Here is a 56,191-nt window from a genome sequence, read left to right on the forward strand (position 1 = left end):
CGCTACTATCGACATAACGAAAAGGTCGAATATCTTTTGGCTAGGATGCCGGGATTTGTACGGCGACACGGTCATAAAACCAGACCAGACGGCCTGATGCGGTCCCACAAAATGGCGGCATCGGCCAGAGAACGGCTTAAGGGGTAACCCGGCGCACCAGACAATCGGTTCCGGCAGACTTAAGCGTATTGCACGCCTCCGTTGCGGCTGCTGACGTGCCAAAGGTGCCGGTGAGCAAGCGGAAGAACAACCCTTTGCCCTCAATCGAGATACTTACGACCTCATGATCGGCAGCGGCAAGCATGCCGTGCGGTGCAGCCTGAAACTTCGACCAGGCACTTTCGGCCCGCCCGCGTGAGCGGTAAGCGGCAAGCTGCACGGCGTAGTAGGGGCCGTTTGATTGTGCTGCGGTCGGTGCAGGGGCGGCTTGCTGCGCCGATACTGCCGACTGCGCCATTTCCTGGGCAGGGGCATCAGACGCAGGTTGCGTTGAGGTGATCGGGAGTTCGATCATTGGTGCCGGGGCAGGTGGTTGATCGACAATATCCAACTCACCCTGTTCCGTTGGCCGGGAGTTTGATGCGACAATTGCGCCGCTATGTTCGGTCGGCGCGACATCGCCAGCAATGGTCGGGGCTTCAACCACCGGCGCAGAGCGCGGTGCTTCGGCTTGTATAGCTGGTGCCGCTGGCGTCGGGGCTGCCACGGGTGCCAATCTCGGAGCAACATCTGCTGATGCTACCGGTGCTGTACTTGTTGCCGTTGATCGCGATGCGGGCGTTGGTGCAGATGCAGGTGCCGCTTCACGCCGTTCAACGCGTGTCAGTTTTGCGGTGTTTTCGCTGACCGGCATATCCATACGGGTGACGGGACTGGTTCTGTCTTCCGGTTCGGCTTCAACAACGCCGCCGGTTTCATAGAAGCGTCGGTCACGTTCGACCTGTGGCGGATCGGGCAGTTCCGGGCCGGGTGCCACCGTCGCAGAAGCAACCACAGTTTCAATTTCTTCGGAGCGCGCATATTCAGGTGAAGCGGCATCAAGGGCAACCAGACGGCGCTGTGCGAGGCTGTTGATGCTGCCTGAAAGGCGCACACCCAGACCGCAATCAAGATCGACCTTCATGTCAGGCGGGGTGGCCGTCAGCCAGACATAGAGCTTGCGCGCATTTTCATAATTGCCGTCCATATCATAGGAAATCGCCTGCAGCAGGTTGTCCTGTGGACTGCCATCAAGCGAAATGGGGCCGGTTGTCGCACCAGCGCTTTGAGAACTGCTTTGGGCAGCAGGGTTGCCGAAAAACAGACCACAAGCCGCACGGTCAAAGCTTGCCTTTTCCGATGCGGATACCTGATGGGTCGAAGCCGAGGTGATTTCTTGCGAGGACGAGGAGGACCCAAACCAGAGCCCGGACAAATCATCGGTACTGCAAGCAGTCAGAAGCGGCAGAAATGCAGCGGCGCTCATCCATCCCCGGATCTTGCGGGGGCTGTTTTTGGTTGTCGCAGACCTGATTTTCACGCTTCACCTGATCGTCGCTGTATTACAGAAAGTTATATCTTTCCTTTCGGGCAAACACAACTATTGCAAACAGACCAATTACGATCAGGTTTACTTGAAAGTCAGTGGGATAAACAGCGTTGAGAGGCAGGGCAGACGGGCGAGATGTTATCTCATTGCCAAGGGGATCATAATGCCAGCCAGAAGGATCAAAACGGTTACCGCAATCACGATATTGATGATGCCCTTGGTGGCCCGGTTTGCTGTTTCACGGGTCATGCCGGGGTTTTGAGCCCCGCGACGGGTGGAACCACCAGCTACACCGGCACTTTCCGGCGTCAGGATTTTGATAACCTGTTTTTTGTCTTTGCGGGTCGCCTGATCGTATTTGTTTTCAACAATGCGAACTTCGGTGGTGTTCTTGTTGCCGATGGCATCCTTGGCGGAATTCAGGGCAGAACTATAGTCCGAAACGGGTTCCAGTTCCATTTGCTGCCCTGAAGTGCGCATGCATACGACTGTATAGCTTTTGCTCATGACGGCGTTTGACATCAATTTTTTCCGTTTTCGTGTGTCCAACCTCTGCAGAGATATGGCGTCTTTACACGAAAAAGGGAACCTATCCTGACGAATAGGCAAGAGTGTCGTGTAATAGACGCCCTAGTTGGTCATTTTGCTGGCAAGCTGCTTGTATTCTTCGCAGTCGGTGCCGCAAAGCTGTTCAAGACGTGCAAGGTTTTCCTGGGCCATTTGCGGCTTGCCGGTCTGCAGGAACAATTCACCCTGATATTCAAGTGCGCCGACATGTTCCGGGTTGATCATCAGGGCGCGTTCATAATTCTGCGCGGCACTGTCAAAATCGCCCATCTTGCGCTGGCTATAGGCAAGGTAATTATAGAGATCGGCGTTTTCGGAATCTTCTTCGAGCATGGTTTCGATCTTGTCGATCGCCATCTCGTACATTTCTGTATCAACCAGTTCGGTCACAGCCGAAAGATCGGTTCCCTCGGAGCTCCAGCTATCCGAGCTTCCCATCGCAAAAGCGTTGCCTGCCAGAAGCGGGGTGGCAAGCATCATCACCACAGCACATGCCTTGATCATTTTTGGGGTTTCACCATCACGGTTCATCGTCGTACCTTTCTTTGATCTTGTTTGGCATTAATACGTGCGTTGGGACGCTCTGAAAGTGTGATTTATCACAACTGGAAGTTTTGCCTAGTCACTTGTTGGTGAGAATTGTGTCTTTGAAAGGGCGTTGTTCGTGGGAGTAATCGAAACTCTTGCTTTGGGGATGGGCGGGGCCTGGGCCAGCGGTGTAAATCTATATGGCACCGTGGTTGTTCTGGGCTTCATGAACAATTTTGGTTTGCTTGATTTACCGCCCGAACTTCAGGTTTTGGGAAGCTGGTGGGTGCTGGCGCTGGCCATCTTCCTGTATCTGATTGAGTTCGTAGCAGACAAAATTCCGATCGTTGATAGCGTCTGGGACGCCATCCACACCTTTATCCGCATTCCTGCGGGGGCGTTGCTTGCTGCCGGTGCGTTGGGCGGCCTTGATATCGGTTTGGGGGATGGTGCGCAAACCGCCATTGCGCTGCTGGTCGGCGGGACTGTTGCAGCCGGAAGCCACTTCACCAAGGCCGGCAGTCGGGCTGCGATCAACACATCGCCCGAGCCTTTTAGCAACAGCGTGGCCTCTGTTGCCGAAGATGTCGCGGTGTTTGGCGCGCTTTACACCGTTGTGTTCCACCCGGTGGTCTTCTTCGTGCTGCTTGCTGTTTTTATCCTGCTTCTGGTTTGGCTCGTGCCAAAGATCTGGCGCTTCATCGGTCAGGTGTTTGGCAATGCCCGTCATCCATCAGTGGCCTACGCCCAGACACGTGCTCAGCAGTCAGTCACCGGTGCAGGCATGACAAAAATCGATCTGTCCGGGGCAGGCGGCAGAACCTTGCCGCCATCTGAAAGTCCGAAGCTGCCACCTGAATAAAGAGACGTTTTGATAAAAGAAAAGCCCGCAAGCATATGACTTGCGGGCTTTTTGTTTGTTTATTTTGGCTTGATCAGAAATCAGCCTCGATAACGCGATCACGGATTTCAGCCGCCATCGTATCACCCAGTTCCTCAATGCCGTAAGTCTTCTGGTGTTTGAAGCCGATACGACGAACCGAAGCAGTTTTTTCTTCGGCTTCGCGTTTACCAAGCGCCAGGATCATCGGAACCTTGGCGTGGCTGTGCTCGCGGACCTTGTAGTTGATTTTCTCGTTACGGGTATCGAGCTCAACAGTGAGGCCCTTGGCTTCAAGCGCTGCCTTGACTTCATGTGCATAATCGTCGGCGTCATTGGTAATGGTGCAGACAACCGCATGAACTGGAGAAAGCCACAGCGGCAGGCGACCGGCATAGTTTTCGATCAGAATGCCGATGAAGCGTTCGAGCGACCCAAGGATCGCACGGTGCAGCATGACCGGACGGTGTTTTTCACCATCTTCGCCCATATAGGACGCATCCAGACGTTCCGGCAGAACAAAGTCGGCCTGAAGCGTGCCGCACTGCCAGTCACGACCAATCGCGTCACGCAGCACAAACTCAAGCTTCGGCCCATAAAACGCGCCTTCACCCGGGTTGACTTCAAGGGCCAGACCCGCTTCTTCAGCCGCTTCGCGAAGGGCCGCCTCGGCCTTGTCCCAGATCTCGTCAGAACCGGCACGCACTTCCGGACGGTCGGAGAATTTGACAAGAATGTCGGTAAAGCCGAAATCCTTGTAAACCGACTTCAGAAGGTCACAGAAAATCTTGGTTTCCGAGACGATCTGGTCTTCGGTGCAGAAGATATGCGCATCATCCTGAATGAACTGGCGCACGCGCATGATGCCGTGCAGACCGCCGGACGGCTCATTGCGGTGACAGCAGCCAAATTCCGCCATACGCAGCGGAAGGTCGCGATAGGACTTGCTGCCAAGGCGGAATATCTGCACGTGGCACGGGCAGTTCATCGGCTTAAGCGCCAGAACACGTTCCGGATCATCTTCATCCGGGGTCGTGGTGAACATGTTCTCGCGGAACTTTTCCCAGTGACCGGATTTTTCCCAAAGCACACGATCGACAAGCTGCGGCGTACGCACTTCCTGATAACCGGCTGCATCAAGGCGATCACGGATATAGGTTTCAACCTTGCGATAAAGCTTCAGACCCTTGTCATGCCAGAAGACCGATCCTTGGGCTTCTTCCTGCATGTGGAAGAGGTCCATTTCGCGGCCAAGGCGACGGTGGTCGCGCTTTTCAGCTTCTTCAAGCATGTGCAGATACGCATCAAGGTCTTCCTTGCTTTCCCAGCAGGTGCCATAGATACGCTGCAGCATTTCATTGTCGGAATTGCCACGCCAATAGGCGCCGGCAACCTTCATCAGCTTGAAGGCCTTGCCGATCTTGCCGGTCGACGGCGCATGCGGGCCACGGCACAGGTCGATGAAATCGCCCTGGCGATAGCAGGTGATGGTTTCGGTTTCCGGCAGATCACGGATGATCTCGGCCTTGTATTTTTCACCCTTGTCCAGGAAGAACTTGATCGCTTCATCACGGTCCCAGACCTCACGCACGATCGGCTCGTTGCGTTCGATGATCTTGTGCATCTGCTTTTCGATCTTGACCAGATCGTCGGGCGTGAAGGGCGTTTCGCGGGCAAAGTCGTAGTAGAAACCGTTCTCGATGGACGGGCCAATCGTGACCTGCGTATCGGGATAAAGTTCCTGAACGGCTTCAGCCATGACATGTGCGCAATCGTGACGTATCAGCGGCAGAACCTCTGCATGGCCCTTGGTCACGATTTCGATAGTCGCGTCAGTGTCAATCTCGCGCGCGAGGTCGCGCACTTCACCGTTGACGATGATGGCAAAGGACTTCTTTGCCAGCGAAGAACTGATGCTTTTGGCGACATCGAACCCCGATACCGGGCCGTCAAATTCGCGTACGGCACCATCGGGAAGGGTCAGGGCAATCATGGTTGGCTCAACTCTGCTTTATCTGCGGGCATAATTCAGTAATGCACATATACGACCCGCATGTTTACGCGGGGTAAATGCACAAGAAAAGGAATTTCAGGATGAGGTCAAGTTCGCTCTTTGAAAAAAGCGACTTTCGGGACAGCACGGACCGCCGCAACGCCAATCTGGCGTGCAGTGTTTTCGGCGATCTTCAACTTTTTGTCGGCAAAGCCGTGCATTGACACTATCCCGTAAGGTGAAGAGCCAATATAACAGGACAAACTTGTAGAGCAAGACGCAAGCCGTTGCCAAAAGCGCGTTTTGTCAAAAACATGAAATTGGCGCCACCAACGCCAAAACAGGGAGCCCCAAATGTCGAGCCCGGAAGTCCGCCGGAACATCATGATTTTAAGTCTGTGCGTTGCGCTGTCTGCCAGTGCGATGTCGCTGATCTTTACTGTCGCGGCCGTGATTGGCTTTTCACTTGCCAGTGACAAATCCCTCTCAACCCTGCCGGTTGCCTGCATGATGATCGCCATGATGGCAATGACGGCCCCATCGGCCGTGATCATGGCCAAGAAGGGGCGTCGGTTTGGTTTCTGGATGGGGGCTGCCATTGCGATGATGGGCGCGGTGTCGGGAATGGGCGCGGTTTACTACGCCAATTTCTGGCTGCTTTGCGTGGCTTGTGCCTGCATCGGGGCGGGCAACGCCATTGCCATGCAGTATCGTTTTGCCGCAGCCGAAGCCGCACCGGCAGAATTCCGCGCGCGTGCAATTTCCTACACCATGCTGGGTGGTTTGGCCTCGGCCTTTATCGGACCGAACCTGGCAAGCTTTGCCCGTGACTGGTTTGACACGGTGCCGTTCCTTGGCACTTTCGTGGCCTTGATCGGTTTGCAATTCCTGTTGGTGATCGCCATTGGTCAGCTGCGCTTGCCCGATATGCGCGGGCACAAGCATCCGGAACCGGCACGCCCGCTTAAAACCGTGATGGGGCAGCCGGCTGTGATTGTTGCGATCATTGCAGGCGCGCTTGGCTATGCGGTCATGAGCTTTGTAATGACGGCAACGCCGCTTGCGATCCTTGATTGCAATTACGCGTTTGGCGATGCCGCCTTTATCATCCAGTGGCACGTTGTCGGGATGTATGCGCCGGGATTCTTTACCGGGAACCTGATCAAACGGTTTGGGGCGCTCAAGGTCATTCAGGCCGGTGCGATCCTGAACTTTGTCTGTCTTGCCGTTGGGCTTGCCGGGCAGGACCTGATGGGGAATTTCTGGGTGTCGCTTGTGCTGCTCGGTGTTGGTTGGAACTTCATGTTTGTTGGCGCCACCACGTTCCTGACGGAAAACTATCGTCCGTCCGAACAGGCCCGTGTACAGGCCATCAACGAGTTCTGTGTATTTGGCACGGTCGCAATCGCATCACTGTCGGCTGGCACGATCTATGCCGGATCGGGTTGGGTAACGCTGCTTTATAGCGCTGCACTTCCGGTTGGCATGGTGTTGCTGATCGTTGCGACCTTTGCGATCCGCCGTCGGGCACAGGCCGCTTGAAAGCACTGCGTATGAACAAGAAAAGGGCCGCTTCTGCGGCCCTTTTTCGTTGGTTCTTCGGTCAGTGATGACCGCTTAAGATATCAAGCGCATGGGATCGGAATTCGCGGTTAAACAGCACCAGCGTCACCCATGTCGCGCAGACGATGAAGGCAACCGGGTGGTAGAACCAAGCCAATGCCGACAGGGCAAAGAAATAGGCACGAATACCGCGGTTGAAGTTATGAGCCGACATCATGCTCATCCGCGATGCGCGCGCTGCCGCGCGGGCAGCGTCTGGTGAATCGGCCCCGGGTGCTGCGCCGATCAGGATGGAGCAATAGTTTGATAGCCGAAACGCCCAAGTGAATTTGAAAAAGGCATAGATAAAGATAACGATCAGCAACACCACCTTGCATTCCCAAACGCCGGCCGTGGTGACAGCGGCAAAGGGCAGGGCAGATACGGTTTCAATCGCTTTGTCTGTGTAGCCGAGCAATGCGACCAGACCGATCAGAACCAGAATGGTGGTCGAGGAAAAGAAACTGATGCCGGTAATCAGGTTGCTGGAAATCGAGGTATCCACCATCCGGATGTCACGTTTAAGCATCTGTTCCATCCAGCGATGGCGATTGCGCGCCATATGGGCAGAGATGGAATTGCGACGCCGGGAACTGGCATCGGCAAACAGCGTGTAGCCAACCCACCAGGCAAAGGCCCAGCAAAATGCGATGATATCGAGAAGCGTAAAGGCGGGCATAACGGGTTCCATTCAAAGCCGGTCGATCAGATTAATTCTAATCCTAGTGATAATGCGTTATCGTTCGCAATATTGTTTGGCATGCAATGTGATGGATGCATAGCAGATGGCCATGTCACCAGTCCGGGTTGAGTTTTCCCGCAATCCAGAGTATCAGCAGCGCAAATTTTGATTGGAGAGCGACATGAGCGATCTTGAAAACGATCTTGGCGAAGATATCGACTTCGAAGAATTCGAAGCACATACGGAAAAGCTGCTGGAAGAAGGCCGCACCAAGGACGACCTGTTCGAGTTCGTCGGTTTCATGAACATCAACGAAGTTGGCACGCACATGATCGCGGCCGAGATGGTGCTGGATGAAGACGCCATCGACCAGATGAGCGCAAACCTGCGCAAACTTGAAATCGACCTCGGACCGCTTGGCGAACTGACGGGCGGCCTTAAGGGCGGCGAAGACGTCAAACGTGCCCTTGGTGCGCTGTTCCTTGAACTGGTTGAGCTTTGCGAACTTGATGAAGATGACGAAGACGCAGGCGAGCTTTCTGAAGAAGCATTGCTGCTTTTGAACTTCATCAAACGCTTTAACCCGCAGATGCGCCGCCTGACGGTTGCGCTGACCGACACCGATGATGATGACGTGTCCTGCGAGTACGAAGTGACCAACTGGTAAGCCAGGGCTTGCCGATCAGGCAGATATTAATGTAGCTAAAGGCAGGGCATCGTTCCCTGCCTTTTTCTGTTTCGGAGCCATCACCGTGACCGCTTTGCGATCGACTGCCGCAGCCCAACGTCTCCAAACCTATCAGGACCGCTTCGCACAAGGGCAGGAGCCTATGCCTGAAGCCGCAAGTCTGCGCGCCTGGATCGAAGAAAACAGTGCTGTCTTCCGCTCGGTCATGGAATGCGATCTCAAAACCTGTGCGAAGATTGTCTACGACTTTTCATCGAACGGTGATGTCGTCATTGGCGGGGAAAGCGATCCGGCACGCCAGACCGAAATTATGTGGCAGCAACTCGAAGATGCCAAGGCGCCGGTTGGCATTGGCCGCTATCGCGAAGACCGTATCTGTTATCAGTCCGAGCAGTTCAAAAACGACGGCGAAGCCCGCAGTCAGCATCTTGGCATTGATTTGTTCGCGCCGGCGTATACCCCGGTATTCGCGCCGCTTGATGGCGTTGTACACAGCTTTGCCGATAACAATCTGCATCTTGATTACGGTCCGACCATTATCTTGCAGCATGAACCGGCTGCCGGGATCAAGTTCTATACGCTGTATGGCCATTTGAGCCGCGAATCCCTTGACGGGCTTTATAAGGGTAAGGAAATTTCTGCGGGTGACCTGTTGTGCCGCTTTGGGGATTTCCCGATCAATGGTGACTGGATCCCGCATCTGCATTTCCAGATCATCTTTGACATGCTGGGCCGCGAAGGTGACTTCTTTGGCGCGGCCAAGCCGTCTGAATGGGATATCTGGGGAAATATCTGTCCAAACCCGAATCTGATGCTGCAAATGCCGGAAAACGTGACCGCAACGCGGGAAGGGGTTTAGATGCAGCCGCGTCTTAAAGCCGGTCTGTGGGTGCGCGGGCAGATCGCGATTTGCCAGTCCAACCTGATCACGGCAATGGTGGCTCACAAGGGCAATGAAGATGCCGGTGCCGTCCTCTTGAAGCTCAACCGGTTTGACGGCGGTTGTTTTGTTTACTCCCGTGTCACGACGCTTGAAGGGGATCTCGGCTGGATGCTGGTGGCCGGTGGTCCGGACAGGGGCAGGGAGACGGAATTTGCCTGCGACGAATATTGGCGCAAGCAGGTCGGTTTTGATCCGGATGTCTGGGTGCTTGAGATCGAAGATCACAAGGCGCAATACGAACTTGACGCACCGATCGTTGATTTCTGACAGGTGCGACTGAAAAAAAAGGCTGGCAATTAAATGCCAGCCTTCATTTTTGCATGACGCGTAAGCTGTGGCTTAGGCGGTGCGCTGCAGCAGGTGGTAACCGAAATCGGTTTCAACAACGTCAGAGGTTGCACCAACGTCCATGCTGAATGCTGCGGCGTCGAATTCCGGAACCATCATCCCGCGGCCAAAGAAGCCAAGGTCGCCGCCCTGCTGGCCAGACGGGCAATCAGAGTTGGCTTTTGCCAGTTCTGCGAAATCTGCACCGTTTGCAACCTGATCCTTGAGCGCGTTGATTTCGGTCAGGGCTTCGTCCTTGGTGCGGGTGGCGGTCGAACGGGCCGAACCGGCATACATCAGAAGAATGTGTGACGCGCGAACTTGTTCACTCATAATGGGTCCTTTCTTCCGTCAAAGCTTGCACCAGACGGATTTTCTGCAAAGTTAGAAGTTTATGGTTAACGCCAAGGGTCCAAATCCATGTACAGCCGTATACTCCTGTACATGGGGTTGGGCCCTAGACATTGCCCATGCCTTGTGGCTTGTTACGACAAATCGAACCGAGATGAAAGAGAAGAGGCAGATTGATGCTTGCTGTTGTGTCCCCGGCCAAGAAGCTGGATTTCGAAACAGATGCCCCGGAAATGTCTGTTTCCCAACCGGCATTTCTCGATGACACCGAAGAACTTGTTGATGTCGCGCGCAAAAAAAGCCGCAGCGATTTGATGAAGCTCATGGGCATCAGCGAAAACCTTGCCGATCTGAACTATCAGCGGTTTCAGCATTTTTCGCGCCCGTTTGACCGCAATAATGCCAAACCGGCCATCTTCGCATTCCGTGGTGATACCTATGTCGGTCTCGATGCCGATACCATGAAGGCCAAAGACATCGACTGGGCCGAAGATCATTTTCGCATGCTGTCGGGCCTTTATGGTCTGTTGAAGCCACGCGACTTGATGCAGCCTTACCGTCTTGAAATGGGAACGCGTCTTTCCAATCCGCGTGGCAAGGACCTTTATGCGTTCTGGGACGACAAGCTTTCGAAGGAAATCAACGAAATTACCAAGGGCCATAAAGATCGCAGCCTGATCAATCTGGCCTCGAATGAGTATTTTAAATCGATCAAGACCAAGGTCCTTGACGGTCCGGTGATCACGCCTGTGTTCAAGGAAGTGAAGGGTGGCACGGCGAAGGTTGTCGGCTTCTCGGCGAAGCGTGCACGTGGCATGATGGCACGCTATATGATTGACAATCGGCTCGAAGACCCGCAAGAGCTCAAGAAATTTAACGTGGATGGCTATCGCTATCAGGACGACCTCTCGACTGAAACCGAGTGGGTCTTTACGCGCATCCACGATCAGTAACGACAACTATTCCGGTGAAGTTTTATGACCGACGAGCATCTTGAACAGCTCGAGGATGAGAATGCCTTACCAGAATCGCACCCGTTTTCGGGCTTTCTGCGGACGTTTTATCGTGGGCCGGGGCGTTCGCGCAGCCTGACCCGCGAAGAGGCGTTCAAGGCATTCACCATGATCCTGCGCGACGAGGTCGAACCGATCCAGCTTGGCGCGTTCCTGTTGATGCTGCGCTATCGCGCTGAAACGCCCGAAGAACTTGCTGGCATGATCGAAGCGGTACGCAAGGCCGCCCGCCTTGAGCCCGATGAAGATGGCGATGATGACGCATTGATCCGGCCGGCAATTGATTGGCCGTCCTATGCGGCGGGCCGCACCCGCGGTTTGCCCTGGTTTGTGCTTTCAGCCCTGTTGCTGTCGCAGAACGGCGTGCCGGTTCTGATGCATGGTTATAACTCGCATCTGGTAAACGGTGTCGGCACAGAAGCCGCGATCAAGGCACTCAAACTACCGATCGCGATGTCAGCCGAAGAAGCCCGGTCCGATATCGGATCAAAGGGGTTTGCCTATCTACCGCTGCGTCACATGCATCCGAAACTGCAGGAACTGATTGGCTTGCGTCCGTTGCTGGGCTTGCGCAGTCCGGTGAATACCCTGTTGCGGTTGCTTAATCCTTTGCAGGCACGCGCTGCCTTTCTGGGGGTGTTCCATCCGGCATTTCTCGATGTACATCGCGAAACCGGCAGGCTTTTGGAACTGCCGCGCATCGGTGTGATCAAGGGCGGCGGCGGTGAAGCCGAAAGAACACCGTTCAAGCATGTCGATCTGCGAATGCTTGATAATGGCGAGCTCAATGACGTTCGCTGGCCGGCCATGCTGTCAAAGACCGAAAAAGACGGCGAGGATCAAAGTCCGGTAACGCTCAAGCATTTCTTGGGTGTCTGGCGTGGTGACGTCGAAGATGCGCCAGCAGAAGCCAAGATCAAAGGCAGTGCCGCAATGGCCGTCTTCCTTGCCGGTAAGGCCGATTACATGGACGAGGCCGAAAGCCTTGTCCAGGGCTGGTGGGATAATCGCGACCGCGATGTCGGCTGATTGTTAGCTTAAGTCAGATTGAATTCAAAAGGGACGGGACACCGTCCCTTTTTTGTGCTTAGAACGATGATCCGGGTTCCTTGAGAAACGCCTGTTCTTCGGGCGTTGATGAACGCCCCAATATTTCGTTGCGATGGGGATAGCGGCCAAATCTATCAATGATCTTTTTGTGTTTCAGCTCGAACTCGTAATTGTGTTCAAGGCCCGGCTTGGAAAACAGATCGATCGCCACTTCGTGGATGATTTCAGATTCTGAATGCATATAGGGCATATACAGAAATGCCTGTTCCTGCGGGGTTACCAGTTTGCGATCCAGCCCCAATGAAACCGCTTCTTGTGCCAGCACCAAGGCCATCGGGTCAGAGGCAAAGGATTGCGGCTGATCGCGGTACATGTTCCGCGAAAACTGATCAAGAACGATGATCTCCGCAAGACGGCCATGGGCGGTTTTGCGCCAGCCATAAAGTTCCCCTGCGCTGGCAGCGGCATGAAAATCGGCAAAGCGTTCCGTGATATGGCGATCAAGGGAAGTATCCTTGATAAACCACTGTTTTTCTTCGAGTTCCTTGAACCAGAAAACAAGTACTGTTTCAGGTGTCATGATGTTTCCGCCCATCAAAATGCAGGTTTGTTAACCCGTAACAAAAGTTATCCATGATCTTTGCGCCCGGTTTGAAAGGCGTCAAGCCATCCGCTGAAAAGATTATCGTTGGCAACTTGGGCAAAGAGTTGACAGCGATCCGTCGCCCGTGGATTATTACCCTGTCTTTGGTGTTGATCTGAATGGATCAACTTAAAAGGGAACGTGGTGCGTCACGCATGACAAGGCCACGGCTGCCCCCGCAACTGTAAGCGGTCAGAGCACTGCATATGCCACTGGTGCAAACCGGGAAGGCGTAGTGCTTTTCAAACCGCGAGCCAGGAGACCTGCCTTTGACTGCCGGGTGCTGTGCGCCTGGTATCAAACTGTTGGACGCCGGGGTGAGCGTCAGGTTGCAGGGGTACAAACGGTCTCACAAAGATCCGCAATCTTGCTTCCAGCCATCCTATCGTTCTTTGTCCTGACCCTGCGCGTTGGGCTTTTGGCCTGCGTGCATCGTTTGAGAAAGAGACGATTACATGTTTAAGACCCTTGGCAGGCTTGCTGTTGCAAGCGCCTGCGTGCTGTCGGCAGCCATGCCGGCACAAGCACATTTTCAGTTGGCTTACACGCCGGAAGTAAACGTGACCAAGGCCGGGGATCAGCCCGTTAAGCTGATTTTCTGGCATCCTTTCGAAAATGGTCATGTCATGGATATGGCAGAACCGCTTGAGTTCTATGCGGTTAATCGCGGCGAGAAACTCGATTTAAAATCAACGCTTTCACCAATTACCTTCACCGGAATTGCGAACTCGGCCGCGGCTTATGACGCGACCTTGACGCTTCGCCGCAGTGGCGATTACGTGATGGTTGTTGTGCCAAGCCCGTATTACGAAGAAAGCGAAGATATCTTCATCCAGCAGATCACGAAATCCTATGTGAACCGCAACGAAATCCCGACCGACTGGATGGAGCCGCAAGGTCTTAAGACCGAAATCCTGCCGCTTAACCGACCGACCAATATTATTGCCGGTTCGACCTTTACTGGTCGTGTGCTGAGCGAAGGGCAACCTGTTGCCGGGGTTGAGGTTGAAATCGAATATATGGCCGCAGAACCCGATATGGCCAGCAATGCGCCCAAGGGGCCTACGGCATCGCCAATGCCAGGCGGTGCCGTGGTGGTGATTTCTGATGAAAACGGGTATTTCACTTTTGGTGTCCCCAAAGCAGGGTTTTGGGGATTTGCAGCACTTGGCAGCGGCCCTGAAAAAGAATTTCAGGGTAAGGAACTTTCACAGGATGCAGTCCTGTGGGTTCGCGCCTATGATGTGAAATAGGCGAGGGACAAAACAGATGCATATTGTTGATGGTGCGCTGGCACCGGAAGTTTTGATTGGCGGGGGTGTTCTTGCGGTTGCCGGGCTTGGCCTTGGGTTGCGCAAACTGCCAATCGATAAAATTCCCGCAACCGGGGTTTTATCGGCAACATTCTTTGTTGCCTCGCTCATTCATGTGCCGGTGGGACCATCCAGTGTGCATCTGATCATGAGCGGTCTTGCCGGGCTGGTGCTTGGCTGGACCGCATTTCCTGCACTTTTCGTCGGGCTTCTGCTGCAAGCAATTTTCTTTGGTTTTGGCGGCTTGACGGTTCTTGGCGTCAATACGGTCAATATCGCGTTTCCAGCCGTACTTGCGGGGCTTTTGTTCCGGGGCATGGTGTCACGCAGTAATCCGGTCACGGCCGCTGTACTTGGCGGATGTGCCGGTGCATTTTCCATTGCGCTCACGACTGTGTTTGTCGCGATTTCTCTGGCGCTTTCCGGTGATGGCTTTGTCCCGGCGGCCAAGCTGGTCTTCTTTGCCCATATCCCGATCATGGTGGTCGAGGGGCTGGTATCTGCAGCCGCCGTCTATCTGATCGCAAAGGTCAAACCGGCCTTGCTGCAACCGGCAGACCCGATATCGGACTTCCAGATGCAGGCGGCGGCCTTGCGCGCCAAACAGGCGGGTGAGGCATCCAATGGCTAAGTCACTTACGATGATGGTGGCGCTGGGCATGCTTGTGCTTGTCGGTACCCCAGCACAGGCGCACAAGGTCATTGCGTCTGTCTTTCCCAGTGGCGCGAACGTCGAAGGCGAGATCGGCTTTTCCAACGGCGTCATGGCCGAGAATACGCTGGTTGAAATCTTTGATCCGCAAGGCAACAAGATCGACGAAGTCATCACTGATGGCGATGGCTTCTTTGTCTACACGCCAAGCCAGAAGGTCGATTTGCGTTTTCGTGCGGATCTCGGGGCTGGGCATGTGGCCGAGGCCACTTTTGCCATCGCGGAGTTATCAGGCAGTGATAGCACCAAGACAGCTGCATCTTCGCAGGCGCCAGTTGCGTCGGCCGGTGGTTCTGGCACGGGATCCGCTATTACCCGTGAACAGGAAGAGATCATCGCCACCATTGTCCGGGATGAATTGCGTCCGCTGCGGCGTGAAATCACGGCCTACAAGGAAAAGAATGATCTTCAATCGATTCTTGGCGGCATTGGCTATATATTCGGTGCCTTCGGGATCATCTATTACATCGCAGCGCGACGGCTAAGAGCAAAAGCACCCAAAGCATGAGCCATCTTTTCGGACATGACCAACCCTTGAACGTCAGGGCAGGTGGCGGACAAACACCGTCATTTGTCGGGGCGTTCGATCCAAGGGTTCGGGTGGTCGCGGCCTGTGTTTTTGCAATTATCGTGGTGGCCCTGCATCAGATCGAGTTTGCCTTGGGTGCGCTGGGGCTTGCTGCCATCACCATGAGCCTCACCGACCTGCCGCTGCGCGTTACGTTAAAACGCATGGCGGCGATGGATGGCTTTATCATTGTGATGTTGGTGATGCTGCCCTTTACGACACCCGGCACACCGATGTTCACCATCCTTGGGGCAGAGGCCAGTCAGGAAGGCCTGATGCATGCCGTTCTGGTCGGCATTCGTGCCAATGCGGTTGTCCTGATGATGCTAAGCCTGCTGTCGGGGATGACGCCGGTTGCACTGGGGCATACGCTTTATCGTTTGAAATGCCCGCCCGTGCTTGTGCATCTGATGATGTTCACGGTGCGCTATATTTCGGTGCTGCATGATGAATATCACCGTCTGCGCATGGCGATGAAACTGCGCGGGTTCAAGGCACGCAACAATGCCCATACTTACCGGTCATTCGGCTATCTGTTTGGTATGCTGGTGGTCCGGTCGCTTGAGCGGGCCGAGCGCGTGTTGGAGGCCATGAAATGCCGTGGGTTTAGTGGTCATTTTCCGATGATTGATGATATGGCGTTCCGCCGGCGCGATGGTGTGTTTGCCGTTTTTTTCCTCGCGCTGATTGCTGCTCTGGTCATTCTGGATCGAACTTATGTCTTCGCTTATTGAGCTAAATAATATTTCCTATGGCTATCGGGCAGGCCAGAACGTGCTGGATCGCGTCAGTCTGACGCTTGATCCGGGCGAACGGCTGTTTTTGGCCGGGCCGAACGGCGCTGGTAAAAGCACGCTGCTGCGCATTCTGGTTGGTCTGATCAAACCGCATGCAGGCGAAATTCGAGCCTTTGGCACCCCCCGCGTGACGGATGCCGAATTTCATGACTTGCGTTGCCGGGTTGGCTTTATTGTTCAGGATCCCGATGATCAGTTGTTCTGCCCGACCGTGATCGAGGATATTGCCTTTGGCCCGCTAAACCTTGGTGCCAGCCGCGAAGAGGCACTTGCGATCGTTGACGAGGTGCTTGATCAGCTGCATCTCAAACATTTACGCGAACGGATCACCCATGAACTTTCGGGGGGTGAGAAACGTTTGGTCTCGGTGGCGGCGGTCCTCGCGATGAAGCCCGATGTCTTGTTGCTCGATGAGCCGACCAATGCGCTTGATGAAGAAAACATGCGTCGGCTTGAGGAAATCCTGTTGGGGTTGCCGCAAGCCATGATCCTGGTTTCGCATGATCCGCATTTCCGGCGTAAGCTTGCCACACGTATCATCGAACTACGCACGGGCAAGATGCTTGAATTGCCGCAAAAGAAATGTACTGCTGGTGAGCGCGCCAAACAGGCCGAGGACGCATCCTGAGAGGCCAAATCCCGCATGTGAGCATGAAAGGGCGGTGATGACGTCAAGCATATCTCCGTTTTCCCAACCGGCCTTTCGCCATTTGTTTGCGGCCCAAATTACGTCCTTGATCGGGACGGGGCTGACGACGGTGGCGCTTTCGCTTTTGGCTTATGATCTTGCAGGCGACGATGCAGGCCGGGTGCTAGGTTCCATCCTTGTTTTGAAAATGGTGGCTTATCTTGCGATCGCGCCGATCGCAGGCGGCATGGCGCATTTGCTACCTCGTCGGCTATGGCTAGTCGGGCTGGATGTGTTGCGGGCCGCAGTTGTGCTGTGCCTACCATTCGTTGACCAGGTCTGGCAGATTTTTGTTCTTGTTTTTGTCGTCAATGCGGCCTCTGCCGCCTTCACGCCGGTATTCCAGGCGATCATTCCGGAAATCCTCCCCGACGAGAAGGCATATACCAAGGGTCTGTCATTTGCCCGGTTGGCCTATGATCTTGAAAATCTGGTCAGTCCGGCGCTGACGGCAGCACTCTTGGTGGTTTGGTCATTTGACAGCTTGTTCATGGCCAACAGCCTGACTTTCGCGATTTCCGCACTTCTGATCGTGACCGCCCGTGTTCCACAAGCAGCACCAACTGATCGGGTTGGCGGCGTCTACGCCAATACGATTTTTGGCATTGCTTCGTACTTGAAAACGCCACGCCTGCGGGGGCTTCTGGCGGTGTATTTTGCCGTGTCATCCGTCGGTGCGATGATCATTGTCAATACGGTGGTTTTGACCCGCGGTGTTTTGGGTGGCTCGGAATTGTTGACCACAAGCTTTTTGGCCTGTGCCGGTGCCGGGTCGATGTGTGCGGCATTCATGATCCCGCGTCTGATCGAACGGTTAGGTGAGCGGCCTTTGATGCTTATGGGGATTGTCGCTGCTGCTAATGCGATGATCTTGGGCGGTGCTTTGATGATGGCCGGGGGCGCATCGGTTGCGGCTTACGCTATCCTGTGGGCTATCGCCGGGGCTGGGACCACATTTGCCCAGACGCCCGGTGGGCGGCTTGTCCAGCGTTCTGCCAGCGACGGGGATCGTTCTGCGTTCTTTGCTGCCAACTTCGCGCTTTCACACGGTGGCTGGCTATTTGCCTATGGGATTGTCGGGTGGCTTGGCAGTCTGGCCGATCTTTCGGTAGCGTTTCTGGCATCGGGTGGTTTGGCGTTCGTGGCGACTGTCGTTGCCGTAACCCTTTGGCCCAAGGAAGACAGGCAGGAAATCCGCCACAGTCATCCGGGGTTCTGGCATGAACATCCCCATGATCACAATGATCCGCATCATGTCCATGTACATGAGCACGATGGGGGTAGTGAGAAACATCGCCATCGGCACTACCACCCGCCGGTCACGCACAAGCATCGCTTTGTCATCGACAGCCATCACACCAAATGGCCGATGGAAAGTGGGGATCGGGTTTGAGCCGAAAGTGAGGAACCCTCACTTTCCGGTTTGGCGGCGTGCCATGAGCCACGCAGATACGCCAAAGATCCCCATGATCATGCCGATCCCGCCCAGAATATCCGACAGTCGAACATCATTACGATAGGCATTGACCTCTTCACGAAGCGGGCCGATTTGGCGGGCGACAGCGTGATTGATCAGTGTGCTGAGCTCGTCATGTGACAGGGCTTGAAGGCCATTCTTTGAAATGTATAAGGATTGCGGTTCGGTTGCTGACGCGTCGGTTTCGTCCATGCTGTCGGGATCTGCGCTGTCGACTTGTGTCACGGTCACATTGGTTTCTGAACCCGCAACCGGCAGATGTTCGGCAAACTCGTCAGCCCGCAGGGCAAAGGACGCGACGTGGCCATCACCGGTGTTGGTGAAAACCGTGTAGTCCGCTCGGTGGCTGACGGTGAAGGCAAAGCTGCCCTGGTCGTCGGTTTTGGTGGTGAACAGGATGCGATCATCCGTACCATGCAGTTCGATCAGTGCCTGACGGGCACGCGTACCACCAGTGAAATAGACATATCCCTCGATCGTGTCGCCGTTACTCATGGCAAACACATTGAGATTGTGCGCCATCGCTGTGCTGACGGGCAGGGCAAAAGCAAGCAGTAACGCGAAAAACAGGGGGCGAAAGAATGTCATGTCAAAACCGGGCATCAGGGAAAACAGGGGTAAAGGAACGGGCAGGTGGTGCGCACCTGCCCGGCAAACTCAGTCCATCAGATCGGTCTTGACCCACAGAACACCGCCGCGTTCAACGGGAACCTGATTGTTGGTATCAGGCGCGGCCATGGTGCCATCCTCAATCAGGGCGGCAAACACCCACCAGCCGTCCTTTGGCATGGCGTAATGGAAGATGCCGTTGGCGTCGGCCTTGGTCACCTGGGTGGCAAAGGTCGCGTTGGGAAGATCGATACTGCCGTCATTGGCATATTCGACTTCAACTTCGGCAAACGGGACAGGTTCGCCGTTGTGACGCACCATGCCCGAAAAGACATTGCCCGCCCAAATGCCATAGGGGCGGGTGAGGGGCTCGATCTCGACCGGGAAGCCGACCATCTGATCCCAGTCTTCGCCCGCGTCATAGGCATCAATGATCGTCTTGGTGTACTGGATGATGAATTTGCCTTCGGCGGGTTCGTAATAGGGGACCGGCTCGACGAAGAAGGCGTAACCACCCGGGGCCTTTAATTGTACTTCGGCATCAAAGGCCGACATACCATCGACTTCCTTGGCGGTCAGGCGATCAAGCAGGTCTGTTTTGGTGCCATTGAACTGCATGCCGAACTGTAGCGGCTTTTCCATTGTCATCGCCGGGCCATTGGTCATCGGATGAGTGAAGGTCAGATCAAACGTGACCGTACGACCGGTTTCCTGATCAACCACATTGGTCGAGGGGATCATCTTCTGGAAATGCGCGTGCGCCACGCTGGTGCTGGTTGTAGCGATGATCAGTGACAGGGACAGCTTGGAAAATAGTCCGGAGGCGAGGGACATGAAAAGGTCCTTTGTTGGGTAATCTTTTTACGCGGATGCCGCAAAGGTTTGCGACATCACTATGATTTAAAACACTTCATACGAAATTGCAAAAGGTATGAATCGTTTAATATGATCCTTCCCACTGGAGCTCCAGAAATGGGATTTTCAAAACAACAGACTTGGCCTCTGGTTGTTTTTCGTTATGGTTTTGCAGTCAAAAACAGGGAGGGTGGGTTATGGAAGTTGTTTACGTATCAAGTGACGGGCAGGACCACTGGATCGACGCAAAATTGCGTCCAACCCTGACGCTTGATCAGGCGATTGCGCAAAGCCAGCCGGGTCAGATGATCCGTATGATTGCGGGCGACTATTGCTTTGCGAACCCGCTTCGTTTCCCGCGCAGTGGGACTGCTGATCAGCCGATCATTGTTCGCGGTGAACCTGATGCGGTGATTGATGCCGGAAAACTCCCCGATCCGTCCGTTTCCGCCAGCAATCCGGGCAGCAGTGGATACGCCGTTTTTCAGTTGATTGAAGTCGCACATATCCGGTTGGAGCTATTTACCATCAAGCGGGCCTGGCCAAGTGCGGTTTATATCGAAAATAGCCATGACCTAGCGTTTCGCGATCTTGATATTGCCGAGGGCACCTATGCCTTTTACGCCAACGGCGAACAGACATGGGGCATCTCGATCTCCGACTGCCGATGGGTACAGGACCCAAATATCTGGCGTCAGATTCGCTGGGATGAAATCCATGACGGCAAGGATGAAGATGGCAATGTTATCAAGGTCGAATATCGTTATCTGAACGGTGCCTTCTTTGGATCGGATGACATTATCGGCGATGTCGAGATCATCCGGAACGATATCTGTGACTGCTATAATGGCGTTCGCATGGATGTTTCCAGTCACAATCTCGATGCACCGGTTGGCAGCTTTAACCGCGATGTCAGGATCTTTGACAACCGGTTCAGATATATCCGCGACAATCCAGTCGAACCGGAAGCCATAGCGGTCGGTTGGTGGATCGGTCGCAACCGGTTTTACAATTGCCACAAGCTGTTTTCCCAGGACGGGGTACGCGGCGGGTTTTGGTATTATTTCGGCAATATCTGCTGGTTTGATAGCCGCCCGGGTCCGGAGGGCGATGAATATAACGGCGGGGCTGTTTTCAAACTGGGCAAGGGTGGTTCGGTCGCACAGCCCGATTACGTTTCAAACTGTTTTCACAACAGCTTCTTCCTGCGCCAGAAATACATCAAGAAGGGCACAACGCGCGGGCTGACTAATGCGCGTAACGCGATTGAGCATGCCGATCCGACCAAACTGCCCGAAGACCTAATGCCACTTGATCAGACTTTCTTTGGCTCGGCAGACAAGCTAGACTTGTCTTCCGATGGGCCGTTACCGGTGCTGTTTAAAGGTGATCTCGCCAACCATCCGACATATCCGGATGTGTTTGACCCGTATAACGGTGTTTTGAGCGATCCACGGGTATCAAGCATTCCGCTGTTTGAAGATGGGCTGGGTGGGCGTTTTGATCTTCGCCCGGAACATCGCGAGGGGTATTGCGAAACCTTGCGCATCCCGATGCCAGATGGCAGCACATGGAAATGTGATCGCACATTCTGGCCCGGTGCCATCACAGACGGGAACATCTTTGATGGCCCGGATTATGTGCCGGTTGATCTGGATTACATTCGCGGTCTGCCGACTTGTGATGAGTAAGGCGACGCCATCGTAACGCACCACACCCTCTGTTATGGCCTTACGTATGCGTAAAGTTGTTGACTGGGCTGTCGGAATGTTGCGATGGTGACGCACCGCATTCAACAAACAAGAAAAACCATGAACGACAAGCTTTATAGCATCACCGAGCTGGCCGAAGAGTTCGACATCACGCCGCGTGCAATCCGGTTTTATGAAACCAAAAAACTGTTGGCACCGCAGCGTGCCGGGGCAACGCGCGTTTATAATTACCGTGACCGGGCGCGGTTGATGCTTGTCCTGCGGGGCAAACGTCTTGGTTTCTCGCTTGAGGATATCAAGGAATACATCGACCTTTACGACGCCGATCGCAGTCGGACAGAGCAGCTAGCGCATCTGATGCTGGTCGGGCGCCGTCGGATCGAGGAGCTTGAACAGCAGCTTGAAGACGTGCAGACCACCTTGCAGGAACTACGCACGATCGAGAATGAAGCGATTGATTCACTGCGTGAAAAGGGCATCGACCCGGAAAAGGCGGTTTCCGATATCAAGGCCAAACTGATCGCAGAAACCGCCTGAACTTCAAAGACAGACCCGTCAGAATGCAAAAAGCCCGGCGATATGCCGGGCTTTTGTTGTTTGGCAGTGATGACGCGGTTTATTCCGGATCACGCTGCAAGGGCAGGGTGACTTCGAATACATCCTCATCTGCGATGAATTTACGGCTGAAGCCAAGGCTTTCGCAGAGTGTTAGCATCCGACGGTTGTTTGGCAGAACCTGACCAATAAAGGTCTCGGTGCCCTTGCGACGGCAGAATTCGATCATCTTTTCCATCAGGATACGGCCAAGACCGCGACCCTTGATATCGGAACGCACCATGATGGCGTATTCAGCCTTCTCGTTGTTCGGATCAATCACGACCTGAACAATGCCGTGGAATTCGACCTCTTCATCCCCATTCATCAGAATGGCGAGGAATGCCATGTCGCGATCATAATCAAGCTGCGTCTGACGGGCCATTTCCGAATGCGGCAGTTCACGAACGGAACCAAAGAAGCGGAAGTGGATGTCTTCAGGCGTCAGGCGCGACATGAACTCGTAGTGGGCCGGTTCATCTTCCGGTTTGATCGGACGCAGCAGATAGGTCGTGCCATCATCCATCACCACTTTTTCTTTCAGGTGGCGCGGGTAGGGATGAATGGCCAGACGGTTTTCATCGCTGATCACCTTTGGCGTTACCTTGATTCGGGCATCAAGGGCAATCACGCCTTCGCGGTCGGCCAGAAGCGGGTTCATATCAAGTTCAAGAACCTCGCCAAGCTGAACAACCAGTTGCGACAGGCGCACCAGCGTCATGTAAAGCTCTTCAAGGTTGACCGCCGGTACATCGCGGTATCCTTGCAGAAGTTTATGGATACGCGTGCCTTCGACCAGTTCGCGAGCAAGCTTCATGTTAAGTGGCGGCAGGGCCATGGCACGGTCGCGAACGACCTCGACCTCGACACCGCCATGACCGAACAGAATGACCGGGCCAAAGATCGGGTCGGTGGTCATGCCAACGATTAGTTCACGTGCACCGGCGCGTTTGACCATTTCCTGAACGGTAAAGCCGCGCAGGCGGGCTTCCGGGAATTTTTCACGGATGATGCGTTGCATTTTCTCGGCAGCAGCCCGAACTTCTTCGCCGTTTTCAAGGTTCAGGATCACGCCGCCGACATCGGATTTGTGACTGATGTCATCGGACAGGATCTTGAGTGCGACGGGACGACCGATCTTTTCGGCCTTGGTCACGGCATCCTGCACATCAAGTGCAGCAAAGGTTTTGACCGTATTGATGCCAAAGCATTCAAGAACCGATTTCGCTTCCGGTTCGGTCAGCATGTGGCGGCCGGCATGGATCGCCGAATGAATGATGCTGCGCGCCTTGTCGATATCAGGCGTGAAATCGTGCGGCACCGATGGCGGTGTTTCCATCAACAGATCTTGCAACTTGCGGAAATTGACCATGTGTTGGAAGGCGGCAACCGCGTTTTCCGGCGTGCGATATGTCGGAATACCCGCGGCATAGAACATGTTGCGGGCCTCGGCCACGGTGGCTTCACCAACCCAGTTGGTCAGGATGTTCTTTTTGCTGCCCTTGATGGTGTCAATCACGCCTTGTGCGACTTCAACCGGATCGGTAATCGCAGTCGGGGCATGCATGACCAGCAAGCTGTCGATGTTTTTGTCTTTCAGGACCGCATCAATGGTCTTGGCATAGCGTTCACCGGGTGCATCACCAATGATGTCGACCGGGTTGGCATGCGACCAGGTCGGCGGCAGAACTTCGTCCAGTGCGGCGATGGTTTCGTCTTCAAGGTGTGCCAATTGGCCCTGACGTTCGATCAGGGCATCAACCGCCAACACCCCAATCCCGCCACCATTGGTCACGATGCCAAGCTTGTCACCACGGAACGGGCGCATGCGTGACAGCGTTTCGGCGGCCGAGAACATTTCACTGACGGTATACACACGCAAAACACCGGCCCGTTTGATCGCCGCGTCAAAGACGTCATCGGCGCCAGCAAGGGCGCCGGTATGCGAAGCTGCCGCTGCGGCACCCTCGGCAAAGCGACCGGACTTGATGCACAGGATCGGCTTGTTGCGTGACGCAGCACGGGCGGCAGAGATGAAGCTTCGGCGTTCGTGGATCGACTCAATATAAAGCATAATCGCGCGGGTATCAGGATCGGACCCGAGATAGTCGATCACATCGCCGAAATCGACGTCATCGCATTCACCCAGCGAAATGAAGTGCGAAAACCCGATTCCGCGTGCAGCAGCCCAGTCAAGAACAGCGGTGCATAGCGCGCCGGACTGAGAAACAAACGCAATCTTGCCGGGGCCAATGCTTTGATGGCTGAAGCTGGCATTAAGGCCAATGCCCGGCACCATCAGACCCAGACAGTTCGGGCCAAGCAGGCGGATCTTTTTCGAGGCCGCAATATCAAGCATCGCCTGTTTAACATTGCGTTCTTCGTCATATTGTTCGGCACTAAGGCCCGCGGTCAGAACGATCGCGGCAAGGCATCCTTTTTCCGCCAGACATTCCATGACCGGGACAACGCCCTTGGGCGGCACACAGATCACGGCAAGTTCCGGAACCACCGGAAGGCTGTTGACGTCCGGATAGGCCAAAACGCCGCCAATCGATTGACTGCGCGGGTTCACCGGCATGATCGGGCCATCAAATCCACCTGCCAACAGGTTTTTCATGAGGACACTGCCAACAGAATGCGGGCGATTGGACGCGCCAATCACGGCTACCGATTTCGGTTTAAAGAGATGATCGAGGTTGATTGTACTCATCGCCAAATTGCGCCTTGTCCTGTGTGGGCGGGGCCGGGGTTTGGCCAATTCGCCCTATATGGTGATGCATGCGCCGGTTTGTCAGCACAGCATTCATGATGCAGTGCGGTATTTTAGAGCGATGCCAATTATATTGATTTGTTGTGCATCAATAAAGCACTGCCACCACGAAGTTTTTATGGCAGTGCGATGCGGCAAAATTTGGGGATAGCTGGCAGAACCGGGCAGGCGGCCTTGATTAATGGACGTGCCCGTGGTGGCCTTCCTCGTCAAAGCGTTCCGATTCCTCGAGCCAGGCTTCAACCTCGGCCTGGGATGACATGGCCAGCGCGATTTCAAGATCACCCTGCACATGGGCAAGGCTGTCAAACATCGGGCACCAGCCAAAGGCCTGAATGCGCGGATCTGTGTTTGATGAAATCGTAAACAGTTCGCCGTCAATCGGATGAACCATTCCATGAATGGCGCCGCTGTCACCAATAATCAGCCAGCCACGGGTGGATCCGGACAGGGTGGCGAGTTCGACTTCGCGCAGATCAATCTTTACGGTTTTCATGGCGCAAACATCCGTTATCTGACGTTCTAAAGCAAAAGGGACCGAACGTGATGTTCGGTCCCTTTTTAATTGGCTCCGGCAGCAGGACTCGAACCTGCGACCCAATGATTAACAGTCATTTGCTCTACCAACTGAGCTATGCCGGATCAGGCGTCGCGCGTCTTCCGATGCGCGTGGCAGGTGTATAATCAAACAGTCCGAGGGCCGCAAGACCTTTTTTGAGAAAATCCGGCCAAAATCGCGTCTTTTTTCAACATGGTCACGTCCTGCTATCGACAGGCGGAATAGTGCTCTGCGGCATTTCCCAAATGGTTGAATTTGACTGAGGTTCACACATTGTTATCGATGACGGGGGAGGTCTGCACGCACTGTTGAATGTGTGGGAATATAATTCTGGCCCAAAAGCAAAAACCCCCGGAACTGAGTTCCAGGGGTTTATGGCTCCGGCAGCAGGACTCGAACCTGCGACCCAATGATTAACAGTCATTTGCTCTACCAACTGAGCTATGCCGGACCAGTGGAGGCGCGAGCCGGAATCGAACCGGCGTGCAAGGATTTGCAGTCCTCTGCGTAACCACTCCGCCATCGCGCCTTCGCGTTGGCTGGAGCGGTGTATAGCCTCAACAAACATAGCCCGTCAAGCACCCAATTTTACATTTTTCCGAAGGCCCGAAGAATAGGCGCATGAAAAAGAAAAAACCGTCCGGGAAATCCTCCCGGACGGTTGTAATCGCTTAGACGTTTTGGCTGTCGATGGTCGCCAAATGAGTTAAGTGCTCGTTTTACCAAAGCGTTTTTCAAGCCAAGGTTTCAAGCGTTCCTCACGGATATTACTTGGCGCGAAATCGAGGTTGGCGATGGTATCAAGAGCGTGCTCGACCTCGAACGGGATGGTCGTGTTTGGCCCTTCAATGGTAATTTCACCTTTGGTGCCCTTGGTTACTGGATCGCTGAGTGACACTTTGGTCCCACCGGCTGAAATGTCGATGGTCTGACCGCGGATTGATTTTCCACCAACTTTTATCGTCACTGCAAGCTGTGCATCAAAACGTGGGTCTTTGCGGCGGTTGACCTCCGGAGTTGCCGTGCGAACGATTCGAACAAGGCTGGTGCGCAGTTCAGCGATGCTTGCATCGACTTCTTCGGCGATCCGGTTCATGTCGGCCGCGCGGGTAAGGTTGTCTTGTGCTTCGGATGCAACATGACCAATCTTTTCGGTCACTTCGTTGGATGCTTCGGCCGTCTGGACAACGTTTCGGGCAATTTCCTGTGTCGCGTCATCCTGTTGACGGACATTGACCGCGACGTTTGAGGCAACCTCGTCAACCTTGCGGATGCTTGCGGTCATCTGCTGCACAGTGGAAACCACCGAGCCGGTAACATTCTGGATTTCTCCAAGCTGACGGGTGATTTCCTCGGTCGATTTTGCGGTCTGGTTGGCAAGGTTTTTCACTTCCTGCGCAACCACGGCAAAACCTTTGCCCGCATCGCCGGCGCGGGCTGCCTCGATGGTGGCGTTCAGGGCCAGAAGGTTCGTCTGGGCCGCAATGTCACCGATAAGTTCTGCGACTTCCCCAATGCGATCAACGCTATCCTTAAGCGACGTGACAGTTTGTTCTGCACTCTGTCCAGCCTGATTGGCTTCAGCAGTAAGTGTCGTTGCCTCCTCAATCTGGCGGCTGATTTCACGGATCGATGCGGCCAGTTCTTCGGAGGCGCCAGAGACGGTTTCGGCGTTTGCCAGCGCCTCGTGGGCGGCAGCCGCAACGCTCTCGGAGTTCTCTGATACACGTTCCGAAGAGCCCGCCATATCGCCTGCTGCTGAGTTCAAGCGTTGTGTCTGATCAATGATCGACTGGACAACCTTTTGCAGTTCCTGTTCGACTGTTTCTGCAAGACCACGCAATGCGACAATTCGCTGGGTGTTGGCCTTGGCTTCATTTTCGTCGCGTTCCAAACGGTTATAGGCCAGTTTCGCATGCAAAGCGCGAAGCTGTTGGGTTAGGGACTTGAAGTCCGGCATTTCGGGAAGCGGGATCAGATAGGCGGAATCATTTCGTGCTATCGCGTCAAAGTGTTTGCCCATTTCATCGAGCGGGCGGCGGAACTTGCGGATCAGCAGGGTCCCGTAGATTAGGGTGAGAACCGCCGCAGCCAAGAGGATTGCAGATGTAACAGTTACGGCGACAAAGAATGCTCCCCTTGCATCATTGACCTGATCTCCGACAATTGCATTTTGCACAATTGAAAGGTTGCCGATCTGTTCGGTTAACGGGTCTATTGTCTGATAGAGTTCGTCCTTTACCAGGGCATCGAGGGCAGATGTATCCTTTTCTAAGAATATCGTGCGCAACCGTTCGATCAATGCATCAGCAGGAGGGATAAGACCTTGCACTGCCTGAATTGTCTCGGCTTCCTCCGGGTCGGTGTTGCGCGCAAAATAGATTTCGAGGTTCTCTTTGATGCGTTTTTCCGCAAGGTCAATGCTATCGATACCCTCTTGCCAAGTGAAGTTGCCATTACGCACCTTATGCGATGCATCAACGACAAATACCGCATAATCATCGGACACCTGCTTGAGAAGGTTTAGCGGTTTGACCCTGTTTTCATAAACACTCTCTAGTGCTTTCTCAGTCTGAAACTCACTATATAGGGCGTAGCCACCAATCAGAAACATGAGGGCGAGCAGTGTGCCGAACGCAAGCGCGAGAGATCCCTTGATGCCGGCAAAGAAGCCCTTGATCTTCGAAGCTGCACTAGTGTCAATGATCTCACCAAACTCAAGGCCAATATCTTTCGCTTCGCCCTTGCGAATATCGGCATAAACGCTCTCCGCGTGTTTCTTTTCTGCCGCTGTTGGCTTGGTTCGGATTGAGATGTAGCCGGTAACCTCGCCGTCTTCGATGGTCGGAGTGACATTCGCTCGGACCCAGTAATGGTCGCCGTTCTTGGCTCGATTCTTTACAAGTCCTTGCCAAGGCACACCGCTTTTAATGGTCTGCCACAAATTGGCAAAGGCTTCCTTCGGCATATCTGGATGACGCACCAGATTGTGCGGAGAGCCGACTAACTCCTCATCGCTAAATCCGCTGATATCAACGAAGGCTTTGTTCGAAAACTCGATACGTCCCCCAGTGTCCGTTTTCGAGACAAGGATATCCTTGTCATCCATTTCAACTTCGCGATTGGTGATAGGACCATTATCACGCATGACAGGTGTTCCCCTAAATTGTACCGTATTGCGTCAAATCGTGGTGCATGGACGCCAAGCAAGAAGGCAAAGCGTTTTATTCAAGTGATGCTTGTGTTTAGATTATGAATATATACCTAGGTATAGTTTTGCCTTGTGGTCGTGTAAAATGCTTTTTGTTGTAAGTTCTAACTCCCTGATTTTGACAAAGTTGTCATTGATCTGCTGCAAACCAGGCGAAATTGCTTCGTCGCGACATCGCGCGCAGATCAAAAGAACAGAAAATCCACGCTCAAAGAGGGGTTTGCGCTTGATCCGTGGTTGTCAGGTGCTTAAGTGCCAACTATAAACAGGGCAATTGCCGTAGCCGTCTTTGGGGACAACTAAGGGGACTACGGTCTGTTTCTCGCGAGAATTTTCAGGTCAGATAATCATGGATTACCAAATCGCGCGCCATAACATGGTGGAAAATCAGGTTCGGACCAACAAGGTTACCGATCCGCTGGTCATCGCAGCGATGGAAGGGGTTCCGCGCGAACTGTTCCTGCCCGAAGGCAAGCGCGGCGTTGCCTATATCGACGAAGATATCGCAGTCGGCGGCGGTCGTTTCGCCATGGAGCCGATGGTGATCGCGCGTCTTATGCAGAATGCCGAGATCGCCGAGACGGATGTGGCTCTGGTGATTGGCGCTGGCTATGGATATTCCAGTGCGCTGATTTCCCGCGTGGCGGAAACGGTCGTGGCCGTTGAAAGCGACAAGGAAATGGCTGCTGCTGCCGAGGCGACTTTCCAGGCCCAGAACTACGACAACGTTATCGTCGTCGAAGGTGATCTGGCGGCGGGTTATGCCAAACAGGCACCTTATAATGTGATTGTTTTTGACGGTGCTGTTGCCGAAGTACCGGCAGCGATCCTTGAACAGGTTTCCGAAGGCGGTCGTTTGCTGGCTGTTGTCCGTGAGCCGGGCAAGGTTGGTGTGGCACGCCTTTATGAACGTGAAAACGGTGTCATTGGTCATCGTGATCTGTTTGATGCGAACATTCCGTATCTTCCGGGCTTCGAGCCGGCCGACAGCTTTGTCTTCTGATTTTGCTTTCGGAGTCTGAACGGGCGCGGATTGAGGATTGATGGTGTTCGATATCAGTTGTGAAGAACTTGCATCGCGACTTGATGACGCATCACCGATTGCCTTGCTTGATGTCCGTGAAGACTGGGAGCTGGAAATCTGTGCGATCCGTCAGGCGCTTCATATTCCGCTTTCCGAACTGTCGGGCAGGGTGGATGAACTGGCGCCTGATGTGCCTCTGGCCATCATTTGTCATCACGGCGTTCGTAGTCGCCATGCTGGCAGGTTCCTTGAGGACCGTGGATTTAAAGAGGTTTTTAATGTTCGCGGCGGTATAGATGCATGGGCGCTTGAAGTTGAGCGCGATATGAGCCGCTACGATTGAGAATGGCAATGACGGCGAAACGGGGCACATTACTTTTTTTTGATGCAAATGCCTCTTTTCTTGGAAAATTTTCCTTCCGTCGTTACCATACGTGAAACTGCGCCGGGGTCGGGACTTGGTGTAGGATTTTACAAGGGTAGATAAATGATCAAACGGTTCTTGCTGACCTGCAGTATTCTGGCGACCGGAGGCATGGTTGCCGGCGGCGCATCTGCAGAAAGTCTGGAAGACGCACTTATCAAGGCGTACCAGAGCAACCCGACACTTGAAGCCGGTCGCGCATCGCTGCGTTCGACCGACGAAGAAATTTCCTCGGCCCTGTCAAACTGGCGGCCGAGTGTCAGCCTTTCCGGTAGCGCTGGCGTCCGTGACTACGAAACCGAAGTCAACGGCACCAAAACCGATAACAGCCTGACCCCTTATACGGTTGGCTTGGATGTTACCCAGCCGCTTTATCGTGGTGGCCGTACGACTGCAGAAACCGAACGTGCAGAATCCCGCATCAAGGCAGCGCGCGCGTCCCTGCGCTCGACCGAGCAGGATGTGATGCTGCAGGTTTCAACGGCCTATTTCAACGTTCTGCGTGATACGGCGGTTGTCGAGCTTAACCAGAACAACGTTCGCGTTCTGGAACGTCAGCTTGAAGCAACACGTGATCGCTTTGCGGTTGGTGAAGTGACCCGTACCGACGTCTCCCAGGCTGAAGCACGCCTTGCCGGTGCAAAGGCTGATCTGATTTCGGCACAGGGTGCCTTGGCCAATACCCGTGCGCAGTATGAGCGCCTTGTTGGCAATCCGCCGAGCGATCTTGAAATTCCGAACCCGCTTGCGGGGCTGCCGACCAGCATTTCTGATGTCCTGTCGATCGCACAGGGTCAGCATCCGGACGTTCTGCAGGCGGTTTACACCGAAGAAGCAGCACAGTCTGACATTCGACTGAGCGAAGGTTCGCTGTATCCGGAAGTCAATCTGGCGGCTGGCGTTGAACGTGCACACGAATCCTCGACCGAGGATTTCACAGCGGACAGCGCAGACATCATCGCGTCGGTTTCGATCCCGCTTTATCAGCAGGGTGCTGTTTTCTCGAACGTGCGTTCGGCCAAACAGACTGCCGGTCAGGCGCGCATTCAGATTGATGAGGCACGCCGTGCGGTGATCGAGAACGCCACCAGTGCCTGGGAAACGCTCGTAACGGCGCGTGCAAGCATCGAATCGCAGCAAGCACAGGTTTCATCGGCCGAAGTAGCCCTTGACGGTGTTCAGCGCGAAGCATCGGTTGGTTCGCGTACCGTTCTTGATGTGCTTGATCAGGAACAGGAACTGCTGCAGGCACGTGTGGACCTTGTGGGATCGCGTCGTGATGCCGCGGTTGCCGAATTCCAGGTGAAGGCTGCCATGGGCGCGCTCAATGCGCAGGTCCTCGGTCTGCCAGTCGAAATTTATGACACTGAGTCCAACTATAATAAGGTCAAGGGCCAGTGGTGGGGAACGGATTGATTTGTTGATGGTCGGGGCAGGGTGATGTCACCCTGCCTTCGGACTTGGGTCGGATCGGTCTGGTTAAATGACACTAGTGCGGAAGTTTAATTATGAGTGACGGGCAACAAGAACCTTCCATGGAGGATATCCTCCAGTCCATCCGCAAGATTCTTGCCGATGAGGGGGATGAAGAAAAACAGGAAGCTGCTCCTGAACCCGAACCGACGCCAGAACCGGAACCCGAGCCAGAACCTGAGCCGGAGCCGGAACCTGAGCCCGAACCAGAAGAAGAAATCGACGAACTCGTTCTGGACGAAGAGCCCGAGGAACTCGAGTTCGATGACGAACCCGAAGAGCTAGAGCTTGACGAGCCGGAAGAAGAGGAAGAACTCGAACTCGACGATATGCTCGATTTCGATGAGACGCCTCTGGAAGAAGAATTCGAAGAGCCGGAACCAGAGCCAGAACCGGAACCGGCTATGCCAGCGCTCTATGATGACGAGGATGATGACGAACCGCTGATTTCGAATATGACGGAATCGACGGCTACCGGCACCATCTCGGAACTGGCGCAAGCTGTTGCAAAGAAACGCGCAGTTGCCCTTGGCATCAACGCGGGTCATGCAACCCTTGAGGATCTGGTGCGCGATATGCTGCGTCCGTTGCTTAAGGAATGGCTTGACGAAAACCTTCCCTATATGATCGAACGCCTTGTGAAAAAGGAAATCGAGCGGATCGTGAACCGCGCCGAAGACCTGTAGGCGAGCCGATTTTAACATTCGAGCGGCGCGCCAACGGTGCGCCGCTTTTTCTTTGTATAACTGATGAAACCCGCAGCGGATCAAAAGACCATGTTGGAGAAGACCTACAACCCGGCCGATGTTGAAGGCAGACTTTACGATAAATGGGAAAAATCAGGGGCGTTTGCCGCTGATCCGGCATCAAGTGCTGATCCCTATGTCATCATGATGCCGCCGCCCAACGTGACCGGCAGCCTCCACATGGGGCATGCATTGACCTTTACGCTTCAGGATATCCTGATCCGTTACAACCGCATGAAGGGCAAAGACACCCTTTGGCAGCCAGGTACCGACCATGCCGGTATCGCGACCCAGATGGTTGTCGAACGCCAGCTTGGCGAACAGAACGTCACGCGCCATGACCTTGGCCGTGAAAAGTTTGTCGAGAAAGTCTGGGAATGGAAAGAACATTCCGGAGGCACGATCACCAACCAGCTGCGCCGTCTGGGCGCATCGCCGGATTGGCCGCGTGAACGCTTTACCATGGATGACGGCCTGTCGGCCGCTGTCCGCAAGGTATTCGTCAAGCTTCACAAGGATGGCCTGATCTATCGTGACAAGCGTCTGGTTAACTGGGATCCGAAGCTTCTGACCGCAATTTCCGACCTTGAGGTCGTTCAGAAAGAAGTCAAAGGCCATTACTGGCACTTCAAATATCCGATCGAAGGCCGCGATGGCGAGTTCGTGACGGTCGCAACCACCCGCCCGGAAACCATGCTGGGCGATACCGGTATTGCCGTTCATCCCGAAGACGAACGTTACAAGGACCTGATCGGACAGTACTGCATTCTTCCGATTGTCAGCCGTCGCATCAAGATTGTGGCCGACGAGTATGCTGATCCGGAAAAAGGATCGGGCGCGGTCAAGATCACGCCGGCCCACGACTTCAACGACTTTGAAGTCGGCAAACGTGCTGGCCTTGAAAAGATCAACATCATGGATGATCACGCGCGCATCAATGACGACGCGCCTGAGGAATACCGTGGTCTGGATCGCTTTGAAGCCCGCAAGCAGATCGTTGCCAAGATGGACGAGCTCGGTTTGCTTGAGAAGATCGAAGATACTGTTCACATGGTCCCGTATGGCGACCGTTCGAACGTCGTTATCGAGCCATATCTGACCGACCAGTGGTTCGTGAATGCCGAAGTTCTTGCCAAACCGGCGACCGAAGCCGTTGAGGACGGTCGTATCCGCTTTGTGCCGAAGAACTGGGAAAACACCTATTTTGAGTGGATGCGCAACATCCAGCCGTGGTGTATCTCCCGTCAGCTTTGGTGGGGGCATCGTATTCCGGCCTGGTTCGGTCCGGATGGCGAGTTCTTTGTTGAAGAAACCGAAGAAGAAGCCATCGCAGCCGCCAAGACCCATTATGGCAAGGATGTCGAACTGACCCAGGAAACCGACGTTCTCGATACCTGGTTCTCGTCTGGTCTTTGGCCGTATTCGACGCTTGGCTGGCCGGACAAGACCCCGGAACTGGCGAAATACTATCCGGGCGATGTTCTGGTCACCGGCTTTGACATCATCTTCTTCTGGGTTGCCCGGATGATCATGATGAGCATGTATTTCATGGATGGCAAAGTACCGTTCCGTGATGTCTATATTCATGCGCTGGTCCGTGACGAACACGGTCAGAAGATGTCCAAATCCAAGGGCAACGTCATCGATCCGCTCGAGATCATTGATGAATATGGCTGCGATGCGCTGCGCTTTACCCTGACAGCCCTTGCTGCGCAGGGACGCGACATCAAGCTTGCCGCATCGCGTGTTGAGGGTTATCGCAACTTTGCGACCAAGCTTTGGAACGCCGCGCGCTTTGCCGAAATGAACGAATGCAAGCCGGTCGATGGCTTTGACCCGGCAAGCGTGAAGTCGACCCTTGGTCGCTGGATCGTTGGCAAAACGGCTGAGGCCGCCAAGGCAGTTGGAACCGGTATTGAAACCTATCGTTTCAATGACGCAGCCAGCAGTGCCTATCAGTTCGTCTGGGGCTCATTCTGTGACTGGTATCTGGAACTGGCCAAACCGGTTCTGATGGGCAGCGACGAGGAAGCCAAGGCCGAAATCCGTGCGGTTACCGCATGGGTTCTTGATCAGATCCTGTTGATCCTGCATCCGGTCATGCCGTTCATCACCGAAGAACTGTGGGATAAAACCGCCGACAGCCGTTCGAAAATGCTGATCGCCGAGGGATATCCGCAGTTTGACGAGTCCCTGATTGACCGTGACGCCGAAGCCGAGGTCGATCTGGCCATTCGCCTGATTGGCGACATCCGCGGTGTCCGTTCGGAAATGAATGTACCGCCGGCAGCAGAAGTGCCGATCTACCTTGTCGATGCGACCGATGCGATGAAGGCCGCGGTAAGCGCACAGGAAGCACAGGTCAAACGTCTTGCACGTGTTGCCGATATTGCCTTCAAAGGGCAGGGTGATGTTGAAGCCATTGCCAAGGGTGCAATCCAGACCGTGGTCGATGGCGTGACCGTCTTTGTATCGGTTGCCGATTTCATTGATGTGGCTGCCGAAAAGGCCCGTCTTGAAAAGGAAATCCAGGACAAGACGAAATACATCAAGGCGCAGGAAGGCAAACTTTCGAACGAGAAGTTCGTCAGCCGCGCACCGGAACACATCGTCACCGCCGAAAAAGCCAAGTTGGAAGAAGCCAAGGATACCCTGGCGAAACTCAATGAGGCGTTCGAGCGTATCGCTTCGATGTGATCCGAAATTGATATCTTGAGCAAAAGGCCAACCCATAAAGGTTGGCCTTTTCTTTTTGCCACTCTGTGAAACGCGCACCCGCGCATAAAAACCTTCGCCAGATGACAAAAGAATCGCTTAGATTGGCGTGCCGGATCCTTGATGTGGCTGTAACCCGCACGTTGCTGCGGTTTTGATCCTTTTCCCGCAAGATTGCCTCTGCCGAATGCTGATTGAAGAATGCCCCTATATTGAGCCTGTCGACGCCTATGGCGCCTTTGCCATTTTTGCCGATAGTCACTTTCTGGATTCCGGCGACCGTGACCGGTTCTCATATATCGTGGTTTCACCGCTTCATAAACTAACTGCCAAGAACGGGCAGGCGGTGCTTGATGGCTTTGATGTGCCGGGCAATCCGTTTGATGTGCTTGGCGATCTGTTGCAGCGCTATCAGATCGAAACAGATCCTGATCTGCCTCCATTCCAAGGCGGGGTTGTGGGCTATTTCGGCTATGAGCTGGCGCATCAAACCGAAGTGCTGCCTGTTGCCGCTAATGATTGGCTTTCCATGCCGGATATGGCGGTCGGGATCTATGATCTGGTAATCGCGTTTGATCAGCATGATCGCCGCATGTGGCTGATCTCGACAGGGATTCCAGAGGCGGCCGGGCCGAAACGTGATCAGCGCGCCAATGATCGCATGATGCTGATCCGCAAGTATCTGAAACTTGCCCGTCCGTTGATTGACACACCCGATATTCCTCACACACCAAGCCTATCGCCGTGGCAATCGAACTTTGATCGTGCCGGGTACAAAGCAGCTGTGCAGCGGGTGATTGATTACATTTTCGCTGGCGACATTTTCCAGGCCAACCTGTCGCAAAGCTTCCGGGCAGAGTTCGCACCAGACGACATTCCCAAACGGTTTGATCTTTATCGCCGTCTGCGTGACATCAGCTCGGCACCTTTCGGGGCGTTTCTGAATTTCGGGGATGTTGCCGTCCTGTCAAATTCACCAGAACGGTTTTTAAAGGTCACAAACGGACAGATCGAAACCAAACCGATCAAGGGGACAAGGCCGCGCGGCGAAACCCCGTTAAGCGATGCCGAGCTGGCACAAGAGTTAATGCTATCGCGTAAGGATCGCGCAGAAAATGTTATGATCGTTGATCTTTTGCGCAACGACCTTTCAAAGGTGAGCAATCCTCACACTGTGCAAACACCTGCGATCTGTGCCTTGGAAAGTTATGCCAATGTCCACCATCTGGTCTCGACCGTGACGGGCGAGCTTAAGGCGGACAAAACAGCGATTGATGCATTGCGTGCCTGTTTCCCTGGGGGATCTATTACTGGTGCCCCTAAAATCCGGGCGATGGAAATTATCACCGAACTCGAAGAAACCACGCGCGGGGCTTATTGCGGGGCGATCGGTTATGTCGGGTTTGACGGAACCATGGATACCAACATCGCAATCCGCACGCTGAGTGTGAATGGCGGCAAGATGGCGTTTAATGTGGGCGGCGGCATCGTTGCTGATAGCGACCCCGGACTCGAATACGAGGAAACCCTCGTTAAAGCAGCCAAGATGTTCGAGCTGTTCGGGATCAAGGCAGGGGATCTGTCATGATCCTGTTGATTGATAACTATGATTCGTTCGTTTTCAATCTTGCCCGCTATCTTGAAGAACTTGGACATGTGGTCAAGGTGGTGCGAAATGACGACATAACGGTCGAGGGTGTCCGTGATTTGTCGCCAGAGGCCATCGTGTTTTCACCGGGGCCTTGTGGCCCGGATGAAGCGGGCAACAGTCTTGATCTGATCAATGGTCTGAAGGCAGAGTTCCCAATGCTGGGTGTCTGTCTGGGGCATCAATCGATTGCCCAGGCGTTTGGCGGCACGGTAAAGCGTGCAAAGCGGCCGGTACATGGCATGACTTCGCATATCAGCCATACGGGGACAGATTTGTTCGCCGGGTTAAACAATCCTTTGCAAGTCACACGCTATCACTCGTTAATTGTTGATTTGCCAAATGATGGCAGTTTAATCGAAACAGCAACGGGACCGGATGGCGAAGTCATGGCATTTGCCCATGCAACCTTGCCGATCTATGGGGTACAGTTTCATCCCGAGGCTGTTTTGACTGAACAGGGCCATGCGCTGTTGGCCAATTTTCTGAAACGTGCTTCCGGGCAGGGAGCCGACAACGACTAAAGGGACCGGGCAATGCAGGTTTGGATGAATGGCAGTTTTCGTGATCTTGATGAAGCATCCATTCCGGTAACGGATCGTGGATTCCTTCTGGGGGACGGCTTTTTTGAAACCATGCGTGCCCATGAAGGCAAGATAGCCTGGATTGATGCCCATATGGGGCGCCTCGATCACCACGCCGAACTGATCGAATTTCCGCTCGACCTGTTGCCGGAAACAGAAGAAGTCGAAGAAGTCGTCGCAAAACTGTTTGAGCAAATTCACCGCAAGGATGCAGTTGTGCGGATGACGGTATCGCGTGGCTCGGGCGAACGTGGCTTGCTGCCACCCGGTTCGCCGGATCCGACCATCCTGATTACCGCAGAACCGTTTGAGCCGGTTGATCCGAATATTGGTCTGACGTTGGCGACCTCGCAGAAAGTGCGTCGTAATCCGAATTCGGTCGCAGGTAGCATCAAAAGCACCAACTACATGGACAATATCGCAGCCAAGCAGGAAGTGCAGAAATACGGCGCGCAGGACGCCATCATTCTGTCGGCTGAGGGGCATGTGGCCGAAACCACGGTCGCCAACCTGTTTGCTATTGATGGCGAAACCCTGTGGACTCCGGATGAAGACACCGGGATTCTGTGTGGGCTTGCGCGCGACTTTGTTCTGCAATGGGCCGAGGAAGCAGAAGTCGAAGTCAGTTTCGAGCCAAAGGCACCCGAAGAACTCAAGGAGTTCGATGCGGTGTTTACGGCAAACGCGCTGCAGGGCTTGCGCGTTGTAGATCGCGTCGATGGTTACGTGGTCGGGGTACCAGCAAAAACCTTCTTCACCAAACTTGCCCTAATGGCAGAAGTGGATCTATGCGATGGTATAGTAATTTAGGTTGAAATTACCCCTTTCGTGGGATATGGTCCCGTGCAATTCAAACGGGAATGCCTATGAACGCGCACGCCACCAAATCTGCACTGACGATTAACCGCTTTGTCGAAAGCCTGCGCAAACACGCGGCAAACGGCAAGGCGCCGCTATTGGGGATCCTCAATATCCCGGCTGACCTGCGTCTTGGTACTGAGGATTATCAGGCCATTACGCGCGATGCCTTCCACAATCTCCCCGAGAACACCAAGGTCTATCGCCTTGAAAATGGCATGGTGGCGTTTGTGCGTGCCGGTAGCTGGAATAATGACGACAACACCTTTGTCGAGCATATCCGTGAAATCCTGACCGACGTCATCGATCGGCAGGGTCTTGGGCATATTCCAATAAACCTTTGGAACCGCTTCGAATGGCCCAAAGACGAGCAAAAGCTTGCTGATCTGCTTGGCATTTCCGTGGCCGAGCGTCCAAGCAGTGACGCGTCCGTCCGTTTTGATATGGCCGAAATGCTGCGAGGCGCCATCACCACCGAGGCTGTGTTTGATTCCTGCCGACGCCAGGCAATTGTCTGCTTTGATGACAGCCGCCGCGAAGTGCTGGGCCATGAAATCTATTGTTCGCTTGATTACCTGCGCCAGCACCACCTTGCCAGTTTCCTGTTGGAAGGGCCGGGGGAGATCGAAATCCTGTCGCGTGTCCTCGATGAGAAGATCATGGAGGTAACGGTATCCATGGCATCGTCCATATTGCCGGACCGAATACACCTCAACATGCAGATCCAGACGGTGCACAGCGACACGTTCACCGATTTCATTGCCGAACATGACGGCAAGCTGATCGAAAACATGGCAATCGAGTTTTCCATGGAAAATGCGATTGCGAACTGGTGGGAATTCGAGGATGCCTGCGAATTCCTGCATTCGCTTGGCATTAAGGTCGGTCTGGACCGCATCACGTTGCCGGCACTTGAATTCCTGTCGCCGCGCAAAATGAATGTCGATTTCATCAAGGTCATCTGGGATCAAAACATCGTCGGGTCCCGTCGTGCCGAGGTGGCAGAACGGCTGCGTGAATTTGCAGCCCTGTTTGCCGACCAGAGCCTTATCCTGACGCGCTGTGACAGCCGGACAGCTCTGCGCATGGGCAGAAGCCTTGGTGTGGACGTCTTTGAGGGTAGCTATATCGATGCGATGCTTGGCGGGTATCTGCATCGTGAATGCAAAACCCAAAGCCGGTCATCGGACAAGAAATGCGCGGTTTGCCAATGGGCCCCCCGTGAAGCCCGCAAGAACGGGTGTGATTTCCACTTCCGGGCGGGAAAGCTTCTTTCGGAAACTTAAACCACAAATTTTCAATGGTTTTAAGGTGTTTGACAATGCAGGTGCGCTTTCATAAAGTGCGCTTGTTGATCAATTGTGATCAACGTTTGTCGTTGAAACACGGCGCTTATTCTCAGGGCAGGGTGCAAATCCCGACCGGCGGTAAACCAGTTTTCTGGTAAGCCCGCGAGCGCCCAAAGGTTGCAAGACTTTTGGGGTCAGCAGATCCGGTGAGATTCCGGAGCCGACGGTAATAGTCCGGATGGGAGAGGATAAAGCGTGACGGTGATGACAGGAACGCCTTGGCGTGACTGCTTTGTCGTCTGCCTGCGACCGCAATGTGGCTTTTGCCGCAAAGCGGGCCTTTCTTTGTTGCCCTGGTTCGTAAGCCCCATCCGTAGAGGACGGTTATGAATCAGAGTATTGAAAAACAATCCGATCTGTCGATCTTTGGCGATCCGCATGCGCGTATGGAACGTGCGCTTGAGGACCTGCGTCAGGGCAAGGGCGTTCTGGTTGTTGATGATGAAGATCGCGAAAATGAAGGCGATCTGATTTTTTCCGCAGAAAATCTGACCAATGAACAGATGGCGATGTTGATCCGCGATTGCAGCGGTATCGTCTGTCTGTGCCTGACCGATGAAAAGGCAACAGAACTTGAACTGCCGCCCATGGTCACGGACAACACATCAAGCATGGGGACCGGCTTCACCGTCACCATCGAAGCCAAGGTGGGGGTCACCACCGGCGTTTCTGCCGCAGACCGTGTGACCACGGTGAAAACGGCGATTGCCGATGACACCAAGCCAAGCGATCTGGCGCGTCCCGGTCATGTATTCCCGCTGCGTGCCCGTCCGGGTGGCGTTCTTGAACGTCGTGGCCATACCGAAGGTACGGTTGATCTGATGCATCTGGCAGGCTTCAAGCCCGCCGGTGTGTTGTGTGAAGTCACCAACCCGGATGGCACCATGGCGCGTCTTCCGGAACTGATCGAGTATGCCAACAGTCACGACATGGTCGTGATCAGCATCGAAGATATTGTTGCCTATCGCAGCGCGATGCAGCAGGCGGCTGAGTAAATCCGCACCTGCGCACGAACAAAAAAAGGGCCGCAACCTGATTGGTGCGGCCCTTTGTTATTATCGGCTTCTGATCAATCGTCGATCATGCACCAGACCGGGGTATGATCCGATGCCTTTTCCTTGCCACGCGGCTCGCGGTCAATATCCGACGCACTCAGCCGGTCCGCTGCCGCCGGCGTTAGAAGCAAGTGGTCGATGCGAAGGCCGTTATCCTTGTTCCAGGCGCCAGCACGATAGTCCCACCAGCTATACTGATGGCCTTTGGGATTAAAAGTCCGGAAGGCATCGGTAAAGCCCATATTCATCATGGTGCGCAGGCGTTTGCGTTCAACCGTCGTGCACAGAACGGTTTCGTGCAGTTTCGCCGGGTCATACACATCCATGTCATCAGGTGCGATGTTGTAATCACCGCCCATGACCGCTGCTTCACCACTGGCGCGGATTTTCTCAAACCGGGTGATCAGGCGATCCAGGAAGTTCAGTTTGTAATCAAACTTCTCATCCCCAACGGCGGTTCCCATCGGAACATAGATCGACGCAACCCGAACCGGTCGATTGGAGCTGATCGTTGCTTCGATATAGCGCGCCTGTTCGTCGTCATCATTGCCGGGCAGGCCGCGTTCAACATGTTCGATCGGGAATTTGGAAAGGATCGCGACACCGTTATAGGTTTTCTGACCATGTATCGCGATGTTGTAGCCAAGGTCTTCGATCTCCATCGCCGGAAATGCATCATCGACCGTTTTGGTTTCCTGCAAAAGGACCACATCGGGTTTGCCTTCCTGCAACCAATCAAGAATGTTGGGCAGGCGTGCCTTGATCGAGTTGACATTCCATGTGGCGATTTTCATTCGGGCCTCGGTTTTTGGGGTGTCTGGTCAAACAAAACGGGGTTCGCCAGTAACGAACCCCGTTTTATAAATCGGTTTGTCGATCCGGATCAAATCGAGAAACTTGATCCGCAACCACATGAAGAGGTGGCATTCGGGTTGTTCACACGAAACGCCGAACCAACCATTTCACGCACGAAATCAATCTCTGCACCGCCCAGAAGGTCGAGCGATACTTCATCGATCACCATTTTCGCACCGTGGTTTTCAAAGATCTGGTCTTCGTCCGTGGTGTCTGAGTCCAGCGAGAACTCATACTGGAAGCCACTGCAACCGCCGCCAGAGACTTGCAGGCGCAGCATCGTGTTCGCAGCACCTTCGCTTGCGATCAGTTCCTGAATGCGTTTCGCAGCACTTTCAGTCATTTGAACTTGCCGAGAAGAATCGGTCATTCAACACTCCTTGGTCTCCAACCTGCCGGGGCAGGCATGTTTGCGTTCTGTGAACACATGATAGCATGGTCGGAACGCTGTATTTAAGTCACTATTTAGCGCGCATGGCTGAAATGTCAAAACCTTCGGTCGCTCCAAATAAGGGTGACTTGCGTTTTGAGGTGAAATGGCTCAAAACAGGCGCCAGTCAATTGGCCGGTCCGGTCAGAACCAGAAATTAAAAAGTTCCAAGTCATGAATGTTTTCAGCCTGTTGAAAAGCGATATCGAGAACGAGCTTCTCGCCCTTGAAAAAGACGGTGTTCTTCCTGCCGGAAGTGACACGTCGCGCGTGACGGTCGAGCCGCCGCGCGATCCGTCTCACGGGGATGCCGCAACCAACGCTGCGATGTTGCTTTCAAAGGCTGCCGGCATGAAGCCGCGCGATCTTGCCGAAAAGCTCGCTGAGAAGCTGCGTGGTCTTGACCATATTGAAACAGTCGAGATTGCCGGTCCAGGTTTCATCAATCTGCGCATGGCCGATCAGTTCTGGCTATCCCAGGTCACCAAGGTTCTTGCAGTCGGTACCAACTATGGCAATAGCGACCTTGGCAAGGGTGAGAAGATCAACGTTGAATATGTATCAGCCAACCCGACCGGCCCAATGCATGTTGGTCATTGCCGTGGTGCGGTCGTTGGTGACGTTCTGGCCAACCTTTTGGGCAAGGCCGGCTATGCCGTGACCAAGGAATATTACACCAACGATGCCGGTGCACAGGTTGATGTGTTGGCCCGTTCGCTTCACATGCGCTATCGCGAAGCGCTTGGCGAAGACATTGGTGAAATCCCGCAAGGCCTTTACCCGGGTGATTATCTGGTCGAGCCGGGCAAGAAAATGGCCGCGCGTGATGGCGACAAGTGGCAGAACGCACCGGAAGAAGAATGGCTTGAAGAATTCCGTGGCTTTGCCATCGTTGAAATGATGGCTCTGATCAAGGAAGACTTGCGTCTTCTTGGTGTTTCCCATGATGTGTTCACGTCTGAGGACGGTCTGGTCAAGGCCGGCAAGGTCCAGTCAGCGTTTGAGCATCTTGAGAAAAAGGGCGACATATATGTCGGCGTGCTCGAGCCGCCAAAAGGCAAGAAACCCGACGATTGGGAGCCACGCCCGCAAACCCTGTTCCGTGCGACCGATTTTGGCGACGACGTTGACCGCCCGCTGAAGAAGTCTGATGGCAGCTGGACCTATTTCGCGTCCGATATTGCCTATCACTTTGACAAGTACGAGCGCGGCTTCAACCTGATGATCGATATCTTTGGGGCCGACCATGGCGGATATGTCAAGCGCATGAAGGCCGCCACCAAGGCGATCACGCATGGCGAGGGCGATCTGGATATCAAGCTTTGCCAGCTTGTCAGCCTGTTTGACAATGGCGAGCCGGTCAAAATGTCCAAACGTGCGGGGACCTTCGTCACCTTGCGTGACGTGGTAGAGCGCGTTGGCAAGGATGTCGTGCGTTTCATCATGCTGACGCGCAAAAACGATGCGGCACTCGAATTCGACTTCGCCAAGGTGACCGAACAATCCAAGGACAACCCGGTCTTTTACGTTCAGTACGCTCATGCACGCGTCAATTCGGTGTTCCGCCAGGCTGCAGAAGCATTCCCGGGTCAGGATCTGTCCGAGAAGACGCTTGCAGGTGCTGACCTGTCGTTGCTGGGCACGGAAGAGGAGAAACTCCTTGTGCGTCGCATGGCAGAATGGCCGCGCATTGTCGAGCAGGCGGCGACCGCCCACGAACCGCATCGCATTGCCTTTTTCCTGACAGAAATTGCAGCAGAATTCCATGCCTTGTGGAACAAGGGACGTGACAACACCGCACTACGCTTCATCGTTGCCGATGATCTGGCTGCGACTCTGGCACGTCTTGCGATGATCAGGGCAGTTGCAACGGTCATTGCGTCCGGTCTTGAGGTGTTGGGCGTCGCGCCCGTCGAGGAGATGTAAGATATGAGCGAAGAACACGGTTCCGACCTTCATGCAGAGCGCGGTGATCATTACGGATCCGAGAGGCCCGCGGGCAAAAGCATGATCAAAGGGCTGGCCACCGTTGTTCTTGGGCTCGTCGTTGTCGGCGGTGCCTTGGGCGGGGCAGGCTACTGGTTTTACAATCAGGGCCAGCCCATTCAGGATGATGGCAATCTGCCGATCCTGCTTCCCGATCCATCGCCAATCAAAATCCGTCCGGAAGATCCCGGCGGGATGGAAGTCCCGCATCGTGAGACAACGGTCTATGATCAGCTGAGCGATGTTGATCCAGACGCCAATGTCGTGCTGCAAGAGCTCCCGGACATGCCGCGCGCACCGGAAGTCTCCGCAACTCCAAAGATGGCCGAGCCAGAAGAGACGGCGGAGGCGCCTTCGGAAACGTCCGGGGCGGCAACGGCAGAAGCAACGCAAACTGCTGAGCCAGAGGCGGAAACGGCTGTCGAAGCCCCGGAAATTACCGCACCTGAGCTGACAGATGCGGAGAAGGCTGTTGCGGCAGCTGAAAACCGTGCGGCTGAGCCACAGGCACCCGCCGCACAGAAAGCTGCAAGTGAACAGGCCGTGGCACCGTCTGGTGCGTTTCGCGTGCAGCTGGCATCGGTTCGTGAGGAAAGCGGCGCTGCTGCGGAATGGAAACGGTTGTCTGGTAAAAACAAAGACTTGCTTGGCAATCTTGAGATGTTTGTGCAACGTATTGAGATCGAAGGCAAAGGTGTCTTCTATCGGTTGCAGGCCGGCCCGCTTGGCGATTCCGCAGCCGCCGAAAAGCTTTGTGCAGATTTGAAAGAACGCAGTGTGGGGTGCCTCATTGTCCGGCCTTGATGTCAAAAAGCCACGTTCCTGTATCCTCGGGATTGCAGGAACGGAGCTCAGCAATTGGGAAAAGGGCTTCCTGCGTGAAGCCGATCCGTTCGGGTTTATCCTGTTTGCACGCAACATCGAAAGCCGGGATCAGGTGCGTGCGCTGACCAATGCGCTGCGCGAAACCGTCGGCAATACGAACGTCCCAATTCTCGTCGATCAGGAAGGCGGCCGCGTCATGCGGTTAAAACCGCCGCACTGGCGCCATATCGCACCCGCTGGTGCGTTTGGCGATCTGTTTGATCGCAATCCCGATGATGCACGCGAAGCGGCCTATACCAGTGCGCGTCTGATGGCGATGGATCTGTACGAAGCCGGTTTCAATACGACCTGCGCACCGGTTCTTGATCTCCGTCTGCCTGGCATGAGTGACGTCATCGGTGACCGGTCTTATGGTGCAGAAGTCGGCAAGGTCGTGATGCTGGCCAGTGCGGTTGCAGCGGGCCTTCTCGATGGCGGCATTGCACCGATCATCAAGCACATCCCGGGGCATGGCCGGGCAACTGTAGACAGCCACAAGGATCTGCCGATTGTGAGCGTATCGCGTCAAACGCTGTCCGAGTTCGATTTTGCGCCGTTTGCGCAGATGAAGGATGTGCTGGCGGCAATGTCGGCGCACTTGCTGTTTACCGCGATTGATGATCAGCGTCCCGGTACGGTGTCGCAGACGGTCATTGAAGATGTCATTCGCGGTGAAATCGGCTTTAAAAACCTTTTGATTAGCGATGACCTTTCGATGGAGGCTCTTGGTGGCTCGATCGCCAGCCGAACACACGAATGCCTGCGGGCAGGGTGTGACATCGCACTTCATTGCAATGGCAAGCGCACCGAGATGGAAGAAGTCTTCTCGATGGCGCCGCTTCTGAGCGGCAGTTCCTTGCAGCGCGCGCAGGCATTTACCAACCAGATTGCGACCTTCAAGTCAGATGCACCGGGCAGCATCCAGGTTGCCGATTGGCAGGCACGTCTGGCCAGTCTTCTGGCACCAGTCTGGTCGGCAGGAGATGATCAGAAGTGAATGACGTGATGGAGCTGATTATCTCAGCCACAACCTGGATTATCCCGGTCCTGCTTGCTGTGACCTTGCACGAGGCCGCCCACGGTTTTGCCGCCAAACTGTTTGGGGACGACACAGCCCAACGCATGGGGCGGCTCAGCCTTAATCCGATCCGCCACATAGATCCGGTCGGAACGATCCTGATCCCGGGCTTGCTGTTGATTACAGCCGCACCGTTTCTGTTTGGCTATGCCAAGCCGGTTCCGGTGGCGTTTCATCGCCTGCATCCGCAACGCTTGGGCGTGATCGGGGTGGCGATTGCCGGTCCGGCGACAAACGTCGCACTCGCGATCGCATCAATCCTGCTTCTGGTCTGGCTGCCAAGCTTCTCACCTGCGGTGAATGAATGGCTTGCGACAATGCTTAACCAGTCGCTTTGGCTGAATTGCATCCTGGCTGTGTTTAACATGTTGCCAATCCCGCCGCTGGATGGTGGGCGGGTTCTGACGGCAATTTCACCGATGCCGATTGCACGGGTCTTGGCGCGTATGGAAAAAACCGGCATGATCATCCTGATCGGCTTAGTCTTTTTGCTGCCCTATGTGACAACGCAGCTTGGTATCGACCTGCCGGTGTTCCAGTGGTTGGTCCTTGAACCGGCCAATGCACTGGTAAGGCTTCTGGCAGATATCTTTGCCTGAATGCCGACAGCTGCGGGGGATAGTCGGGGATAGATGGCAGACCAGTTCGAATTCGAAATTCCAGATGATGTATTTGACAAGAAACCGGTCGACGAGGGGCCGAGCCTTGCCGAACGGCTGATTCTCGATCTGGACGGGTTCGAAGGGCCTCTTGATGTTCTGCTTGAATTGGCACGCGACCAAAAGGTCGATATCATCAAGATATCCATCCTTGATTTGGCCGAGCAATATCTTGAATTTATCAACACCGCGCAGGGTTTGCGCCTTGAATTGGCGGCAGATTATCTGGTGATGGCCGCCTGGCTTGCGTATCTCAAATCGCGCCTCCTGCTTCCCAAGCAGGAAAATGACGAAGAAGAACTCAGTGCCGAAGAAATGGCGGAGCTTCTTGCTTTCCAGCTGAAACGTCTTGAGGCGATGAAGGCTGCCGGGGAAAAGCTTCTTGAACGCCCCAATCTGGGACGTGATTTCTTTGGCCGGGGCGATCCGGAAGAAGTGCGAGTCACGACGGCATCGGTTTATGACGCGTCACTTTATGATCTGCTGAAGGCCTATGCGCGGATCATGCTGACATCGGAAAGCAAAACGCTTGAGATCGAGGCCTTTGATCTTTACGCGATGGATGACGCCATTCAGCGTTTGCGCGACCTGTTTGGTCGCCGCGTTGTGCCGACATGGACAAGGCTGCTGGAATTTATGCCGCGCGGGCTTGGGACACCGCTTAAGGCACGGTCCGCACTCGCTGCGCACTTTGTCGCAAGCCTTGAAATGTGCCGTGACGGCGAACTTGAAATTTCACAAGAAGAAACCTTTGGACCGATTTTGCTGCGTTCACCACAGACTGTGCGGGAAGGGGATATGCCGCGCAATTATGACTATGACGCAGATTCGTTTCAAAAATAGGTGGGCAGGGGCATTTAATGAGCGTAGAAACGCAGCTTGAAATCGAAGGCGTCGAATCCGGTCCGGAGATTGATTTCCAACACATCCGCATCGTCGAGGCTGTTCTGTTTGCCTCGGCCGAGCCGGTTAGTGAACGGGTGATTGCAGCCCGCCTCCCAGAAGGCACTGACGTAAGCGCCATCATGACTGCGCTTGCCGAAACCTATGAGACGCGTGGTGTGAACCTCAAGCAGATCGGGGATAAATGGGCGTTTCGGACTGCGATGGATCTTGCGGGTGATCTGCATATCGAGGTCGAAAAGGCCAAGAAATTGACCCGTGCGACGCTCGAAACCCTTGCCATCATTGCCTATCACGAACCGGTCACCCGATCCGAGATCGAGGAAATCCGAGGTGTAGCGCTTTCCAAGGGTACGCTTGATATCCTGCTTGAATCGAAATGGATCCGTCCGCGTGGGCGCAAACGCGTACCCGGTCGTCCGGTTCTTTGGGCAACGACGGATAACTTCCTGGATCATTTCGGGCTTGAAAGCCGTGATGATCTGCCGGGCCTTGCCGACCTTAAGGCCGCCGGGTTGCTTGATAGCCGTCCAGGCATGGGCCGATATGGTGCGAGTTCGGATGACGAAGCCTTGCCCGACCTGGTGGATGACGGCGAAGTCACCGATTCTGTCGTTGAAGAGGCCCTGACGACGCGAAATCTCGAAGATCTGGATGAAACAATCTATTCAGATAATCCCAACCTGCTGGATGACGATGATGAGTTGGCGGGCAGGGTGCAAGACAGCGAAAGTGATTTTGCCGACGAGGACAAAGAAACCCCGGTTTCCGATCACGATCGCGAAATGAGTTGATCCATCTTCTTGCATCAGGCGGGCGCTGACCTTAAGTTCCACGAAAGATTTCGCAAATCATTTGCACCTGCGGGTGTCTGATCCCTGTTGTTAGAAGAGTTTTCGATGTCCGACGGCCTCAAGATGTCGCATGTATCGCACCTGTTTGGTGAGAACCGTGTTTTGCGCGATATCAGCTTTGATGTAGCTCCCGGGGAATTGGTCTGCCTGTTGGGACCATCGGGATGTGGCAAAACCACAGCTCTTCGTTTGGCGGCCGGTCTTGAAAAGCTTCAGATTGGTGAAATCGCCGTCGACGATCAGATCGTTGCCCAACCGGGTGGCTATGTGGAGCCGGAAAAACGCGGTGTCGGCATGGTGTTTCAGGACTATGCCCTGTTTCCCCACCTGAATGTGGCGAAGAATATCGGCTTTGGCCTGCGTCATTTCAGTGAAGCTGATCGCATGTCGGCGATCAAGGCCGCACTCGAACAGGTCGGCATGTCGGAATATATCAACGCCTATCCGCATGAACTGTCTGGTGGCCAGCAACAGCGCATTGCACTTGCCCGGGCCTTGGCACCCAAACCGCGCATCATGCTTCTTGATGAACCGTTTTCGGGGCTTGATGTCGCACGGCGTGCGGATTTGCGGGACACCACCTTGCATGTTCTCAAAGATGCGGGCATTGCCACCGTGATGGTCACCCATGATCCGCAGGAAGCCATGTATATGGCCGACCGCATCATCATCATGAATGAAGGTCAGATCATGCAAGATGGTTCGCCCGAAACCCTGTATTTCAAGCCGGAAAACCGATTTGTTGCGTCCTTTTTTGGTGAGGTGAACCGGTTCCCGAGCACTGTCACGAACGGCAAGGTTGCGACACCATTTGGCGATATCGAAAGCAGCGACATCGAAAACGGCACAGATGTCGAAGTTCTGATTCGCCCCGAAGGTCTGCATATCGGGGATGCCGTCAATGGCCATGATGTTCTGGCCCATGTCGATGCGGTGCGAGTACTGGGTGAAGTCAATCTGCTTCACCTGACACTTGAGGCCGGCGCACACATCCACGCACGTGTGCCAAGGCGCTTTTCGCCGATTAATCAGCCATCTGTCGCTATAACGCTTGATCCCGAGATGACCTTCGTGTTTCCTATGACCTGATGCGTTGTCTTGCACCGGGATTAACCCGGTCTGAGGCAAAGAAAAGCGCATGATAAATAGGTAATTCGCCATGTGATGGTATTAACCAACCGTCGCATTGCACAGTGGGGGGCTTTCTGCCATTATCCGGGCAAGTCGCCGGAAGGCAGAATGGATCTTTGGAGATTGAAGTTATGGGTATTGGCGTTTGGCAAATCGTTCTGATTCTTGCGATTGTCCTGATCATCTTTGGCGCAGGCAAACTGCCGAAAGTGATGGGTGACATGGGCAAAGGGATCAAGAGCTTCAAAGCGGGCATCAACGAAAAAGAAGAAGATGCAGGCGCTTCGGCCAAGACCATCGAAAACACGACCTCTGCATCGGTTTCTTCCGAGAGCAAAGATAATGAGAAGGATTCTGTGAAATCCTGATCGTCTGTCGGATTTCCTTCAGATAGGCGTGTCATATGTTTGATATCGGCTGGACCGAAATGGCTCTTGTGGCCGTCGTCGCACTGTTTGTCGTCGGCCCGAAAGAGCTACCGCATCTGCTGTATAAATTGGCGGGTTACTGGAAAAAAGTGCGCGGTATGGCGCGCGAATTCCAAAGCGGAATTGATGACATCATCCGCGAGGCGGAACTTGATGATCTGCGCAAGCAGGTCAACAGTTCACATAGCAACCCGACCGATTTTCTAGAGAATAAAATCTCAAGCCCCAAAAGCGACGAGACAAAGACTGAGTCCAAGCCAAAAGCAGAGAAACCCGTCGAAAAGGCGGATACACCTGCGAAACCGGCCAAAGCGACGTCTGGTAAGTCCGCAGATGACAGCAAGAAGAAAGATCAGCCGGAGAGCCAGGCGTGAACATGCAATCGCATGACAGACAGATGCCCATCATGGAGCATCTGATCGAGCTGAGAAACCGCCTGACCTGGGCGGTTCTTGCGCTATTCATTACATTCGGTGCTTGTTACTACTTCGTCGAGGATATCTACGGGTTCCTCGTACGGCCGCTTGCCGAAATCATGGGGCCGGACCGGCGCATGATCTATACGGCCCTGACCGAAGTGTTCTTCACTTACGTCAAGGTATCGTTCTTCGCTGCATGCTTTGTTTCCGCACCAGTATTCCTTGGTCAGTTCTGGGCCTTTGTCGCACCGGGGTTGTATAAAAACGAACGTTCGGCCTTTATGCCGTTCCTGTTCGCGACCCCGATCCTGTTCCTGATGGGCGGTGCGCTGGTCTATTACCTGATCATGCCGCTGGCCTGGAAATTTTTCCTGAGCTTTGAACAGGCGGGCGGCGCAGCCAACCTCGCGATCCAGCTTGAAGCCAAGGTCGGTGAATACCTTTCACTGGTGATGAAGCTGATCTTTGCTTTCGGGCTTTGCTTCCAGCTTCCGGTCCTGCTGACGCTGATGGCACGTGCTGGCATCGTGACCGCCGATGGGCTGGCACGCCGCCGGAAATATGCGATTGTGATTGCGTTCGGCTTTGCTGCGGTCCTCACACCGCCGGATTTGATTTCGCAGATCGGTCTGGGTATTCCGATTATCATTCTTTATGAAATCTCGATCATCATGGCCCGGATTTCGGAGCGTAAGCGCGCCAAAGCCGCTGATGACGAAGACGACGAAGATGATGAAGCGGAGTCTGATGAAGACGAAGCACAAGCTGCTACCGGAACAACGGTTGCAACATCTGGGGACAGCGTTGATGCGCAAGCAGAAGCCGCTGCATCCTATGATGATGGCCAGTCATCATTGACCCGATCTTCCGATGATGACAGCGATGCGCCAAAGCTGTCCGGACCGTCGAACAATGATGATGGCGAGGATGATTTCAACAACGCCCGTTGATTGAAATTGTCAACCGAAACCGTCCGATTTGACGGGGTGGACCTTGGGTCCACCCCATCGTATAAAGCCACAAATAGATAGACTGACAGGGTGCCGTTCGATGCACGACATTAAATGGATTCGGGACAATCCCGAGGCTTTTGACGCAGCAATGACTGCGCGCAAACAGGACGTTACCGCACAGCGTCTGATCGATATCGACGTTGAGCGCCGCAAACTGATGACTGAACATCAGGAAATGCTGGCGCGCCGCAAGACGATCTCAGGTGAAATCGGCAAATTGCGCAAAAATGGCGAGAATGCTGACGACCTGATGGCCGAAATGGGCACGCTCAAGGACAAGATCAAGGAAGCCGAGGACGGACAGGCATCGCTTAATGATCAGCTTGATCTTCTGCTGTCGTCCTTCCCGAACGTTCTCGATCCCGAAGTGCCGGTCGGTGAAGACGAAGATGACAATGTCGAAGTCAATCGTTGGGGTACGCCCGGTGAGTTTGATTTCAAGCCGCTTGAACATTTCGAGATTGGTGAAAAACTCGGCCTGATGGATTTCGAAACCGCCGCCAAGCTTTCGGGTTCGCGCTTTGTTATTCTGCGTGGCGGTCTTGCCAAGCTTGAACGTGCGCTTTCGCAGTTCATGATCGACCTGCACACGACCGAGCATGGTTATGAAGAAACCATCACGCCGATGCTCGTGCGCGACAATGCAGTGTTTGGCACTGGCCAGCTTCCAAAATTCGCCGAAGACCTGTTTAAAACGACCAATGATTACTGGTTGATCCCGACTTCTGAAGTCACCCTGACCAACCAGGTGGCAGACGAAATCGTTGATCAGGCAGCGCTTCCGCTGCGTTACACCGCGCTGACCCAGTGTTTCCGCTCGGAAGCCGGTTCGGCCGGGCGTGATACCCGTGGCATGATCCGCCAGCATCAGTTCTCCAAGGTCGAAATGGTTTCGGTGGTCGAGGCCGAGAAATCGGACGAGGAACTGACCCGCAAGACGCGTTGTGCGGAAACGGTTCTCGAACGCCTTGGTTTGCCGTATCGCACCGTGATCCTGTGCACCGGTGATATCGGGTTCTCCGCCACGAAAACCTATGACATCGAAGTCTGGCTGCCGGGGCAGGGCAAATATCGTGAGATTTCTTCCTGCTCGAACACCCGTGACTTCCAGGCACGCCGTATGAATGCGCGTTATCGTGCTGCTGGCGAGAAAAAGACCCAGTTTGTCCATACCCTGAACGGGTCTGGTCTTGCGGTTGGCCGTTGCCTGATTGCGGTGATGGAAAACTATCAGCAGGCAGATGGTTCGATCCGTGTTCCGGATGCGCTCAAGCCCTATATGGGCGGTCTCGAGGTTATCTCGGCGCGCTAGGACATACAGACATGCTCGATCTCACCAACGCACGTATCCTGATCAGTAATGATGATGGCATTGACGCGCCAGGGATCAAGCTGCTCGAACAGCTCGCGCGCGAGTTTTCTGATGATGTCTGGGTGATTGCACCATCGATGGAGCAAAGCGGGGCGGGGCATTCCCTGACCCTGCGTCGCCCGTTGCGCATTCATAAGCGCGACGAACGGCACTTTGCCGTCGATGGCACCCCGACGGACTGCATTCTGCTTGGCCTGCAGCAGGTCATGCGTGACAGCCCGCCTGACATTGTTTTGTCCGGGATTAACCGGGGTGGCAACCTTGGCGAGGACGTGACCTATTCCGGTACCGTGGCCGCCGCCATGGAAGCAACGCTTCTGAATGTGCCGGCGGTTGCCTTTTCGCAGTATTTTGCCAGTGACATGATCGACTGGACGATTGCTGAAAAGTACCTGAAGGACGTTCTGGCGACTTTGGTCACCACGACCTGGCCCAAAGGCGTTCTGATCAACGTCAACTTCCCCGACCATGAAGCAAATGGCGGGGCAGAGGTCAAAATCGCCAAGCAGGGACAACGCAAGATCGGTGATCATATTGCCGAACGCCTTGATCCGCGTGGGGAGCCTTACTACTGGATCGGCGCCATTCAGTCCGAACTGCCCGAGGACAACAAGGCTGATTTGCGTGTGATCGAACAGGGTAATATTTCGGTGCCCCCGATCAGCCTTGATTTCACCCATTACGAAACGTTTGAAAAACTGACGAAGGCCTTTCCGTGAACGAGCCGGTGATTACGCGCGAAACCGCCATAGCCAATCTGCTGCAGATCCTTCGTGATGATGGTATTCACGATGAAACTGTGCTGTCGGCATTGTCGGAAATTCCCCGCGAATCCTTCGTAGCAGATCCGTTCGTCAGTCGGGCTTGGGAAAACGTTGCACTCCCGATCAGCAAGGGCCAAACGATCTCGCAGCCCTATATCGTCGCCCTGATGACCCAAGCGCTTGAGCTTAATGACCGCATGAAGGTCCTAGAGGTCGGCACCGGGTCTGGTTATCAGGCGGCCATTCTCGCGAAACTGGCACGGCGCGTTTACACCCTTGAACGACACAAGCCACTTTTGCGCGAAGCCGAAGAAAAGTTCCGTGAACTGGGCCTTCACACCATATCGACCCTGCATGCCGACGGCGGGCTTGGCTGGAAGGCGCAGGCTCCGTTTGACCGCATTATCGTGACGGCTGCGGCACAGGACGTACCGCCGGTGCTGGTCGACCAGCTTGCGGTTGGTGGGATTATGGTCGTTCCTGTGGGCGAGGTATCCCATACACAGCTGTTGCTACGTGTAACACGCACGCCGAGCGGCGTTGACGTGACCGAATTGATGCCGGTTCGGTTTGTTCCGATGCTGCCCGGAACCGAAGAATTCTAGCCGCTACTACCCGATAAAAATCCATCGAAAGCACCCTGATGCTTACCGATTGTTAACCGCTGATCGGAGACAATCGAAAACATGATGGAAAATTGTGTCAAAAGCGCTGTTTATCACGGAAAACGCCTGCTGCTTGTCTGTGCGGCAAGTGCGGCGCTTGGTGGCTGTTTGCTCAATTCCGTTCCGGTGCCGGTGGTGTATGGCGATGGGGCCAGTTACAGCCCCTATAGCATGCCAAAGCTTAAAAACGGCGAACGCGTCATCACCGTTGAGCCGGGTGATACTGTGTCGCAGCTGGCAGTGCGCTATCACATGGATTTTGTCCAGTTCACCCGGCGCAATGACCTTCGCGAGCCTTTTGTTATTTATCCGGGCCAGCGGCTTGTGCTGCCGCCCTGGACGCCGAACTATGACAGCATGCCGCCCGATACAGCCGTGGCATCCCGATCAACTACACCGACCAAAACCGTTACCATCGGCGGCAAGCGACAGGTGGTAAGTGTTCCGGCCAAAACGAAGAGCGCGCCGGTACGAACATCCCGCCCGACGACAACGGTTGCGCGTGTCTCGCCGCGTAATGGCGGCAGCATTCCAACGCCGGGGATCAAACCACAGGACTTCGCCGCAGCAGCCGAACGCCAGATGGCGTCTGCACGTAGCTGGCAGACCGATAGCAAACCGATGGCAGTTGCAGGGCAGGGCAGCAATGTGCGCCAAAACGTCGCCCTGGCAGAACCATCCGCCCGAAAGGGCTTTATCTGGCCAGTTCAGGGCAAGGTCGTTCTGAAATACGGCGCCGGGTCTGGAGGCCTGTTTAATGACGGTATCAACATTCAAGCCAACCGTGGTACACCGATTCTGGCGGCAGAAAACGGCGTTGTGACCTATGTCGGTAACGAACTGCGCGGGTTTGGCAACCTGATCCTGATCAAGCACGCGGATAACTTCGTCACCGCCTATGCCCACACAGAAAGCCCGCTTGTGGCCCGCGGGGATGTGGTGACACGCGGGCAAAAGATTTCGACCGTTGGCACAACAGGGGCTGTGACCTTCCCGCAACTTCACTTTGAAGTACGTCAGGGCCGCAAATCATCGGACCCAATCAAGTTCCTGCCAAGCGTGATGGTATCGCGCTAACGAAAACACCCGGACGTTCTGCCCGGGTGTCTTTATCTGAACAGCTTATGTGACGGCGTTGCTAGTCGATGGACTTGCCCAGTTCACCTGCAACTTCCTGAATGAACTGCCATGCGACACGACCGGAACGGCTGCCGCGCGTAACGGTCCATTCCTTGGCGCGTGCGTGCAATTCTTCGGTCGGGATGTCGAGTTTGAATTCCTTCGCATAGCCTTCGATGATCTCGAAATAGACATCCTGCGAGATGTTGTGGAAACCTAGCCACAGACCGAAACGATCCGAGAGCGAGACCTTTTCCTCGACCGCTTCGGACGGATTGATCGCCGTGGAGCGTTCATTTTCGATCATATCGCGCGCCATCAGATGACGACGGTTGGATGTGGCATAGAAAATAACGTTCTTGGGTCGGCCCTCGATCCCGCCATCCAGCACGGCTTTAAGCGACTTATAGCTTTCATCATGCATGTCAAAGGACAGGTCATCGCAGAACAGAATGGTCCGGCGGCCGCTGTCTTGCAGGATATGCAACAGATCGGGCAGGGTCGGGATGTCTTCGCGATGAATTTCAACCAGTGCCAGCGATGCCGGGTTTTCGGCGTTGATCTTGGCGTGCATCGCCTTGACGATGGAACTTTTGCCGGTCCCGCGCGCGCCCCAAAGCAGCGCGTTGTTGGCAGGCAGGCCATCGGCAAAGCGTTTGGTGTTGTTATAAAGGATTTCTTTTTGCTGCCCGATGCCTTGAAGAAGGCCGATATCAACGCGGTTGACGTTACGCACCGGCTGCAAGTAGCTGGCTTGTGCCTGCCAGACAAAGGCATCTGCGGCACTCAGATCATTCTCGGACCGTGCCGGGGGCGCTATACGCTCAAGCGCTGTGGCAATGCGTTCAAGGGTAGGCAAAAGCTTGTCGAAATCGCTACTCATCGGGGCCTCTTGGGGGTTTCTTGTTCCGGTGACGTTTTTTGTTGGCCGGAAAGCTAGCACATCAGCAAGTCAATGGAAGTCTTTGTTATAAGGACTTTCGTGCAACGCAAGGTGAACAAAAGCACACAAGTGTTGATTTTAGTGCTTTAAAACCGGTTCTCCCTTGCTTTGGCGCAACACCCCGTTATATTCCGGCAGTTGATATTTTTTGTTCTGAGGGATTAGGAGT

General features: G+C 54.4%; 55 protein-coding genes, 3 tRNA genes and 2 riboswitches (1 of these 60 only partly in view). Of the genes, 40 read left to right on the plus strand and 18 right to left on the minus strand.

The annotated features are described in order from the left end of the window. Positions 1-147, plus strand: the 3' portion of a protein-coding gene (locus CMO10_RS19800; RefSeq protein ID WP_363928347.1) for a hypothetical protein. Its footprint begins 114 nt before the window's first position; only the last 147 of its 261 coding nucleotides appear in the window; the start codon falls outside the window, past its left edge; it ends in the stop codon at positions 145-147. On the opposite strand, the gene CMO10_RS16955 is transcribed toward CMO10_RS19800, so the two are convergent. The 3 genes from CMO10_RS16955 to CMO10_RS16965 form a co-directional block, all read right to left on the minus strand. After that, positions 137-1,465, minus strand: a complete 1,329-nt coding sequence (locus tag CMO10_RS16955) for an SPOR domain-containing protein (protein ID WP_297024460.1) — start codon at positions 1,463-1,465, stop codon at positions 137-139. The genes CMO10_RS19800 and CMO10_RS16955 overlap by 11 nt on opposite strands. Before the next feature lie 201 nt (positions 1,466-1,666). Further along, entirely contained in the window at positions 1,667-1,987 is a 321-nt protein-coding gene (locus tag CMO10_RS16960; protein ID WP_297024463.1) for a hypothetical protein, read from the minus strand. Positions 1,988-2,158: 171 nt separating this feature from the next. After that, positions 2,159-2,626, minus strand: coding sequence for a tetratricopeptide repeat protein (locus CMO10_RS16965; protein WP_297024465.1), 468 nt, complete (start codon positions 2,624-2,626; stop codon positions 2,159-2,161). Between the two features lie 133 nt (positions 2,627-2,759). Between CMO10_RS16965 and CMO10_RS16970 the strand changes: the two genes are divergently transcribed. Next, positions 2,760-3,485, plus strand: coding sequence for a DUF4126 domain-containing protein (locus CMO10_RS16970; protein WP_297024467.1), 726 nt, complete (start codon positions 2,760-2,762; stop codon positions 3,483-3,485). A 73-nt stretch (positions 3,486-3,558) separates the two neighbouring features. On the opposite strand, the gene thrS is transcribed toward CMO10_RS16970, so the two are convergent. Beyond that, on the minus strand, positions 3,559-5,496 hold the full coding sequence (gene thrS, locus CMO10_RS16975) for a threonine--tRNA ligase (protein ID WP_297024469.1): 1,938 nt from the start codon (positions 5,494-5,496) through the stop codon (positions 3,559-3,561). Between the two features lie 354 nt (positions 5,497-5,850). Between thrS and CMO10_RS16980 the strand changes: the two genes are divergently transcribed. Next, the gene (locus CMO10_RS16980) at positions 5,851-7,038 is read left to right on the plus strand and encodes an MFS transporter (RefSeq protein WP_297024470.1); all 1,188 of its coding nucleotides are present in this window, start codon (positions 5,851-5,853) and stop codon (positions 7,036-7,038) included. A 61-nt stretch (positions 7,039-7,099) separates the two neighbouring features. On the opposite strand, the gene CMO10_RS16985 is transcribed toward CMO10_RS16980, so the two are convergent. Next, the gene (locus tag CMO10_RS16985) at positions 7,100-7,777 is read right to left on the minus strand and encodes a DUF599 domain-containing protein (RefSeq protein ID WP_297024472.1); all 678 of its coding nucleotides are present in this window, start codon (positions 7,775-7,777) and stop codon (positions 7,100-7,102) included. Between the two features lie 184 nt (positions 7,778-7,961). Between CMO10_RS16985 and CMO10_RS16990 the strand changes: the two genes are divergently transcribed. The 3 genes from CMO10_RS16990 to CMO10_RS17000 all read left to right on the plus strand — a co-directional run bounded on the left by CMO10_RS16990 (position 7,962) and on the right by CMO10_RS17000 (position 9,678). Continuing rightward, a complete protein-coding gene (locus CMO10_RS16990) occupies positions 7,962-8,447 on the plus strand; it encodes a hypothetical protein (protein ID WP_044828878.1) in 486 nt (161 codons plus the stop codon). Between the two features lie 163 nt (positions 8,448-8,610). Further along, the gene (locus CMO10_RS16995) at positions 8,611-9,327 is read left to right on the plus strand and encodes a peptidoglycan DD-metalloendopeptidase family protein (protein ID WP_297024475.1); all 717 of its coding nucleotides are present in this window, start codon (positions 8,611-8,613) and stop codon (positions 9,325-9,327) included. Beyond that, complete coding sequence (locus CMO10_RS17000; protein WP_297024477.1) at positions 9,328-9,678, plus strand: DUF1491 family protein; 351 nt, start codon at positions 9,328-9,330, stop codon at positions 9,676-9,678. A gap of 72 nt (positions 9,679-9,750) precedes the next feature. Here the strand turns inward: CMO10_RS17000 and CMO10_RS17005 are convergent, their stop codons facing one another. Beyond that, positions 9,751-10,071, minus strand: a complete 321-nt coding sequence (locus tag CMO10_RS17005) for a peptidylprolyl isomerase (RefSeq protein WP_044828881.1) — start codon at positions 10,069-10,071, stop codon at positions 9,751-9,753. A gap of 194 nt (positions 10,072-10,265) precedes the next feature. Between CMO10_RS17005 and yaaA the strand changes: the two genes are divergently transcribed. Then, on the plus strand, positions 10,266-11,042 hold the full coding sequence (gene yaaA, locus CMO10_RS17010) for a peroxide stress protein YaaA (protein WP_297024480.1): 777 nt from the start codon (positions 10,266-10,268) through the stop codon (positions 11,040-11,042). 24 nt (positions 11,043-11,066) lie between these two features. Further along, on the plus strand, positions 11,067-12,131 hold the full coding sequence (locus tag CMO10_RS17015; protein WP_297024482.1) for a glycosyl transferase family protein: 1,065 nt from the start codon (positions 11,067-11,069) through the stop codon (positions 12,129-12,131). Positions 12,132-12,189: 58 nt separating this feature from the next. Here the strand turns inward: CMO10_RS17015 and CMO10_RS17020 are convergent, their stop codons facing one another. After that, a complete protein-coding gene (locus CMO10_RS17020) occupies positions 12,190-12,732 on the minus strand; it encodes a DUF924 family protein (RefSeq protein ID WP_297024483.1) in 543 nt (180 codons plus the stop codon). Positions 12,733-12,883: 151 nt separating this feature from the next. Beyond that, positions 12,884-13,080, plus strand: a riboswitch (cobalamin riboswitch). 170 nt (positions 13,081-13,250) lie between these two features. Here CMO10_RS17020 and CMO10_RS17025 point away from each other — a divergent pair. From CMO10_RS17025 to CMO10_RS17050, 6 genes are read left to right on the plus strand one after another with little or no spacing between them, the layout of a single operon-like run. After that, positions 13,251-14,048 carry a DUF4198 domain-containing protein gene (locus tag CMO10_RS17025; RefSeq protein ID WP_297024485.1) on the plus strand — a complete coding sequence of 266 codons (798 nt, stop codon included), beginning with the start codon at positions 13,251-13,253 and terminating at the stop codon, positions 14,046-14,048. 16 nt (positions 14,049-14,064) lie between these two features. Then, positions 14,065-14,739 carry a cobalt transporter CbiM gene (gene cbiM / locus CMO10_RS17030; protein ID WP_297024487.1) on the plus strand — a complete coding sequence of 225 codons (675 nt, stop codon included), beginning with the start codon at positions 14,065-14,067 and terminating at the stop codon, positions 14,737-14,739. Next, entirely contained in the window at positions 14,732-15,328 is a 597-nt protein-coding gene (locus CMO10_RS17035; protein WP_297024489.1) for a cobalt ABC transporter permease, read from the plus strand. The genes cbiM and CMO10_RS17035 overlap by 8 nt, the downstream gene beginning before the upstream one ends. Then, positions 15,325-16,122 carry a cobalt ECF transporter T component CbiQ gene (gene cbiQ / locus CMO10_RS17040; RefSeq protein WP_297024490.1) on the plus strand — a complete coding sequence of 266 codons (798 nt, stop codon included), beginning with the start codon at positions 15,325-15,327 and terminating at the stop codon, positions 16,120-16,122. Before CMO10_RS17035 ends, cbiQ begins: the two co-directional genes overlap by 4 nt. Then, positions 16,106-16,813: an energy-coupling factor ABC transporter ATP-binding protein gene (locus CMO10_RS17045; protein WP_297024491.1), complete on the plus strand. Its 708-nt coding sequence runs from the start codon at positions 16,106-16,108 to the stop codon at positions 16,811-16,813. Before cbiQ ends, CMO10_RS17045 begins: the two co-directional genes overlap by 17 nt. A 37-nt stretch (positions 16,814-16,850) precedes the next feature. Then, positions 16,851-18,266: an MFS transporter gene (locus CMO10_RS17050; RefSeq protein ID WP_297024492.1), complete on the plus strand. Its 1,416-nt coding sequence runs from the start codon at positions 16,851-16,853 to the stop codon at positions 18,264-18,266. Positions 18,267-18,284: 18 nt separating this feature from the next. On the opposite strand, the gene CMO10_RS17055 is transcribed toward CMO10_RS17050, so the two are convergent. Beyond that, the gene (locus CMO10_RS17055; protein ID WP_297024494.1) at positions 18,285-18,938 is read right to left on the minus strand and encodes a hypothetical protein; all 654 of its coding nucleotides are present in this window, start codon (positions 18,936-18,938) and stop codon (positions 18,285-18,287) included. 69 nt (positions 18,939-19,007) lie between these two features. Beyond that, positions 19,008-19,793, minus strand: a complete 786-nt coding sequence (locus tag CMO10_RS17060) for a DUF4198 domain-containing protein (protein WP_297024496.1) — start codon at positions 19,791-19,793, stop codon at positions 19,008-19,010. A gap of 218 nt (positions 19,794-20,011) precedes the next feature. Here CMO10_RS17060 and CMO10_RS17065 point away from each other — a divergent pair, with 218 nt between their 5' ends. Together CMO10_RS17065 and CMO10_RS17070 are read left to right on the plus strand one after the other, a co-directional pair. Beyond that, positions 20,012-21,505, plus strand: a complete 1,494-nt coding sequence (locus CMO10_RS17065; protein ID WP_297024498.1) for a right-handed parallel beta-helix repeat-containing protein — start codon at positions 20,012-20,014, stop codon at positions 21,503-21,505. Between the two features lie 120 nt (positions 21,506-21,625). Next, the gene (locus CMO10_RS17070) at positions 21,626-22,063 is read left to right on the plus strand and encodes a MerR family transcriptional regulator (RefSeq protein WP_297024500.1); all 438 of its coding nucleotides are present in this window, start codon (positions 21,626-21,628) and stop codon (positions 22,061-22,063) included. A 79-nt stretch (positions 22,064-22,142) separates the two neighbouring features. Here CMO10_RS17070 and CMO10_RS17075 read toward each other — a convergent pair whose 3' ends face one another. From CMO10_RS17075 to CMO10_RS17100, 6 genes are all read right to left on the minus strand, one after another. Further along, a complete protein-coding gene (locus CMO10_RS17075) occupies positions 22,143-24,833 on the minus strand; it encodes a bifunctional acetate--CoA ligase family protein/GNAT family N-acetyltransferase (RefSeq protein ID WP_297024501.1) in 2,691 nt (896 codons plus the stop codon). A gap of 238 nt (positions 24,834-25,071) precedes the next feature. Continuing rightward, positions 25,072-25,389 carry a hypothetical protein gene (locus CMO10_RS17080; RefSeq protein WP_297024503.1) on the minus strand — a complete coding sequence of 106 codons (318 nt, stop codon included), beginning with the start codon at positions 25,387-25,389 and terminating at the stop codon, positions 25,072-25,074. A 70-nt stretch (positions 25,390-25,459) separates the two neighbouring features. After that, positions 25,460-25,535: transfer RNA gene (locus tag CMO10_RS17085), tRNA-Asn, on the minus strand. A gap of 292 nt (positions 25,536-25,827) precedes the next feature. Further along, positions 25,828-25,903, minus strand: a tRNA-Asn gene (locus CMO10_RS17090). Positions 25,904-25,907: 4 nt separating this feature from the next. Beyond that, positions 25,908-25,981, minus strand: a tRNA-Cys gene (locus tag CMO10_RS17095). 177 nt (positions 25,982-26,158) lie between these two features. Then, complete coding sequence (locus tag CMO10_RS17100; RefSeq protein WP_297024504.1) at positions 26,159-28,600, minus strand: methyl-accepting chemotaxis protein; 2,442 nt, start codon at positions 28,598-28,600, stop codon at positions 26,159-26,161. A 412-nt stretch (positions 28,601-29,012) separates the two neighbouring features. Here CMO10_RS17100 and CMO10_RS17105 point away from each other — a divergent pair, with 412 nt between their 5' ends. The 10 genes from CMO10_RS17105 (at position 29,013) to ribB (ending at position 40,479) form a co-directional block, all read left to right on the plus strand. Beyond that, positions 29,013-29,666, plus strand: coding sequence for a protein-L-isoaspartate O-methyltransferase family protein (locus CMO10_RS17105; RefSeq protein ID WP_297024506.1), 654 nt, complete (start codon positions 29,013-29,015; stop codon positions 29,664-29,666). A 40-nt stretch (positions 29,667-29,706) separates the two neighbouring features. After that, a complete protein-coding gene (locus CMO10_RS17110) occupies positions 29,707-30,030 on the plus strand; it encodes a rhodanese-like domain-containing protein (protein ID WP_297024507.1) in 324 nt (107 codons plus the stop codon). Between the two features lie 144 nt (positions 30,031-30,174). Next, a complete protein-coding gene (locus tag CMO10_RS17115) occupies positions 30,175-31,527 on the plus strand; it encodes a TolC family outer membrane protein (protein ID WP_044828898.1) in 1,353 nt (450 codons plus the stop codon). Positions 31,528-31,646: 119 nt separating this feature from the next. After that, the gene (locus CMO10_RS17120) at positions 31,647-32,270 is read left to right on the plus strand and encodes a DUF2497 domain-containing protein (protein WP_297024509.1); all 624 of its coding nucleotides are present in this window, start codon (positions 31,647-31,649) and stop codon (positions 32,268-32,270) included. 90 nt (positions 32,271-32,360) lie between these two features. Next, positions 32,361-35,027, plus strand: a complete 2,667-nt coding sequence (locus tag CMO10_RS17125) for a valine--tRNA ligase (RefSeq protein ID WP_297024511.1) — start codon at positions 32,361-32,363, stop codon at positions 35,025-35,027. A 205-nt stretch (positions 35,028-35,232) separates the two neighbouring features. Further along, positions 35,233-36,633 (plus strand): aminodeoxychorismate synthase component I, encoded by a 1,401-nt coding sequence (gene pabB / locus CMO10_RS17130; protein WP_297024513.1) that lies wholly within the window; start codon positions 35,233-35,235, stop codon positions 36,631-36,633. Continuing rightward, positions 36,630-37,217, plus strand: coding sequence for an anthranilate synthase component II (locus CMO10_RS17135; RefSeq protein WP_297024516.1), 588 nt, complete (start codon positions 36,630-36,632; stop codon positions 37,215-37,217). Before pabB ends, CMO10_RS17135 begins: the two co-directional genes overlap by 4 nt. A 12-nt stretch (positions 37,218-37,229) precedes the next feature. Next, positions 37,230-38,087: an aminotransferase class IV gene (locus tag CMO10_RS17140; protein ID WP_297024517.1), complete on the plus strand. Its 858-nt coding sequence runs from the start codon at positions 37,230-37,232 to the stop codon at positions 38,085-38,087. 56 nt (positions 38,088-38,143) lie between these two features. Beyond that, positions 38,144-39,421 carry an EAL domain-containing protein gene (locus CMO10_RS17145; protein ID WP_297024519.1) on the plus strand — a complete coding sequence of 426 codons (1,278 nt, stop codon included), beginning with the start codon at positions 38,144-38,146 and terminating at the stop codon, positions 39,419-39,421. A gap of 104 nt (positions 39,422-39,525) precedes the next feature. Further along, positions 39,526-39,678: riboswitch (FMN riboswitch) on the plus strand. 132 nt (positions 39,679-39,810) lie between these two features. Continuing rightward, complete coding sequence (gene ribB / locus CMO10_RS17150; RefSeq protein WP_297024521.1) at positions 39,811-40,479, plus strand: 3,4-dihydroxy-2-butanone-4-phosphate synthase; 669 nt, start codon at positions 39,811-39,813, stop codon at positions 40,477-40,479. Between the two features lie 74 nt (positions 40,480-40,553). Here the strand turns inward: ribB and xth are convergent, their stop codons facing one another. After that, positions 40,554-41,333, minus strand: coding sequence for an exodeoxyribonuclease III (gene xth / locus CMO10_RS17155; protein WP_297024523.1), 780 nt, complete (start codon positions 41,331-41,333; stop codon positions 40,554-40,556). Between the two features lie 89 nt (positions 41,334-41,422). Continuing rightward, the gene (gene erpA, locus CMO10_RS17160) at positions 41,423-41,764 is read right to left on the minus strand and encodes an iron-sulfur cluster insertion protein ErpA (protein ID WP_044829059.1); all 342 of its coding nucleotides are present in this window, start codon (positions 41,762-41,764) and stop codon (positions 41,423-41,425) included. A gap of 234 nt (positions 41,765-41,998) precedes the next feature. On the opposite strand from erpA, the gene argS reads away from it, so the two are divergent. The 14 genes from argS to CMO10_RS17230 all read left to right on the plus strand — a co-directional run bounded on the left by argS (position 41,999) and on the right by CMO10_RS17230 (position 55,037). Next, the gene (gene argS, locus CMO10_RS17165) at positions 41,999-43,750 is read left to right on the plus strand and encodes an arginine--tRNA ligase (protein WP_297024525.1); all 1,752 of its coding nucleotides are present in this window, start codon (positions 41,999-42,001) and stop codon (positions 43,748-43,750) included. Positions 43,751-43,753: 3 nt separating this feature from the next. Continuing rightward, complete coding sequence (locus tag CMO10_RS17170; protein ID WP_297024528.1) at positions 43,754-44,614, plus strand: SPOR domain-containing protein; 861 nt, start codon at positions 43,754-43,756, stop codon at positions 44,612-44,614. Next, a complete protein-coding gene (nagZ, locus tag CMO10_RS17175) occupies positions 44,601-45,671 on the plus strand; it encodes a beta-N-acetylhexosaminidase (RefSeq protein ID WP_297024529.1) in 1,071 nt (356 codons plus the stop codon). The genes CMO10_RS17170 and nagZ overlap by 14 nt, the downstream gene beginning before the upstream one ends. Further along, the gene (locus CMO10_RS17180; protein WP_082049762.1) at positions 45,668-46,351 is read left to right on the plus strand and encodes a site-2 protease family protein; all 684 of its coding nucleotides are present in this window, start codon (positions 45,668-45,670) and stop codon (positions 46,349-46,351) included. The genes nagZ and CMO10_RS17180 overlap by 4 nt, the downstream gene beginning before the upstream one ends. 33 nt (positions 46,352-46,384) lie before the next feature. Further along, positions 46,385-47,254, plus strand: a complete 870-nt coding sequence (locus CMO10_RS17185) for a segregation and condensation protein A (RefSeq protein WP_044829064.1) — start codon at positions 46,385-46,387, stop codon at positions 47,252-47,254. A 17-nt stretch (positions 47,255-47,271) separates the two neighbouring features. After that, positions 47,272-48,108: an SMC-Scp complex subunit ScpB gene (gene scpB, locus CMO10_RS17190; protein WP_297024531.1), complete on the plus strand. Its 837-nt coding sequence runs from the start codon at positions 47,272-47,274 to the stop codon at positions 48,106-48,108. Positions 48,109-48,213: 105 nt separating this feature from the next. After that, the gene (locus tag CMO10_RS17195) at positions 48,214-49,257 is read left to right on the plus strand and encodes an ABC transporter ATP-binding protein (protein ID WP_297024533.1); all 1,044 of its coding nucleotides are present in this window, start codon (positions 48,214-48,216) and stop codon (positions 49,255-49,257) included. 104 nt (positions 49,258-49,361) lie between these two features. Continuing rightward, on the plus strand, positions 49,362-49,667 hold the full coding sequence (tatA, locus tag CMO10_RS17200; RefSeq protein WP_363928346.1) for a twin-arginine translocase TatA/TatE family subunit: 306 nt from the start codon (positions 49,362-49,364) through the stop codon (positions 49,665-49,667). A gap of 35 nt (positions 49,668-49,702) precedes the next feature. Next, positions 49,703-50,101, plus strand: coding sequence for a Sec-independent protein translocase protein TatB (gene tatB / locus CMO10_RS17205; RefSeq protein WP_297024535.1), 399 nt, complete (start codon positions 49,703-49,705; stop codon positions 50,099-50,101). A gap of 2 nt (positions 50,102-50,103) precedes the next feature. Beyond that, a complete protein-coding gene (gene tatC, locus CMO10_RS17210) occupies positions 50,104-51,096 on the plus strand; it encodes a twin-arginine translocase subunit TatC (RefSeq protein WP_363928348.1) in 993 nt (330 codons plus the stop codon). Between the two features lie 100 nt (positions 51,097-51,196). Beyond that, a complete protein-coding gene (gene serS, locus CMO10_RS17215; RefSeq protein WP_297024537.1) occupies positions 51,197-52,471 on the plus strand; it encodes a serine--tRNA ligase in 1,275 nt (424 codons plus the stop codon). Between the two features lie 11 nt (positions 52,472-52,482). After that, complete coding sequence (gene surE / locus CMO10_RS17220) at positions 52,483-53,250, plus strand: 5'/3'-nucleotidase SurE (RefSeq protein ID WP_297024540.1); 768 nt, start codon at positions 52,483-52,485, stop codon at positions 53,248-53,250. Next, on the plus strand, positions 53,247-53,900 hold the full coding sequence (locus CMO10_RS17225; RefSeq protein WP_297024542.1) for a protein-L-isoaspartate(D-aspartate) O-methyltransferase: 654 nt from the start codon (positions 53,247-53,249) through the stop codon (positions 53,898-53,900). Before surE ends, CMO10_RS17225 begins: the two co-directional genes overlap by 4 nt. Positions 53,901-53,981: 81 nt before the next feature. Next, positions 53,982-55,037: a M23 family metallopeptidase gene (locus CMO10_RS17230; protein ID WP_297024544.1), complete on the plus strand. Its 1,056-nt coding sequence runs from the start codon at positions 53,982-53,984 to the stop codon at positions 55,035-55,037. A 61-nt stretch (positions 55,038-55,098) separates the two neighbouring features. Here CMO10_RS17230 and CMO10_RS17235 read toward each other — a convergent pair whose 3' ends face one another. Next, positions 55,099-55,962, minus strand: coding sequence for an ATP-binding protein (locus CMO10_RS17235; protein ID WP_297024546.1), 864 nt, complete (start codon positions 55,960-55,962; stop codon positions 55,099-55,101). Positions 55,963-56,191 lie beyond the last annotated feature (229 nt).

The organism is Thalassospira sp. (assembly GCF_002709775.1).
Classification (GTDB): domain Bacteria; phylum Pseudomonadota; class Alphaproteobacteria; order Rhodospirillales; family Thalassospiraceae; genus Thalassospira.

Excerpts from the sequence above, each read along its gene's own strand:
- CMO10_RS16955 (WP_297024460.1), bottom strand. The coding sequence starts at position 1,465 with ATGAGCGCCGCTGCATTTCTGCCGCTTCTGACTGCTTGCAGTACCGAT.
- CMO10_RS16960 (WP_297024463.1), bottom strand. The coding sequence starts at position 1,987 with ATGGAACTGGAACCCGTTTCGGACTATAGTTCTGCCCTGAATTCCGCC.
- CMO10_RS16965 (WP_297024465.1), bottom strand. The coding sequence starts at position 2,626 with ATGAACCGTGATGGTGAAACCCCAAAAATGATCAAGGCATGTGCTGTG.
- thrS (WP_297024469.1), bottom strand. The coding sequence starts at position 5,496 with ATGATTGCCCTGACCCTTCCCGATGGTGCCGTACGCGAATTTGACGGC.
- CMO10_RS16980 (WP_297024470.1), top strand. The coding sequence starts at position 5,851 with ATGTCGAGCCCGGAAGTCCGCCGGAACATCATGATTTTAAGTCTGTGC.
- CMO10_RS16985 (WP_297024472.1), bottom strand. The coding sequence starts at position 7,777 with ATGCCCGCCTTTACGCTTCTCGATATCATCGCATTTTGCTGGGCCTTT.
- CMO10_RS16990 (WP_044828878.1), top strand. The coding sequence starts at position 7,962 with ATGAGCGATCTTGAAAACGATCTTGGCGAAGATATCGACTTCGAAGAA.
- CMO10_RS16995 (WP_297024475.1), top strand. The coding sequence starts at position 8,611 with ATGCCTGAAGCCGCAAGTCTGCGCGCCTGGATCGAAGAAAACAGTGCT.
- CMO10_RS17000 (WP_297024477.1), top strand. The coding sequence starts at position 9,328 with ATGCAGCCGCGTCTTAAAGCCGGTCTGTGGGTGCGCGGGCAGATCGCG.
- CMO10_RS17005 (WP_044828881.1), bottom strand. The coding sequence starts at position 10,071 with ATGAGTGAACAAGTTCGCGCGTCACACATTCTTCTGATGTATGCCGGT.
- yaaA (WP_297024480.1), top strand. The coding sequence starts at position 10,266 with ATGCTTGCTGTTGTGTCCCCGGCCAAGAAGCTGGATTTCGAAACAGAT.
- CMO10_RS17015 (WP_297024482.1), top strand. The coding sequence starts at position 11,067 with ATGACCGACGAGCATCTTGAACAGCTCGAGGATGAGAATGCCTTACCA.
- CMO10_RS17020 (WP_297024483.1), bottom strand. The coding sequence starts at position 12,732 with ATGACACCTGAAACAGTACTTGTTTTCTGGTTCAAGGAACTCGAAGAA.
- CMO10_RS17025 (WP_297024485.1), top strand. The coding sequence starts at position 13,251 with ATGTTTAAGACCCTTGGCAGGCTTGCTGTTGCAAGCGCCTGCGTGCTG.
- cbiM (WP_297024487.1), top strand. The coding sequence starts at position 14,065 with ATGCATATTGTTGATGGTGCGCTGGCACCGGAAGTTTTGATTGGCGGG.
- CMO10_RS17035 (WP_297024489.1), top strand. The coding sequence starts at position 14,732 with ATGGCTAAGTCACTTACGATGATGGTGGCGCTGGGCATGCTTGTGCTT.
- cbiQ (WP_297024490.1), top strand. The coding sequence starts at position 15,325 with ATGAGCCATCTTTTCGGACATGACCAACCCTTGAACGTCAGGGCAGGT.
- CMO10_RS17045 (WP_297024491.1), top strand. The coding sequence starts at position 16,106 with ATGTCTTCGCTTATTGAGCTAAATAATATTTCCTATGGCTATCGGGCA.
- CMO10_RS17050 (WP_297024492.1), top strand. The coding sequence starts at position 16,851 with ATGACGTCAAGCATATCTCCGTTTTCCCAACCGGCCTTTCGCCATTTG.
- CMO10_RS17055 (WP_297024494.1), bottom strand. The coding sequence starts at position 18,938 with ATGACATTCTTTCGCCCCCTGTTTTTCGCGTTACTGCTTGCTTTTGCC.
- CMO10_RS17060 (WP_297024496.1), bottom strand. The coding sequence starts at position 19,793 with ATGTCCCTCGCCTCCGGACTATTTTCCAAGCTGTCCCTGTCACTGATC.
- CMO10_RS17065 (WP_297024498.1), top strand. The coding sequence starts at position 20,012 with ATGGAAGTTGTTTACGTATCAAGTGACGGGCAGGACCACTGGATCGAC.
- CMO10_RS17070 (WP_297024500.1), top strand. The coding sequence starts at position 21,626 with ATGAACGACAAGCTTTATAGCATCACCGAGCTGGCCGAAGAGTTCGAC.
- CMO10_RS17075 (WP_297024501.1), bottom strand. The coding sequence starts at position 24,833 with ATGAGTACAATCAACCTCGATCATCTCTTTAAACCGAAATCGGTAGCC.
- CMO10_RS17080 (WP_297024503.1), bottom strand. The coding sequence starts at position 25,389 with ATGAAAACCGTAAAGATTGATCTGCGCGAAGTCGAACTCGCCACCCTG.
- CMO10_RS17100 (WP_297024504.1), bottom strand. The coding sequence starts at position 28,600 with ATGCGTGATAATGGTCCTATCACCAATCGCGAAGTTGAAATGGATGAC.
- CMO10_RS17105 (WP_297024506.1), top strand. The coding sequence starts at position 29,013 with ATGGATTACCAAATCGCGCGCCATAACATGGTGGAAAATCAGGTTCGG.
- CMO10_RS17110 (WP_297024507.1), top strand. The coding sequence starts at position 29,707 with ATGGTGTTCGATATCAGTTGTGAAGAACTTGCATCGCGACTTGATGAC.
- CMO10_RS17115 (WP_044828898.1), top strand. The coding sequence starts at position 30,175 with ATGATCAAACGGTTCTTGCTGACCTGCAGTATTCTGGCGACCGGAGGC.
- CMO10_RS17120 (WP_297024509.1), top strand. The coding sequence starts at position 31,647 with ATGGAGGATATCCTCCAGTCCATCCGCAAGATTCTTGCCGATGAGGGG.
- CMO10_RS17125 (WP_297024511.1), top strand. The coding sequence starts at position 32,361 with ATGTTGGAGAAGACCTACAACCCGGCCGATGTTGAAGGCAGACTTTAC.
- pabB (WP_297024513.1), top strand. The coding sequence starts at position 35,233 with ATGCTGATTGAAGAATGCCCCTATATTGAGCCTGTCGACGCCTATGGC.
- CMO10_RS17135 (WP_297024516.1), top strand. The coding sequence starts at position 36,630 with ATGATCCTGTTGATTGATAACTATGATTCGTTCGTTTTCAATCTTGCC.
- CMO10_RS17140 (WP_297024517.1), top strand. The coding sequence starts at position 37,230 with ATGCAGGTTTGGATGAATGGCAGTTTTCGTGATCTTGATGAAGCATCC.
- CMO10_RS17145 (WP_297024519.1), top strand. The coding sequence starts at position 38,144 with ATGAACGCGCACGCCACCAAATCTGCACTGACGATTAACCGCTTTGTC.
- ribB (WP_297024521.1), top strand. The coding sequence starts at position 39,811 with ATGAATCAGAGTATTGAAAAACAATCCGATCTGTCGATCTTTGGCGAT.
- xth (WP_297024523.1), bottom strand. The coding sequence starts at position 41,333 with ATGAAAATCGCCACATGGAATGTCAACTCGATCAAGGCACGCCTGCCC.
- erpA (WP_044829059.1), bottom strand. The coding sequence starts at position 41,764 with ATGACCGATTCTTCTCGGCAAGTTCAAATGACTGAAAGTGCTGCGAAA.
- argS (WP_297024525.1), top strand. The coding sequence starts at position 41,999 with ATGAATGTTTTCAGCCTGTTGAAAAGCGATATCGAGAACGAGCTTCTC.
- CMO10_RS17170 (WP_297024528.1), top strand. The coding sequence starts at position 43,754 with ATGAGCGAAGAACACGGTTCCGACCTTCATGCAGAGCGCGGTGATCAT.
- CMO10_RS17185 (WP_044829064.1), top strand. The coding sequence starts at position 46,385 with ATGGCAGACCAGTTCGAATTCGAAATTCCAGATGATGTATTTGACAAG.
- scpB (WP_297024531.1), top strand. The coding sequence starts at position 47,272 with ATGAGCGTAGAAACGCAGCTTGAAATCGAAGGCGTCGAATCCGGTCCG.
- CMO10_RS17195 (WP_297024533.1), top strand. The coding sequence starts at position 48,214 with ATGTCCGACGGCCTCAAGATGTCGCATGTATCGCACCTGTTTGGTGAG.
- tatB (WP_297024535.1), top strand. The coding sequence starts at position 49,703 with ATGTTTGATATCGGCTGGACCGAAATGGCTCTTGTGGCCGTCGTCGCA.
- tatC (WP_363928348.1), top strand. The coding sequence starts at position 50,104 with ATGCAATCGCATGACAGACAGATGCCCATCATGGAGCATCTGATCGAG.
- serS (WP_297024537.1), top strand. The coding sequence starts at position 51,197 with ATGCACGACATTAAATGGATTCGGGACAATCCCGAGGCTTTTGACGCA.
- surE (WP_297024540.1), top strand. The coding sequence starts at position 52,483 with ATGCTCGATCTCACCAACGCACGTATCCTGATCAGTAATGATGATGGC.
- CMO10_RS17230 (WP_297024544.1), top strand. The coding sequence starts at position 53,982 with ATGATGGAAAATTGTGTCAAAAGCGCTGTTTATCACGGAAAACGCCTG.
- CMO10_RS17235 (WP_297024546.1), bottom strand. The coding sequence starts at position 55,962 with ATGAGTAGCGATTTCGACAAGCTTTTGCCTACCCTTGAACGCATTGCC.